General features: G+C 68.2%; 81 protein-coding genes (1 of these 81 only partly in view). 20 read left to right on the top strand and 61 right to left on the bottom strand.

Features of this window, described 5'->3' with window-relative positions; all coding sequences use genetic code 11:
• The 7 genes in view from ACFVT5_RS41385 to ACFVT5_RS41355 are tightly spaced (at most 31 nt apart) and all read left to right on the top strand, a layout consistent with a single transcriptional unit that may run on beyond the window.
• On the top strand, positions 1-438 hold the 3' portion of the coding sequence (locus ACFVT5_RS41385) for a hypothetical protein (RefSeq protein ID WP_389899281.1). Its footprint begins 336 nt before the window's first position; 438 of the gene's 774 nt are visible here — the last part of the coding sequence; its start codon lies off the left edge, out of view; the stop codon is at positions 436-438.
• Positions 431-862 (top strand): helix-turn-helix domain-containing protein, encoded by a 432-nt coding sequence (locus ACFVT5_RS41380; protein WP_389899280.1) that lies wholly within the window; start codon positions 431-433, stop codon positions 860-862. The genes ACFVT5_RS41385 and ACFVT5_RS41380 overlap by 8 nt, the downstream gene beginning before the upstream one ends.
• Entirely contained in the window at positions 852-1,061 is a 210-nt protein-coding gene (locus tag ACFVT5_RS41375; RefSeq protein WP_389899278.1) for a hypothetical protein, read from the top strand. The genes ACFVT5_RS41380 and ACFVT5_RS41375 overlap by 11 nt, the downstream gene beginning before the upstream one ends.
• A 31-nt stretch (positions 1,062-1,092) precedes the next feature.
• Complete coding sequence (locus tag ACFVT5_RS41370) at positions 1,093-1,434, top strand: hypothetical protein (RefSeq protein WP_389899276.1); 342 nt, start codon at positions 1,093-1,095, stop codon at positions 1,432-1,434.
• The gene (locus ACFVT5_RS41365) at positions 1,431-1,616 is read left to right on the top strand and encodes a hypothetical protein (protein WP_389899274.1); all 186 of its coding nucleotides are present in this window, start codon (positions 1,431-1,433) and stop codon (positions 1,614-1,616) included. The genes ACFVT5_RS41370 and ACFVT5_RS41365 overlap by 4 nt, the downstream gene beginning before the upstream one ends.
• A complete protein-coding gene (locus tag ACFVT5_RS41360) occupies positions 1,613-1,981 on the top strand; it encodes a hypothetical protein (RefSeq protein WP_389899272.1) in 369 nt (122 codons plus the stop codon). Before ACFVT5_RS41365 ends, ACFVT5_RS41360 begins: the two co-directional genes overlap by 4 nt.
• Positions 1,978-2,334, top strand: a complete 357-nt coding sequence (locus ACFVT5_RS41355) for an HIT family protein (RefSeq protein ID WP_389899270.1) — start codon at positions 1,978-1,980, stop codon at positions 2,332-2,334. The genes ACFVT5_RS41360 and ACFVT5_RS41355 overlap by 4 nt, the downstream gene beginning before the upstream one ends.
• 93 nt (positions 2,335-2,427) lie before the next feature.
• Here the strand turns inward: ACFVT5_RS41355 and ACFVT5_RS41350 are convergent, their stop codons facing one another.
• The 18 genes from ACFVT5_RS41350 to ACFVT5_RS41265 form a co-directional block, all read right to left on the bottom strand.
• On the bottom strand, positions 2,428-2,706 hold the full coding sequence (locus ACFVT5_RS41350) for a hypothetical protein (protein ID WP_389899269.1): 279 nt from the start codon (positions 2,704-2,706) through the stop codon (positions 2,428-2,430).
• Between the two features lie 5 nt (positions 2,707-2,711).
• Positions 2,712-5,312, bottom strand: coding sequence for a glycosyl hydrolase family 28-related protein (locus ACFVT5_RS41345; protein ID WP_389899267.1), 2,601 nt, complete (start codon positions 5,310-5,312; stop codon positions 2,712-2,714).
• Between the two features lie 19 nt (positions 5,313-5,331).
• A complete protein-coding gene (locus ACFVT5_RS41340) occupies positions 5,332-6,348 on the bottom strand; it encodes a hypothetical protein (protein ID WP_389899265.1) in 1,017 nt (338 codons plus the stop codon).
• A gap of 2 nt (positions 6,349-6,350) precedes the next feature.
• Positions 6,351-7,526, bottom strand: coding sequence for a siphovirus ReqiPepy6 Gp37-like family protein (locus tag ACFVT5_RS41335; RefSeq protein WP_389899264.1), 1,176 nt, complete (start codon positions 7,524-7,526; stop codon positions 6,351-6,353).
• A gap of 4 nt (positions 7,527-7,530) precedes the next feature.
• A complete protein-coding gene (locus ACFVT5_RS41330; RefSeq protein WP_389899262.1) occupies positions 7,531-8,499 on the bottom strand; it encodes a phage distal tail protein in 969 nt (322 codons plus the stop codon).
• A gap of 1 nt (position 8,500) precedes the next feature.
• Positions 8,501-14,299 carry a peptidoglycan DD-metalloendopeptidase family protein gene (locus ACFVT5_RS41325; protein WP_389899260.1) on the bottom strand — a complete coding sequence of 1,933 codons (5,799 nt, stop codon included), beginning with the start codon at positions 14,297-14,299 and terminating at the stop codon, positions 8,501-8,503.
• 15 nt (positions 14,300-14,314) lie between these two features.
• The gene (locus ACFVT5_RS41320; protein ID WP_389899258.1) at positions 14,315-14,692 is read right to left on the bottom strand and encodes a hypothetical protein; all 378 of its coding nucleotides are present in this window, start codon (positions 14,690-14,692) and stop codon (positions 14,315-14,317) included.
• Positions 14,693-14,727: 35 nt separating this feature from the next.
• On the bottom strand, positions 14,728-15,168 hold the full coding sequence (locus ACFVT5_RS41315) for a hypothetical protein (RefSeq protein WP_389899256.1): 441 nt from the start codon (positions 15,166-15,168) through the stop codon (positions 14,728-14,730).
• A 100-nt stretch (positions 15,169-15,268) separates the two neighbouring features.
• On the bottom strand, positions 15,269-15,859 hold the full coding sequence (locus ACFVT5_RS41310; protein WP_389899255.1) for a phage tail protein: 591 nt from the start codon (positions 15,857-15,859) through the stop codon (positions 15,269-15,271).
• A 10-nt stretch (positions 15,860-15,869) separates the two neighbouring features.
• Complete coding sequence (locus ACFVT5_RS41305; protein ID WP_389899253.1) at positions 15,870-16,301, bottom strand: hypothetical protein; 432 nt, start codon at positions 16,299-16,301, stop codon at positions 15,870-15,872.
• 4 nt (positions 16,302-16,305) lie between these two features.
• Complete coding sequence (locus ACFVT5_RS41300; protein ID WP_389899251.1) at positions 16,306-16,500, bottom strand: hypothetical protein; 195 nt, start codon at positions 16,498-16,500, stop codon at positions 16,306-16,308.
• A gap of 14 nt (positions 16,501-16,514) precedes the next feature.
• Positions 16,515-16,844 (bottom strand): HK97 gp10 family phage protein, encoded by a 330-nt coding sequence (locus ACFVT5_RS41295; protein WP_389899250.1) that lies wholly within the window; start codon positions 16,842-16,844, stop codon positions 16,515-16,517.
• Positions 16,844-17,182 (bottom strand): hypothetical protein, encoded by a 339-nt coding sequence (locus ACFVT5_RS41290; RefSeq protein ID WP_389899325.1) that lies wholly within the window; start codon positions 17,180-17,182, stop codon positions 16,844-16,846. Before ACFVT5_RS41290 ends, ACFVT5_RS41295 begins: the two co-directional genes overlap by 1 nt.
• Positions 17,182-17,562 (bottom strand): hypothetical protein, encoded by a 381-nt coding sequence (locus ACFVT5_RS41285; RefSeq protein ID WP_389899248.1) that lies wholly within the window; start codon positions 17,560-17,562, stop codon positions 17,182-17,184. Before ACFVT5_RS41285 ends, ACFVT5_RS41290 begins: the two co-directional genes overlap by 1 nt.
• 3 nt (positions 17,563-17,565) lie before the next feature.
• Positions 17,566-17,898, bottom strand: coding sequence for a hypothetical protein (locus ACFVT5_RS41280; protein ID WP_389899247.1), 333 nt, complete (start codon positions 17,896-17,898; stop codon positions 17,566-17,568).
• Positions 17,898-18,272, bottom strand: a complete 375-nt coding sequence (locus ACFVT5_RS41275) for a hypothetical protein (protein WP_389899245.1) — start codon at positions 18,270-18,272, stop codon at positions 17,898-17,900. Before ACFVT5_RS41275 ends, ACFVT5_RS41280 begins: the two co-directional genes overlap by 1 nt.
• A 57-nt stretch (positions 18,273-18,329) precedes the next feature.
• Positions 18,330-19,187: a P22 phage major capsid protein family protein gene (locus ACFVT5_RS41270; protein ID WP_389899243.1), complete on the bottom strand. Its 858-nt coding sequence runs from the start codon at positions 19,185-19,187 to the stop codon at positions 18,330-18,332.
• Between the two features lie 15 nt (positions 19,188-19,202).
• On the bottom strand, positions 19,203-20,003 hold the full coding sequence (locus ACFVT5_RS41265; protein WP_389899242.1) for a hypothetical protein: 801 nt from the start codon (positions 20,001-20,003) through the stop codon (positions 19,203-19,205).
• Between the two features lie 150 nt (positions 20,004-20,153).
• On the opposite strand from ACFVT5_RS41265, the gene ACFVT5_RS41260 reads away from it, so the two are divergent.
• The 5 genes from ACFVT5_RS41260 to ACFVT5_RS41240 are packed head-to-tail and all read left to right on the top strand — an operon-like array spanning position 20,154 to position 25,032.
• The gene (locus ACFVT5_RS41260) at positions 20,154-21,017 is read left to right on the top strand and encodes a hypothetical protein (RefSeq protein WP_389899241.1); all 864 of its coding nucleotides are present in this window, start codon (positions 20,154-20,156) and stop codon (positions 21,015-21,017) included.
• On the top strand, positions 21,014-21,559 hold the full coding sequence (locus ACFVT5_RS41255; protein WP_389899240.1) for a hypothetical protein: 546 nt from the start codon (positions 21,014-21,016) through the stop codon (positions 21,557-21,559). Before ACFVT5_RS41260 ends, ACFVT5_RS41255 begins: the two co-directional genes overlap by 4 nt.
• Positions 21,560-21,561: 2 nt before the next feature.
• Positions 21,562-22,812, top strand: a complete 1,251-nt coding sequence (locus tag ACFVT5_RS41250) for a PBSX family phage terminase large subunit (protein ID WP_389899239.1) — start codon at positions 21,562-21,564, stop codon at positions 22,810-22,812.
• Between the two features lie 14 nt (positions 22,813-22,826).
• A complete protein-coding gene (locus ACFVT5_RS41245; protein ID WP_389899237.1) occupies positions 22,827-23,306 on the top strand; it encodes a hypothetical protein in 480 nt (159 codons plus the stop codon).
• A 46-nt stretch (positions 23,307-23,352) separates the two neighbouring features.
• Complete coding sequence (locus tag ACFVT5_RS41240; protein WP_389899236.1) at positions 23,353-25,032, top strand: hypothetical protein; 1,680 nt, start codon at positions 23,353-23,355, stop codon at positions 25,030-25,032.
• Here the strand turns inward: ACFVT5_RS41240 and ACFVT5_RS41235 are convergent.
• The 12 genes from ACFVT5_RS41235 to ACFVT5_RS41180 all read right to left on the bottom strand — a co-directional run bounded on the left by ACFVT5_RS41235 (position 25,029) and on the right by ACFVT5_RS41180 (position 29,248).
• Entirely contained in the window at positions 25,029-25,433 is a 405-nt protein-coding gene (locus ACFVT5_RS41235; protein ID WP_389899235.1) for a hypothetical protein, read from the bottom strand. The two genes, ACFVT5_RS41240 and ACFVT5_RS41235, sit on opposite strands and share 4 nt — an antisense overlap.
• A 192-nt stretch (positions 25,434-25,625) precedes the next feature.
• Positions 25,626-25,862, bottom strand: a complete 237-nt coding sequence (locus ACFVT5_RS41230) for a hypothetical protein (protein ID WP_389899233.1) — start codon at positions 25,860-25,862, stop codon at positions 25,626-25,628.
• Positions 25,862-26,017, bottom strand: coding sequence for a hypothetical protein (locus ACFVT5_RS41225; RefSeq protein WP_389899232.1), 156 nt, complete (start codon positions 26,015-26,017; stop codon positions 25,862-25,864). The genes ACFVT5_RS41230 and ACFVT5_RS41225 overlap by 1 nt, the downstream gene beginning before the upstream one ends.
• On the bottom strand, positions 26,014-26,310 hold the full coding sequence (locus ACFVT5_RS41220) for a hypothetical protein (RefSeq protein ID WP_389899231.1): 297 nt from the start codon (positions 26,308-26,310) through the stop codon (positions 26,014-26,016). The genes ACFVT5_RS41225 and ACFVT5_RS41220 overlap by 4 nt, the downstream gene beginning before the upstream one ends.
• The gene (locus ACFVT5_RS41215; protein ID WP_389899229.1) at positions 26,307-26,477 is read right to left on the bottom strand and encodes a hypothetical protein; all 171 of its coding nucleotides are present in this window, start codon (positions 26,475-26,477) and stop codon (positions 26,307-26,309) included. Before ACFVT5_RS41215 ends, ACFVT5_RS41220 begins: the two co-directional genes overlap by 4 nt.
• A 2-nt stretch (positions 26,478-26,479) precedes the next feature.
• Complete coding sequence (locus tag ACFVT5_RS41210; protein WP_389899228.1) at positions 26,480-26,680, bottom strand: hypothetical protein; 201 nt, start codon at positions 26,678-26,680, stop codon at positions 26,480-26,482.
• Between the two features lie 236 nt (positions 26,681-26,916).
• Complete coding sequence (locus ACFVT5_RS41205) at positions 26,917-27,087, bottom strand: hypothetical protein (protein ID WP_389899227.1); 171 nt, start codon at positions 27,085-27,087, stop codon at positions 26,917-26,919.
• Between the two features lie 11 nt (positions 27,088-27,098).
• Positions 27,099-27,359, bottom strand: coding sequence for a hypothetical protein (locus tag ACFVT5_RS41200; protein WP_389899226.1), 261 nt, complete (start codon positions 27,357-27,359; stop codon positions 27,099-27,101).
• A 4-nt stretch (positions 27,360-27,363) separates the two neighbouring features.
• A complete protein-coding gene (locus tag ACFVT5_RS41195; RefSeq protein WP_389899225.1) occupies positions 27,364-27,585 on the bottom strand; it encodes a hypothetical protein in 222 nt (73 codons plus the stop codon).
• Between the two features lie 67 nt (positions 27,586-27,652).
• Entirely contained in the window at positions 27,653-28,345 is a 693-nt protein-coding gene (locus tag ACFVT5_RS41190) for a vWA domain-containing protein (RefSeq protein WP_389899224.1), read from the bottom strand.
• Between the two features lie 63 nt (positions 28,346-28,408).
• Positions 28,409-28,801: a hypothetical protein gene (locus ACFVT5_RS41185; protein ID WP_389899223.1), complete on the bottom strand. Its 393-nt coding sequence runs from the start codon at positions 28,799-28,801 to the stop codon at positions 28,409-28,411.
• 69 nt (positions 28,802-28,870) lie between these two features.
• A complete protein-coding gene (locus tag ACFVT5_RS41180; RefSeq protein ID WP_389899222.1) occupies positions 28,871-29,248 on the bottom strand; it encodes a hypothetical protein in 378 nt (125 codons plus the stop codon).
• A gap of 158 nt (positions 29,249-29,406) precedes the next feature.
• On the opposite strand from ACFVT5_RS41180, the gene ACFVT5_RS41175 reads away from it, so the two are divergent.
• The 3 genes from ACFVT5_RS41175 to ACFVT5_RS41165 are packed head-to-tail and all read left to right on the top strand — an operon-like array spanning position 29,407 to position 30,156.
• Positions 29,407-29,649, top strand: a complete 243-nt coding sequence (locus tag ACFVT5_RS41175) for a helix-turn-helix transcriptional regulator (RefSeq protein WP_389899221.1) — start codon at positions 29,407-29,409, stop codon at positions 29,647-29,649.
• Complete coding sequence (locus ACFVT5_RS41170; protein ID WP_389899220.1) at positions 29,642-30,022, top strand: DUF6221 family protein; 381 nt, start codon at positions 29,642-29,644, stop codon at positions 30,020-30,022. The genes ACFVT5_RS41175 and ACFVT5_RS41170 overlap by 8 nt, the downstream gene beginning before the upstream one ends.
• Complete coding sequence (locus tag ACFVT5_RS41165) at positions 30,019-30,156, top strand: hypothetical protein (RefSeq protein WP_389899218.1); 138 nt, start codon at positions 30,019-30,021, stop codon at positions 30,154-30,156. The genes ACFVT5_RS41170 and ACFVT5_RS41165 overlap by 4 nt, the downstream gene beginning before the upstream one ends.
• 249 nt (positions 30,157-30,405) lie before the next feature.
• Here ACFVT5_RS41165 and ACFVT5_RS41160 read toward each other — a convergent pair whose 3' ends face one another.
• The 19 genes from ACFVT5_RS41160 to ACFVT5_RS41070 form a co-directional block, all read right to left on the bottom strand.
• Complete coding sequence (locus ACFVT5_RS41160) at positions 30,406-30,675, bottom strand: hypothetical protein (protein ID WP_389899216.1); 270 nt, start codon at positions 30,673-30,675, stop codon at positions 30,406-30,408.
• Positions 30,675-30,941 carry a hypothetical protein gene (locus tag ACFVT5_RS41155; RefSeq protein ID WP_389899215.1) on the bottom strand — a complete coding sequence of 89 codons (267 nt, stop codon included), beginning with the start codon at positions 30,939-30,941 and terminating at the stop codon, positions 30,675-30,677. Before ACFVT5_RS41155 ends, ACFVT5_RS41160 begins: the two co-directional genes overlap by 1 nt.
• 111 nt (positions 30,942-31,052) lie before the next feature.
• Positions 31,053-31,274, bottom strand: coding sequence for a hypothetical protein (locus tag ACFVT5_RS41150; RefSeq protein ID WP_389899214.1), 222 nt, complete (start codon positions 31,272-31,274; stop codon positions 31,053-31,055).
• A gap of 9 nt (positions 31,275-31,283) precedes the next feature.
• Positions 31,284-31,481, bottom strand: a complete 198-nt coding sequence (locus ACFVT5_RS41145; RefSeq protein WP_389899213.1) for a hypothetical protein — start codon at positions 31,479-31,481, stop codon at positions 31,284-31,286.
• Positions 31,482-31,483: 2 nt separating this feature from the next.
• Positions 31,484-31,753: a hypothetical protein gene (locus ACFVT5_RS41140; RefSeq protein WP_389899212.1), complete on the bottom strand. Its 270-nt coding sequence runs from the start codon at positions 31,751-31,753 to the stop codon at positions 31,484-31,486.
• 10 nt (positions 31,754-31,763) lie between these two features.
• Complete coding sequence (locus ACFVT5_RS41135) at positions 31,764-32,279, bottom strand: hypothetical protein (RefSeq protein WP_389899210.1); 516 nt, start codon at positions 32,277-32,279, stop codon at positions 31,764-31,766.
• Between the two features lie 87 nt (positions 32,280-32,366).
• A complete protein-coding gene (locus ACFVT5_RS41130; protein WP_389899209.1) occupies positions 32,367-32,612 on the bottom strand; it encodes a hypothetical protein in 246 nt (81 codons plus the stop codon).
• 86 nt (positions 32,613-32,698) lie between these two features.
• On the bottom strand, positions 32,699-32,893 hold the full coding sequence (locus ACFVT5_RS41125; RefSeq protein ID WP_389899208.1) for a hypothetical protein: 195 nt from the start codon (positions 32,891-32,893) through the stop codon (positions 32,699-32,701).
• Between the two features lie 37 nt (positions 32,894-32,930).
• The gene (locus tag ACFVT5_RS41120) at positions 32,931-33,122 is read right to left on the bottom strand and encodes a hypothetical protein (protein WP_389899206.1); all 192 of its coding nucleotides are present in this window, start codon (positions 33,120-33,122) and stop codon (positions 32,931-32,933) included.
• A gap of 33 nt (positions 33,123-33,155) precedes the next feature.
• Positions 33,156-33,578, bottom strand: coding sequence for a hypothetical protein (locus ACFVT5_RS41115; protein ID WP_389899205.1), 423 nt, complete (start codon positions 33,576-33,578; stop codon positions 33,156-33,158).
• 208 nt (positions 33,579-33,786) lie between these two features.
• On the bottom strand, positions 33,787-35,979 hold the full coding sequence (locus ACFVT5_RS41110; RefSeq protein ID WP_389899204.1) for a hypothetical protein: 2,193 nt from the start codon (positions 35,977-35,979) through the stop codon (positions 33,787-33,789).
• A 61-nt stretch (positions 35,980-36,040) separates the two neighbouring features.
• Positions 36,041-36,640: a hypothetical protein gene (locus ACFVT5_RS41105; RefSeq protein WP_389899203.1), complete on the bottom strand. Its 600-nt coding sequence runs from the start codon at positions 36,638-36,640 to the stop codon at positions 36,041-36,043.
• 23 nt (positions 36,641-36,663) lie between these two features.
• The gene (locus ACFVT5_RS41100) at positions 36,664-37,983 is read right to left on the bottom strand and encodes a hypothetical protein (RefSeq protein ID WP_389899202.1); all 1,320 of its coding nucleotides are present in this window, start codon (positions 37,981-37,983) and stop codon (positions 36,664-36,666) included.
• Between the two features lie 107 nt (positions 37,984-38,090).
• Positions 38,091-38,315 carry a hypothetical protein gene (locus tag ACFVT5_RS41095; RefSeq protein ID WP_389899201.1) on the bottom strand — a complete coding sequence of 75 codons (225 nt, stop codon included), beginning with the start codon at positions 38,313-38,315 and terminating at the stop codon, positions 38,091-38,093.
• 5 nt (positions 38,316-38,320) lie between these two features.
• Positions 38,321-38,524, bottom strand: coding sequence for a hypothetical protein (locus ACFVT5_RS41090; protein WP_389899199.1), 204 nt, complete (start codon positions 38,522-38,524; stop codon positions 38,321-38,323).
• A gap of 45 nt (positions 38,525-38,569) precedes the next feature.
• Positions 38,570-38,875 carry a hypothetical protein gene (locus tag ACFVT5_RS41085; protein ID WP_389899197.1) on the bottom strand — a complete coding sequence of 102 codons (306 nt, stop codon included), beginning with the start codon at positions 38,873-38,875 and terminating at the stop codon, positions 38,570-38,572.
• 34 nt (positions 38,876-38,909) lie between these two features.
• Complete coding sequence (locus ACFVT5_RS41080; protein ID WP_389899195.1) at positions 38,910-39,272, bottom strand: ATPase; 363 nt, start codon at positions 39,270-39,272, stop codon at positions 38,910-38,912.
• Positions 39,273-39,289: 17 nt separating this feature from the next.
• Entirely contained in the window at positions 39,290-39,553 is a 264-nt protein-coding gene (locus ACFVT5_RS41075; protein ID WP_389899194.1) for a hypothetical protein, read from the bottom strand.
• Positions 39,554-39,815: 262 nt separating this feature from the next.
• Positions 39,816-40,220, bottom strand: a complete 405-nt coding sequence (locus ACFVT5_RS41070) for a hypothetical protein (RefSeq protein WP_389899192.1) — start codon at positions 40,218-40,220, stop codon at positions 39,816-39,818.
• A 254-nt stretch (positions 40,221-40,474) separates the two neighbouring features.
• On the opposite strand from ACFVT5_RS41070, the gene ACFVT5_RS41065 reads away from it, so the two are divergent.
• The 5 genes from ACFVT5_RS41065 to ACFVT5_RS41045 all read left to right on the top strand — a co-directional run bounded on the left by ACFVT5_RS41065 (position 40,475) and on the right by ACFVT5_RS41045 (position 43,228).
• Positions 40,475-41,203 (top strand): GntR family transcriptional regulator, encoded by a 729-nt coding sequence (locus tag ACFVT5_RS41065; RefSeq protein ID WP_389899190.1) that lies wholly within the window; start codon positions 40,475-40,477, stop codon positions 41,201-41,203.
• A gap of 160 nt (positions 41,204-41,363) precedes the next feature.
• Positions 41,364-41,603 carry a hypothetical protein gene (locus tag ACFVT5_RS41060; protein ID WP_389899189.1) on the top strand — a complete coding sequence of 80 codons (240 nt, stop codon included), beginning with the start codon at positions 41,364-41,366 and terminating at the stop codon, positions 41,601-41,603.
• Positions 41,604-41,748: 145 nt separating this feature from the next.
• On the top strand, positions 41,749-42,519 hold the full coding sequence (locus ACFVT5_RS41055) for a hypothetical protein (protein WP_389899187.1): 771 nt from the start codon (positions 41,749-41,751) through the stop codon (positions 42,517-42,519).
• Positions 42,520-42,567: 48 nt separating this feature from the next.
• Positions 42,568-42,750: a hypothetical protein gene (locus tag ACFVT5_RS41050; protein ID WP_389899185.1), complete on the top strand. Its 183-nt coding sequence runs from the start codon at positions 42,568-42,570 to the stop codon at positions 42,748-42,750.
• 193 nt (positions 42,751-42,943) lie between these two features.
• Positions 42,944-43,228, top strand: a complete 285-nt coding sequence (locus tag ACFVT5_RS41045) for a hypothetical protein (protein ID WP_389899184.1) — start codon at positions 42,944-42,946, stop codon at positions 43,226-43,228.
• Between the two features lie 39 nt (positions 43,229-43,267).
• Here the strand turns inward: ACFVT5_RS41045 and ACFVT5_RS41040 are convergent, their stop codons facing one another.
• From ACFVT5_RS41040 to ACFVT5_RS40985, 12 genes are all read right to left on the bottom strand, one after another.
• Positions 43,268-43,819 carry a ribbon-helix-helix protein, CopG family gene (locus ACFVT5_RS41040; protein ID WP_389899182.1) on the bottom strand — a complete coding sequence of 184 codons (552 nt, stop codon included), beginning with the start codon at positions 43,817-43,819 and terminating at the stop codon, positions 43,268-43,270.
• A 29-nt stretch (positions 43,820-43,848) separates the two neighbouring features.
• Complete coding sequence (locus tag ACFVT5_RS41035) at positions 43,849-44,244, bottom strand: hypothetical protein (RefSeq protein ID WP_389899181.1); 396 nt, start codon at positions 44,242-44,244, stop codon at positions 43,849-43,851.
• A 152-nt stretch (positions 44,245-44,396) separates the two neighbouring features.
• Positions 44,397-44,690 (bottom strand): hypothetical protein, encoded by a 294-nt coding sequence (locus ACFVT5_RS41030; protein WP_389899180.1) that lies wholly within the window; start codon positions 44,688-44,690, stop codon positions 44,397-44,399.
• Positions 44,691-44,821: 131 nt separating this feature from the next.
• Positions 44,822-45,094 (bottom strand): hypothetical protein, encoded by a 273-nt coding sequence (locus ACFVT5_RS41025; protein WP_389899179.1) that lies wholly within the window; start codon positions 45,092-45,094, stop codon positions 44,822-44,824.
• On the bottom strand, positions 45,064-45,699 hold the full coding sequence (locus ACFVT5_RS41020) for a hypothetical protein (RefSeq protein WP_389899177.1): 636 nt from the start codon (positions 45,697-45,699) through the stop codon (positions 45,064-45,066). Before ACFVT5_RS41020 ends, ACFVT5_RS41025 begins: the two co-directional genes overlap by 31 nt.
• Entirely contained in the window at positions 45,696-45,983 is a 288-nt protein-coding gene (locus tag ACFVT5_RS41015; protein ID WP_389899176.1) for a helix-turn-helix transcriptional regulator, read from the bottom strand. The genes ACFVT5_RS41020 and ACFVT5_RS41015 overlap by 4 nt, the downstream gene beginning before the upstream one ends.
• Positions 45,980-46,177 carry a hypothetical protein gene (locus ACFVT5_RS41010; protein WP_389899174.1) on the bottom strand — a complete coding sequence of 66 codons (198 nt, stop codon included), beginning with the start codon at positions 46,175-46,177 and terminating at the stop codon, positions 45,980-45,982. The genes ACFVT5_RS41015 and ACFVT5_RS41010 overlap by 4 nt, the downstream gene beginning before the upstream one ends.
• Positions 46,178-46,348: 171 nt before the next feature.
• Positions 46,349-46,603 carry a hypothetical protein gene (locus ACFVT5_RS41005; RefSeq protein ID WP_389899172.1) on the bottom strand — a complete coding sequence of 85 codons (255 nt, stop codon included), beginning with the start codon at positions 46,601-46,603 and terminating at the stop codon, positions 46,349-46,351.
• On the bottom strand, positions 46,600-46,890 hold the full coding sequence (locus ACFVT5_RS41000) for a hypothetical protein (protein WP_389899170.1): 291 nt from the start codon (positions 46,888-46,890) through the stop codon (positions 46,600-46,602). Before ACFVT5_RS41000 ends, ACFVT5_RS41005 begins: the two co-directional genes overlap by 4 nt.
• Positions 46,891-46,892: 2 nt before the next feature.
• The gene (locus ACFVT5_RS40995; RefSeq protein ID WP_389899168.1) at positions 46,893-48,098 is read right to left on the bottom strand and encodes a hypothetical protein; all 1,206 of its coding nucleotides are present in this window, start codon (positions 48,096-48,098) and stop codon (positions 46,893-46,895) included.
• Positions 48,095-48,850, bottom strand: a complete 756-nt coding sequence (locus ACFVT5_RS40990) for a hypothetical protein (protein WP_389899166.1) — start codon at positions 48,848-48,850, stop codon at positions 48,095-48,097. Before ACFVT5_RS40990 ends, ACFVT5_RS40995 begins: the two co-directional genes overlap by 4 nt.
• Before the next feature lie 60 nt (positions 48,851-48,910).
• Complete coding sequence (locus ACFVT5_RS40985; RefSeq protein ID WP_389899165.1) at positions 48,911-49,150, bottom strand: hypothetical protein; 240 nt, start codon at positions 49,148-49,150, stop codon at positions 48,911-48,913.
• Between the last annotated feature and the right edge of the window lie 54 nt (positions 49,151-49,204).

Here is a 49,204-nt window from a genome sequence, read left to right as displayed (position 1 = left end):
CTGCGTGAGGGGCTGCACAAGTTCCGCTACGCCCTCGACTCCCGCGCTGGCCGCGAGACCACGACCGACTTCATCCGCGCGATGCTCAACTCGATGCTCACGGACCCGGGCGAGCCGTGCGACAGTGCCCAGCAGCACGCGCGGGCCGAAGCCGCCGAGGCCACGATCGCCCGGGTCCGTGCGGAGGTGGCCCGGATCCGCGCCGTGACGAGCACCTGGGAGCCTGTTGCGGATCTGATCGACGCCGCCCTCGACGGCACCGGCCGGGCGGCGACCGAGCCCCCCGCATCCCTGCCGACTGTCGGTACGGCGCGTATCGCAGTAGACGTGGAAGCGGTCGGGACCACCCGCTACTGGTGCGGCCTGGGCACCCCACTGCCCTCGATCGACAAGGCGAGGGCCCGCCCGCACGACGGGCGGGAGGTTGGCGATGTCTGACACTCCGGAGCAGGTAGTGGCCGCGAATGCGCGGCGGCTGCGGAAGGCTCTCGGCCTCAGCCAGGACCGTCTCGCGGCCCAACTCGCGGCGAGGAGTGGCCTGTCGCCGATGCCGGTGGGGGCGATCGAGAATGGACGCCGTCGTATCACCGTCAACGACATCGCCGTCCTCGCTGACGCGCTGGGTACGACCGTGGCGGGCCTCATGTCGGCCGACCCGGACGACGCGGCCATGCCCGCGCGGCGCGAGTACGACGTCACCCTGGACAACGGCGCTGTCGTGAGAGTCGCCTGCGACCGGGCCGAGATCGATCCGAGCGGTTGGCTTTGTCTCTACTACGGCGAGGAGCTGGCGTTTACGGCGCCCGGAGCCCGGGTCGTGTCCGTCCTCGCCGCCAGCAACAGAGCCGATCATGCCGCGTGACGAAGCACTCGACGCGATGCGACAGGTCGTAGCGCAAGCCTGCATGCAGACCCGGGACCTGATCACGCCGATCCTGGAGTCCGCCGAAGGCGTCAAAGCCGACATGGTCACACGGGGATGGAGCGCCGCCAACGCCGAAGCGGTCGCTGCGGCCTATGTGCAAGCCATGCTCAAGAGCAGCCTCGGAGGCGGCACATGAGCCGCCCGCCACGGAAGGTGGATGCCTCGCGATGACGACTGAAGAACCATTCGCCTGCCCCCGATGCGGGCAGAACTACCAGCCACACTGGCGCGATCGCACGGACCCAACAATCTGCCGCACCTGCGGGGAGCGGCGCGACGGGTTCTGTAACTGGGCCGACGAGCACCCCCAGCACCTCGACCAGCACCCATGCAGCACCAGCCAGGAAGAACCGGGCGATCCCTGCCGCTACTGCGCCAAGCCGGTTCCCCTCAACGGTGACCCCTGCCCGAACTGCTGGCAGACATTCGACGGCATGACCATCGCCGACATCAAGGCGGTGTTCGCCGCCGACGGAACGTTCAATGTCCGGCCGGTGATCGACCAATGACCCCACCGTGGTTGGCCCGCCAGACGGCGGACGACGTGGTGCACGCCGTGCCGCTGGACGACGTGATCGTGCACGAGTTCACGCCCGACTGCCCCTGCGGGCCCGCCCCCTATACAACCCCGGGCGGTGTGGTCCTCACCCACGCCAGCCTCGACGGCCGCGAACACCAGGAGGCGCCGTGAGCAGCACCTACTACGTCCTCTGCCTCTCCCACGACCCGGCGACCACGGCAGGCGAGTACCGCACGCCAGAGAAGGCAGCGGACGCTATCAAGGCGGGCATCGAAGGCCACCCCGCCTGTGATCTGCTGGTCGAGCACGTCTCTGGCGGGCCAGTCGAGATCGGCTGCCCTCCCCACTACTACCACCGCGATGTGGAGTGGGTGGACGTTGAATGGCTGCGACTCCTGGCACGCGCCTACGGCTCGACGGATCCGGGTGTTCTGGACGCCGTGCGGAAGGGCCGGTTCACCTGTTGGAGCCGCGACCGGCTCCACCGACTCCGTTACCCACTGGGCACGGATGAAGAACTGGAGGAACGGCCGTGAGCGACCAGCCTTGCCCGTTCTGCGAGATCAATACCGGTCGCGCGCCCGCCACGTTCGTGCACGAGTGGTCCGACACCATCGCGATCACCCCACTGAACCCCGTAGTCGACGGTCACACCCTCGTGATCCCTAAGAGGCACGTCCGCGACTTCGCGAGCGACCCATCCGTCTCTGCGGACACGATGCGGCGCGCAGCCCAGCTCATGCAGTGGATGGACCGGCCTATGAACCTCATCACCAGCCGGGGCCGCGAGGCCACGCAATCCGTGTTCCACCTCCACCTGCACCTCGTGCCCCGCGCCGCGAACGATGGCTTGGCGCTGCCCTGGTACAGCGGGAGGGGTAAGCCATGAGCGACAGTCAGCGCATCGTCTACCTGTTCGGCAAGACGTACTGGTGGGATCGAGACCCCGACGGGCGGCTGACCCTACAACCCGCCTTCTGGATCAATGCGCCCGGTCGACGCGGAAGGTGAACTGCTGCCCGTAGGCGGCCCGGTACTGGTCCGGCGTCCACGCCCTGCCGTCCGCGAGGAACACGGGATCAACCCGCGCCCCGCCCGCAGTCTCCGGGTCGGAGACGAGGACCCAGCCCACCACTCCCCCGCCCGGTGGCACCCCCGTCGTGTCCGTGCCGGACGGCGCCGACACCTGCACCATCAGCCCGTCGAACGCGGGCAGCACCCCAACGATGCTGCCCGCAGCCGCGTCCGTCATGATCGGCATGTCGTTCAGCCGATCAGGAGCGGCGCCACCTGGTCCGCCATGTGCTGGAACCCCTGATCGCTCAAGTGGACGCCGTCCGTACCGACCGCGCCCGGCGTTGCCGCAGTCCCCCAGTAGCCGAAGCGGTTCCACCAGTCCCACGACTGCTGACCCTCGACCCACCAGTTGATCACAGCGAACCCGTAGATGTCAGCAAGCGGGCGGATCGCCTTCGAGTACTCGATGTACTTCGCGTTCGCGCCCTCGTGAGTCCCGACATGGGGCAGCGCGATCAGCACGTCCGCGCCCGTGCTCGCGATCCCAGCGGACCGGATGGCCTGGAACCAGGACAGTACGTTGGCGAGCCACGCGTCGGCGGTGACGCCCCCGCTGGCCGCTGCGGCATCGTTCGGGGCCGCAGAGTAGACGGCGAGGTCGGCTGGGAAAGACGCGCCCCCATTCCACACGGCATTCAACGCGGTCGGTGCGTTGTTGGCGTAGCGGGCGCTGGTCGCCCCGGCGAGCGCAACGTTGTGGAGGATGACCCCGGATGCGTTCTCCCCGCTCACTCCGCAGACACTGACGTACTGACCGGTAGTTGCGGTGCCGACCTTCACGCGCACGGTGTGCTCGACATTCGACAGGCCGGTGATTGTGGTGGTCTGGATCGCGGCCGTGCCGGACGGCTGTGCAACGGACACGTCAGCACCGCCGTCAATGCTGTACAGCATCGCGGGCCGGGTGCCCGACCCGGTCACCGTGTAGATCCGCACCGTGGTGCCGCGCGCCTTGAACGTCAACGTCGCCCCGGTGACATCCGAATACAGGTACGTTGCGCCCGGTCCGTAGGTGGAGCCGCCCTGTGTCCACGTGCCGCTCTGCGCGACCGCAGCTCCCGCAGTGAGCCAGGCCGCATACGGTCCGGCGTCGGTCAGATTCTGGGAGAGGCTGACGCCGTGGAACCCGCTCCCGCCGTCACCGTAGACACTCTGCAACGCCGCACTGACCAGCCCAGGCCACGACTTGGTGCGCGGGTTGGACGCGAAATAGCCGAGCGTGGCCGAGCCACCGACCGTGACGATCCGGGCGAGACCCGTGCCGGCCTTGGCTGCGTCCCGCTTGGCTCGCCAGAACTGCCCCCAGCCGGGCGGCACGTACAGCCCCGATTGCTCTGGAATGTTCGATCCGGGTGCGCCCATGTTGGCGCGCACCATCGAGTACTTGCCCGCCAGCTCCGTGAGGCCGACAGCCAGCGTCCCCTTGGTCGTCAGTACGTTTCCGCTGATGAGGTTGAACCCGGCGTCTCCGGAGGCTTCCTCTCGGATGAGGCTGCGCGTCTTGCCCGCAGTCGCCGATGAGGCGATCGAGTTACCTTGGATCAAGTTGCGGGTGGCGCCGTACTCCATGTGGATGCCTGATGCCTGACCAGCGGTGCCGACTTCGCCTGGCGAGAAGATCGTGCATCCGGTGACGACGTTCCCCGTCCCGGCGATGAAGATGCTATCCCCGGCGGTGCCGTCAAAGTTCGAGCCAACGATCTTCGTGGACGAGCAGTCCTGAAGCCGCACACCCTTGGTGTTGTTCGTCGCGCCACCGACAAAATTGCAGGCATCGATGAACTGCGTGCCGGCCCGGTCCAGGATGCACACCGCAGTACCCCAGGTCGTGCCGCCGGATCCGCCGAGAAACTCGAAATCACACGCGACGATCTGATTCTCATCGTTGCTGTTCAGGTGGATACCTCGGCCGGGCCCCGTGGAGGCCATGGCCCCGTCGAAAAGGCAGCCGATGACCCGGTTGTTGTGGCCGAACGCGCCGCCTGTCTGGCCACCAAGGTAGAGGCCGTCGTCGCGGCACGCCACGAAGTGGACGTTGTCGAAGCGGCAGGCAACCGCACCCGCGGCGTTGATGCCGCCGGACGATCCGCTTGTCGACTGGCCCGAGCAGTTCCCGTCGATCTTCATGTCGCGGATGATGACCCGCGTGTCCTCCCCCTGCATCGCCAGGACGAACGTGTTCGCCCCGTTGGCCAGCTTGAGCGAGGTCCCCCAGCCAGAGCCTGCCAGCGCGTAGCCCTCGCCAGCGGGCAGCAGGATCGGCGAGGACACCATGTACGTGCCAGCGGGGATGTACAGGGTGGTGCGGGCTGCTGCTGCGGCGTCGACGGCGGCCTGCAATGCGGCGGTGTCGTCGGTGGCTCCGTCGCCCTTGGCGTTGTAGGGGGCGGTGGTGGCGATGATCCAGTCGATGCTGCTGCGGAGCAACGGTGTGGGAATGCCGCCGCTTTCGTCGAGCTGAAGCCAGCCGCCCGGCTGACCGCCCCGACCCATGAAGCCCGTGAGGACGTCACCAATGTCGGTGGCGGTCATGGTGTACCGGTGGCTGTAGCCGAAATCCACGTAGCAACTGGTGGTGCCGTCGGGGCCGTAGAAGGTAACGCCGCCGTCGGAGTCGGCGGTGACCTGGGAGATTGGCGTGCCGGCCAGATCGGTGAGGTCGGTGAATTGGGTGCCGCCTGTGCGGGAGGTCCATACGGTTCCGACGGCTCCGGGGCGCAGCAGTAGCTGGGAGCCCACGCGCTCGGAGGCGTAGTCGGCGGGACTGCCGCCGAATAGATGCCTGGCCATTGGTGCCTTCTTTCTCAGCTCAGGCGAGCCAGTAGGAGCCGTCGATGGTGAGAACGTCGTCTTTGCGGATGTCGAACGGCCTGTTCGTCAGCAGGTTGACGGTGTTGGGGGTGTCGTTGACGGAGTTACCGGTGGAGGTGGGGTAGCGGAGCCGGGCGATTTTGTTGGTGCCGTCGGTCGTTGGGAACGTCATGCCGGAACCGGTCGCGCTGCCCTCTCCGTTGGCGGAGGTGAAGTTCCAGGTGAACAGCGAGCGGAAGGCGGATGTGCAGGGGAGGCCGGGCGGCAGGGTGGCCTGGATCGGCTCGGTGTATGCGGGCGGGTTGCCGGTGGGGATGAGTTGGATCGTCACGTCGACGCGCTTCCCGACGGCCTGGTAGCGGCCGATGTTCGTGCTGCCGGAGCCCCAGTTGATGGTCGTGGTCGACGAGTTCCACACCGGGGTGTAGGTGGAGTCGTCGACTCCGGCAGAGGCGAGCCACAGCCAGCTAGCGCCGTCGCCCACGTAGAGCTTGCCGCTGTCGACGAGCACCTGGTTCTTCGCTGCCGGAGGGCGGGCGCCGGGGACGGCTGGGATGACGCCGCGGCCGGTCATGTAGCGGCGGTCGATGGTGTTGGCTGCTGTGACGACGGACGATCCGGCGGCGACGGTGCATTGGGCGAGGGGGATCTCCCAGACGCCGACGTCGTCCTGGGTGAGGGTCGGCGCGGACGTTCCGCCGGTCTTGTACTCGGCGGTGACCTTCTTGGCGGCTTGGTCGGCGCGGAGCACAGCGAGGTCGATGCGGGCAGCACCGGCCGCGTTGGCGGGCACGTTCAGGGCTTTGTTGGCGTCGTTGAAGTAGTAGAAGCCGTTGACGAATGCGCGGCCGGGTGCGACGAGGACGGTGTTGGTGCCGGAGGCGGTGGCCTTGAGTGTGGTGCTGTTGGGGTCGGTGTCATGGACTCCGTCCAGACCCCAGCGTCGTGCCACGCGGGACCACTGAAGTTGGGTGGTGATCGGGCTGCCGTCGAACGGCGCGGAGAACTCAGCCATGGTCAGGCCGCCTTCCGTGTTTTGAGGCGCCCGACGTCCTTCTTGACCTGGGCGAGGTGCTGGTAGATGCGGGCGACGATGTTGGTTCCGGTGTCGCCGCCGACGGTGGCTTTGACGGTGGTGCCGTTGTCTGCCGACGAGGCGAGGGTTACCTCGCGGACGACGTCCGTGTACCAAGCACCGCCCCGGAGTTGCGCGGACACGGTGTCGCCGACGCTGTAGTCCCGGCCGTAGCGGAGGTTGGGGATGTCGATCGGTGAGATCGACAAACTGCCTTGTCCGGCGCCGTTGGTGAGTGCTTCGGCGCCTGCCTGGTCCATCTGTGCGGCGAGGTCGACGGAGGCTGTATCTACGGACGTCTGGTCTACGAACTGTTCCAGGACGAGCCCGGGAAACAGCGGGTCCGGCCGGTCGTATGTCTTGCAGACGCGCGGCGAGCTGCCGCCTCCTGCAACAACGATGGCGCGGGTGCAGGTCGGCGGGGTGGTCGTGTAGGAGGCGTCGGTGAGGTTGCCGAGGCCGAAGCTGAACCGGGCGGTGCCGCTCCGGTCGGTGGGCGCATACACCTGGAACTGGAGCGCAGCTCCGACCTGGACGACGCGGAAGCCCAAGCCTGCGGCGTTGGCGATGTCCTGCAGGACGGTCAGGAGGTTGTCGAACTGGTTGACCTCGCGGACCAGGGGGCCGCCGTGGAGGCCGTCGGCGGCGAGGGTGAGTAGCGCGTGCTTCCTGGATGCGAGTGCTCCGGGTCCGGCGTTGACGTTGACGAGGGTCCGCATCGCCGTTTCGGCGGCAGCGGCAGAGATCTTGTATACGGATGCGGACTGCGATCCGATCGCCGACCCCGGTGACGGCCAGCATGCGTAGCGGGCGAGGACTTCGGTGTCGTCGGTGCCGCCGATCGTCAGCTTGCCGCCGCCGCCATCAGAGGAGGAGCGGGTCCAGTCCACCGTGCGGATCGGCCCGGACATGACGTGATCACCCGTCGCGGTGCGGATAATCAGCCCGTTGCCCTCCACGAGTAGCGACGCTTTGTCCGAGTCGGCGGCGATTTCCAGGGTGAATGCGCCGATGGCGTTGTGGCGGGGAATGACGTTGAGGCTGGTGTAGTCGTCGACCTGCCCGATTCGCTGCAAGGTCGAGTTGCGGACGTAGACGCGGAGTGCTGTCGAGTTCATGGCGTCACGCGGCCAGGTAGCGGGGCTGGTAGGACATGGACACAGTCGTCAGAGAGGTTGATCCGTCGACGACCAGGTTGAGCCGGTTGTCTCCCTCTTCCAGCGGCCACATCGTCGAGTCGGTGGACAGGTTCGGCCACAGATTCGTGCCCCCGTTGAGGAGCGCCGTCTGCCTGCGCTCGCGGGTGTCGATGACGATCGTGTCCGTGCCTGTGATCGTGCGGGCGACCCTCAACTTTTGCACGGTCGTCTCACCGCTGACCGGATCCGTGCGGGTGTTGGTGAGGGTGGCCGAAGTAGCCGGGCCCTTGATGGTCCACACCGGGTAGGCGACATCGTCGCCCGGATTGGTGACTACGACCTCACCGAGTACTTGGCTGTCGCCCACGACCAGCGGCAGCACTGGGTAGAACTCAGCGTCCGATCCGGCCTTCCAGTTGTGGGTGACTTCGGCGCCGATCCAGTACGGGGACGGGACGCCGAAGGTGATGGCGTTGATGCACCACCGCTCCCCCGCCGCGTCCAGCGATTCGTCACCTTCCATGCCGTCGACGTAGTAGGCGCCGATTGTGCGGACGTCGCCGTCGGGTTGGGTGAGCGTCAAGGTGCCCACACCGCGCTTGGGGTTGAGGCTGCGGATGAACGCGCGCCGGCGGGCGAGGTAGGCGGCGCGTGAGTCGTTCGCCCAGAAGGCGAGCGGCAGGACGATCGACTTTCCCTCAGCTCGGATATCGCGGACGGCGTACCCGTCGATGCCGGGTGATTCGTCTTTGGTGACGGCGTATTCGGGCATGTCGAGGCCCTTGGCGCCGGGTTGCAACAGCCAGCCGTTCTCCCAGTCGGACAGCATGGTGACGGCGCCTGCCGGGTCGGTGAAGGACACGGAGGGCATCTGGTTGATGAGGGTGGGCCAGGGCGGGCCCTGCTGTGGGATCTCGGGTGGGAGTGCGGTCGGGGGTACGAGGATGGGCACGTCAGCCTCCGACCATGCTGGTGCGGTGGAGCATGTCGTCTACGGCGAGGGCGTCGAGGATGGACTTGCGCGAGGCGACTTCGCGAGTGGTGGCGTTGTAGTACAGGTTCCGGTCGCCGCCGTTGTTGATCGTCTGCTGGCTCTGGATTCGGGCCATGGTCGCGGCGGCGGTGGTACGGACGGCGCCTGCCATGCGGGCGGCGGCTGCTGCCGTCTCGGGGACGGTCCGGTTAATGCCGCGTGCGAAGCCGAGGCCGGTGAAGCGGCCGAGGGCTTCGAGGACCCGCGACGGTGACTTGATCTTCAGTTCAACGGTGATGCTCTTCTGGATCGCCTTGGCGATCTTCTTCATCTGGTCTTCGATGAGCTTCTGCGTCGAGGCCAGGCCAGTCAGGTAGCCCTTGCCGGAGTTGGCGCCCGCGTCGTACATCGCATCCGCAGCCCCCTTACCGAAGGAAACCGTGGCTTTATCGATGTCGGCCTGCACCGTGTTGATCTGCTTCAGCTCGGCAGGCGTGGCGTCCACGAGGGCCTGGGCGTAGGCGGCGCCGGACTCCGGGCCTGCGGTGATGAGCTGCTGGAGCAGTGTTTTCGACAGGCCGCGGTCGCCGAGGGTTTTCAGGTTCGCGCCGAACTTTTTCAACTGGCCCAACCGGACGTTGAGTCCGCTGAGGATGCCGCCTGCGTCGAAGGTGTTGCCGCCGTTGGGGAGGCTGGTGAGGGCGGTGAAGTTGACGGCCTGCCCGGTGGCGTCGGCGGCGAGCTGGTTGGCGGCGGCGATCTTCGCGGCGATCGTGTCCCGCTGCTTGGCGAGGGCGTCCAGCTTCCTGGTCTGCACCTTGATCTGGGCGAGCAGCCTGTCATCGAGCGTGGTCTTGACGCCCTTGAATGCGTTCTTGATCGCCGTGGCGACCTTGGTCATGGCGGCGTCGATCTGCGATGCGGTCCCTGCGAGTTGCTTGAGGAAGTCGGCGCCGACCGACGCGGCGATCGGACCAGTGTCGATGCGCTTCCCGCCGACCTTGATGACACCGCCGCCTGCGTAACCGCGCGGCAGTCCCCGGCTGACCCGGACACCGCCGACGATGCCGCCTGCCGCATACCCGCCGGGCCGGTTGTAGGCGCGGGACAGGCTGCCGTAGGTCTTCAGCGCGTACTTCATGCTGGCGTAGATGTTGGCCATCGGGTCCACCGAGACGCCGTACATGAACGGGCCCGTGTTGCGGTACTTCCCGGCGAAGCGCTCGAAGGTGCCGCGGATCACCTGGAGCAGACCCACGGACGGGTGCCCGGCCTTGGCGTTGGAGTCCCAGAGGTTGACGGCGCGCGGGTTGCCGCCGGACTCCTGGTTCATGCGGCGCAGCGTCGTGTTGACGAGGCTGAGGGACTGGCCGACCTGCCCCAACGCCTGTTGGACGACGCCGCGCCAGCGCTGCACGCCGGAACCGCCATCACCTCCGCCATCGCCACCGGTGAGGTAGCGCATGGGGTCGACGGCCTTGCCGTTGATGCGGGCCTCAAGGTGGAGGTGGGGGCCCGTGACGTTGCCCGTAGCTCCTACCGCGCCGACCCTGCCGCCTTGCTTGATGCCCGCGCCGACGCGGGCGGCGATTGACGACATGTGCGCGTACAGGGAGGCCAACCCGCCGCCGTGGTTGATCTCCACATGCTTGCCGTAGGGCCCGCCCGAAGACGCCGACCGGACAGTCCCGTTGTCCACGGCGCCGACCTTCGTGCCCGTCCGCGCCGGGAAGTCGAGTCCGGTGTGCCGGCCCGACGACCACATGGAGCCGCGCTTGCCGAACGGGGTGCCGTAGGCGGCGTTGACGGGCTTCTTCCACTGGCCCGACGCTTCGGGGATGTCCTTGCCGCGGATGTAGTCGATGGCTTTGTCGATGAGTCCGATCGGGAGGCCGCCGACCGCGCCGGGCCAGGTGCGGCTGTTGGTGCCGAGGGCCTTCTTGATGCCGGATTTCACCGGCTTGAACGCAGTCTCGGCGAGGTCGGCGAATCCGCCGCGGACTACGTCGGCACCCTTGCCGAGGGCCTTGCCGACACCGGACGCGATACCCGATCCGATGCTGGACAGGCCGGAGCCGATGTCGCCCAGGATGCCGCCGCCGGCGAACCCCCGGAACTGGGAAAGGGAACGGCCTGCCATGGCCGCCTGGTTGACGGCGTGGAGCCGGGCGCGCTCGTAGGGGTCCGCCATCGCTTCGGACACGTAGACGCCTTCGCCGCGGCGCATGGGTACGAGTTGGTCGTCGCCCTGCCGGAAGGTGGACCAGCCGGGAAGGATGCCGCCGCGGGCGAAGCCCTTCGGCATGCCCATCGGCTTGAGGTCGGGTACCCCCGGCAAGTTGGCGGCCGTGGCGTTCCACACGCCGACGACACCCTTGTTGTACACGGTCTGGATCCAGAATTTGACGGGCCCGCTGACCTTGTCTTCGATGCCTTTCCAGACTTTGCCGATGTTTTCGCGGAGGTCGCGGAACGCGGCGACCATGCGGCCTGCCCAGCGTCCGAGGCCGCCGAATGCGTCGTCCATCGCGCCGGAGGCGGTGCGGCCGACGGTGCGCCAGAGGGAGCGCCAGGTGTCGGCGATGCCGTCGCGGATGTCGCGGAAGATTTGTACGCCGCGCCGCCAGAGTGAGGTGAACCAGCGGATGGAGCCGTTGACGATGTCGGGGATGATCGAGTGTCCGAGGAGGATGTCGTAGAGCCAGCGGAAGTGTCCGGCGATTTTCTCCGTCAGCCATTTCGCGGCTTCGACCGCCGGGCGGAAGCCTTCCTTGAGCCGTCCGAGGTCGGAGACGATCTGTTGGATGGCGGGGATGACGACCTGTGTGATGACCCAGGTGGCGAGGCGGGTCATCAGGTCGGTGAATTCGATCAGTGGCGGGATCAGCGGCAGCAGGGCGGGCAGTAGCTCGGTTGCCATCTGGACGCTGAGCAGGAGGAGTTGCGGCAGGAGCGGGGCGAGCTGGGTGAGGATTTCCCCGATCGACTCGGCCATCAGGATGAAGCTGGGGATCAACTGCGGTAGTACGGGAAGGAGTTGCTGGAGCAGGTCGAGGAACGCGACCGCGTACTGCTCGGCAAGCTCAGCGATGATCGCTGTGAGGCCGGAGATGATGGGGGTGAGGATCGGGCCGAGCATGCCCGCCACGTCCCGGATCACAGGGGCGAGGGCCTGGAAGATCGTGACCAGCAGGCCGAAGATGGGCTCCACGGCCGGCAGTAGCTGAGCGATCAGGTCACCGATCACGGGCAGCAGCGGCGACAGCGCCTCCACCAAAGCAACCACCGCCTCGGCAGCTACGACCAGGATCGGCCCGAGGGCTTTCCCGATCGGCAGCAGGGCCTCGCCGAGGGTTTTGAACAGGTCCGCGATGACGGGGCCGAGCATGTCAGCGATCTGGATGATGAACGGCGACAGCGCGGCAAGCACGGGCAGGACGGCTTGGATGGCCTGCCCCAAGGCTCCGGCGAGGAGCCCGACGATCGCTGAGATCGCCGCGAACACCTTCGTGAGCGCGTCCTGCACTTCGGGCATGCGCACGATCCGGTTCAGCTCTTTGATCGTCGCGCCGATCGTGGAGAAGAAATCCCCCTGCCCCGCACCCGCAGCCTTGAAGATCCCCGAGACGAGGCCGCCCAGGTCCGCGAGGACGCCGCCGAGTTGGATGGCGACGTCCAGCGCACTGTTGATGGCCTCGGTCAGCCGCCCGGACTCCAGTCCCTTGTTCAGCTTCCCCATGACCTTGTCCATGGCGTCGGCGGCGCCCTGGGTCATGCGGTCGAATGCTGGCTGCGCGGCAATGGAGAGCTGCGCGAGGCCGGTGATGAGCTGGCCGGGGATGCGGGCGAGGTTGCCGAGGCTGGACTGGACGCCGTCGAACACGCCTCTGAGTTGGCCCGCCGTCTCCAGGTTCGCGACGGCCGTAAGCGCGTTGCGGCCCATCCGGTTGAGTTCGCCCGCGGCCCCGACGATTCCGGTGCGGACGGTGGGGAGGATCTGCCCGCCGACCTGCCGCAGCCGCGTCCCGAGCCCGGCGAACAACCGGTCCTGGACGTCGAGTTTCATGTCGCGCCAGGCCGGGGCCATGGCGCGGATCTCCTGCACGAACGCCCGAGCGTTCGGGCTGAGCTTGGCGAGCGCCTCATCGACCTTGCTGGTCTGTGCCGCTACACCGGCCTGAGCAGCAGCAACCGCACGGGCGGCGTCCGCGACCGCGCGGTGCGCGTCCTGGACAGCCCGCTCCTGCGCGGCGACTTGTTCGCCGGCGCGGCGTATCTGCTCCCGCGCCCGCACCACCTGATCCGAGCCCTCAACCCCCGCTGCGTTGGCGGCCTTCGTATCGGCGGTGAGGCGTTTCTGCTGCCTGGACTGTTCGTCGGCTGCGACGCGGGCTTTTTCGAGGGCGAGTTCCTGCTGCTGGATCTGAAGCTGTGTCGCCGCGGGGTCCGATCGGACCTTGGCTAGGTCCAACTCGGCTTGCTCAATGTCGAGAGCGGCTTGCTTCTGGTCCAATGCGCCTTGGCGGAGGCGCTGGTTCATGTCCTCCAGGTCCCGGGTCGCCTGCCTGCGTGCGGCCGACAACGCGTCCTGGGCTTGCCGTGCGTCGCGCTGCGCCTGGGTGAGGGACCGTTCCGCGTCGGCAACACCCCGCTGCGCGTTCGCCAAGGAGCGTTGTGCGGATTCGACGCCCTTCACTGCCGTCGCTGCGGCTGTGGCCTGTTGGGCGCCGCCTCCGAGTGCGGCCTTGATGGCGTCGCCGACCCCCGACGTGCCCAGCTTGACCGCCGCAAACGTCGTACCGAGGAGCGTGATGGCGGGGGCGACGGTGGCGGCGAGCGGCCCCATCTGCGCGATCGCACTGCTCAGTGACGCGATTGACGGGAGCGCCGCTATCGCCGCCGCCGTCAGCTTCAGCACCCTGCCGCCCAGCGACGACACTCCGTCGCCGGCGCCGTCGCCGAGACCGGTGAGCGCGCCCAGCCCAAGCGTGCGGACGCGGATGTTCGCGGTACGGTCACGGGCCGCATGGTTCAAAGCCGTGTTCGCCGCGGCTGTGTTCGCGCGTGCGGTGACGGCGACAGTCCGCCGCCGGGTGAGGTTGGCGATGTCATCGGCAGCGACGCGGGTGTCGACGTCGATGCCGATCCGTACCCGCTGGCGACGCGTGAGATTTTGGATCTCCTGCGCCCCGACGCGTGTATCGACCGACGCGCGGATGTTGACGACACGGTCCTTGACCAGCCGGTCCAGTTGCCGCTCGGCCGCCGCATACGCCGCCTGCTGGATCTTCGGCAGAACATCGACCGTGCGCTGCCCAAGGAGCGCGTCGAGCCTGCCCCGCGCCGTACCCTCATCGAGGTCGACCTTCACCTTGACGGTGCGGGGCTGCGTCAGCTTGTCGAGACCCGTGCGGGCGGCGGTGTCGTCGAGCTGCGCCTTCACCTGGACCGTGCGGTCGGCAGTGAGCCGGTCCAGCTTCGTCTTCGCCGACCCCACGTCGAGGTCGACATCGAGCTTGATAGTCCTCGGGGCGGTCAGCTTGTCCAGCTTGGTCTTCGCCGCTGCCGAGTCGAGATCGAGGCCGACCTTGACGACGGGCATGAAGCCGCGCAGTTCCGTTCGGACCCCGGAGATCAGCTCTCGGCCGGCGACCTTGCCCGCGAGTTTTGCGGGCTCCCGCACCGCCTTGGGCAGTTGGACCATGAGGAGGTCGCCGAACTTCGACGTGTCGGGGGTGAGCGATACCCGGGTGCGTCCGACGACTGTCGCCTCGGCCATGCTGCCCCTCCCCTCCTAGTGCGCTTCGAGTTCGCGGATCTTTGCTGCCCAGTGGTCAATCTCTGCTTGATCGGTTTCGCTGGTTCCGCTGGTGCCGGGTGAGTACTGGTTGAGGATTGCCTCGCTGTATTCGCGGCCTGCGGCTTCGAGTTCGGCTTGGGCGTCGTCAGCGGCCATGTGGGGCGGTTGGATGACGTCGAGGTCGGGTGGTTTGCCTTTGAGGTGGGCGGTCCACAGGATCCGGACGAGCATGATCAGCGCGTTGTACTGGGCGGCGCCGATGAACGTGTCCTGCGTCCAGCGGCGTCCTTCCACATCGCCGGAGGCTGCGGCTTTCGTCGCGGAGTCCTCCGGCAAGGCGTCCACCAGGTCCCGGAGTTCGGCCCAGTTCATGGACCCTTCGCCCCAGGACATGGCCCAGAATTCCTCTAGGCGGCGGCCGGGGTAGTAGCGCTGGAGGTCGGCGCGGAGGCTCCCGGCGTGCTCACTGAGGAGGGCGAGGAGCCGGAGCCTTCCCCCTGGTCGGTGCCCGCCTCACCGTCCAGTTCCTCGATGATCGCCTTCAGTTCGCCGACGGTGAGCTGCGCGGTCTTGACGAGCTGATCGAACGCCTCGGCCGGGGTGGCAATCTTGCGGAGAACGGAGAGGTTGGTGTTGCCGCCGTCCTGTTCGACGCTCTCTACGACCTCGATCGGCCAGTGGTCCTGGGTGAGGAAGGAGACCGTCCGCTCCTCCGGCACCGCCCCAATGGGCTGATCCCCGACGAGGGGCAGTTCGAAGACGACGTCGACGTACTTGAGTCCGGCGGTCTGCGCGATCTGTGCGCGCATCTGCTGGAGGCGGATGACCTTGCGGTTCGGCTTGCTCATGGCTGGTGTCCTTCGTGGCGGGGGCGGGGCGGGGGCTTGTCAGGTGGTCCGCTGCGCTGCCCCCGCCCGGAGTTGGGCGCAGCGGACCACCAGTCAGGGGTCAGGGGGTCGGCAGCACGACGTCCGTGATCATGTGCTGGACGGACTGGGCTCCACCGGGCGCCGCCAAGGCGGTGAACGTCAGCTCATAGTTGGAGCTGTCGTCTGCGGAGTGCTTGCGGGCGCCTCGGTCGGACACGCCACAGCGGGCGATCATGATGCGGTGGCGCTTCCCCGACATGAGGACATCGAGCCCGAGGGCGATCTCCACCGTGTCCTGGGTCGAACCGGAACCGAAGGAGATGAACTGCTTCTTCGCCGGGGGGCCCACCGCAGCCGCCGTGCTGGTCATGTTGGCGAACTGCACCTGGTAGTACAGGGACAGGAGCTGGGCCGTGGTCTCCCGGAAGACCAGCTTGAACGTCTGTGTGCGCTTCTTGGCGAGGTCCACGACCGGGGCGTCCTCGCCCCACGCGTCGAGCTGGGTCCGCTCCTCTTCGAGAGCCTCTTCGAGGCCGTCCGGGGTGATGAACCCCATGTCGGCGAAGTCGGAGCCCCAAGCGATTTCTGGGCCGGTCGGGAACGTGGAGCCGACCTCGGCCGCGTATGCCTTGCCTGCTGTACCGACGATGATGTTTGCTGCGTCGCCCACGGTGGGCCTCCTAGCTGGTCACGCGGGGTGGGCAGACGCTCATCCCCAAGGTCATGCCGACGCGGTACACATCCGTGTTCGGCTCTTCGGGTCGGTCCTGGGGTCCGGCCTCCTGGCTGATGCCGGTGACGATCCCGTCGGCGGTCGCACGGCCGGGCAGCAACTCCCACTCGGCACAGACGCGTTGGGCGAGTTGCATGGCGCCGTCCTCGGTGGCGGCGTAGCAGTCGACGCTCAGGCGCGGGTTGTCGCGCTGCGCCGGGTCCGCCCAACCGCGCACGTCCGCCACTCCCCCAGCGCGCAACACCCGCACCACCGGCAGCGCAGCCGTGAACGCGGCACCCTCGGGGAGCTTCGACGTCACGAGGACGCCGTCGAGCGCGGCGGCGAGGAGATCTATGGCGATCTTCTTGCCGTCGGGGAGGACAACCGGAGTCGCCATCGGGCTACTTCGTCTGACCCGAGGGCGGGGTTGTCTTGGCTACGGGCTTCGGCTCGGGGGTGGGGGTCGCCTCGGCGACGGGGGTCGCATACCCGCGCCAGCGGTGCACCTCGCCGGCGGGAACGTCGATGACGGTCTCGGGCGGCTGGTCGCCACGCCAGAACGAGAGCTTCATCTTCACGGTGTCGCCGTCAGCCATCGTGTACTCCTTCATCAGTGATCGCCGCCAGCGGCGTCGAGTGCGTTCGTGAGAGTGAGGCGGGGCGGGTGAATAGCCCTGCCATGGCGGTCGGTCTGCCGAGTGCCGTGCTCCACGTAGATCGCGTAATGAACGTTCGCGTCGACATGGACCGTGCCGTCCGCGTCCGCCTGCTCGACCCGGTGGATCGACTCCTGGAAACGACCGGTCAGCACGGGCGCGGTGGCCTTCGCGACCTGGACGACGCGGTCCATGCGGGCCCGCATGTCGGCTTGCACGTCGTCGTCCAGCGCCAGCGCCTCGATCGCCGCCTCATCGACCTCCACCACAATGTCCGCCGCCATCAGCCCGCGACCTCCTTGAGATCCACGACCTGACCCGACAGCGGCCCGGACAGCTCCGGCACTGCCGGAACGCCGTCCACATCCCAGTCGCGGCCCTGCCAGCGGACCCGCATCCACTCCGTGACCTGCGGGGCGCGCGGCGGCATGAACAAGCGGGCAGTGGTGACGGTCTGATCCGAGGCGTTCTTCGTCTCGGCTGATCCCGTGTAGTCGACGGTCACCCGCCGAACCTCGGTCGGCGTGGCATGCTCCCAGTCGCGGACCTGCGAGTTGTACGAGCCCGACACGAGAGGGGCGTCCAGCAGGATCACGGCCTGGCGGCCGATGTTGTACGGCATCAGCCCCACGTCCAAACGAAACCCCGGAAATGGCCACTGGTCAGCAGAACATCCGCAGCCGACTGCGTCAGACGTGACGACGCGCTGCCGTTGGACCCGTCCTTCGACGCCCGACGAGTAAAAGACCTCTGCCCGGTGCTCATCGACGCCAGGTCGTCCTGCGCGCCCGTCTCGTCGTCACGGTCCATCAGCCACTGCACCTGCCGCACGCAAGCCCTGGACAGCGTCACCAGCACATTGGGGTCGGTCCGGTCGTATGCGATGCCGTACAGGGCCCTGTCGATCGCGGTCGACGCCCGGTCGAGCAGGCGCGCGACGTTCTCCGGAGCAGGCTCAGGAGCGAGCCACGCCTCAAGGTCACTGACGGTCGCATAGGGCATGAGCTACACCTGCGGCCCGTCGTTGGCGTCCTCGATGACCTGGACGTACTCCTGGCAGTCCTTCTTCGTCGCCCCGGCCGCGTCCTCCTCGGGCATGCCGACAGAGATCGCGTAGGCCCGCCAGTCGTCGACCTTGCTGTTCGCGGTCGGCTTCTCTACCGGTGCGTTGGGATCGGCAGGCGGTGTGGGCGTCTTGGGCGCCTCCGGCTCCACCTCGGGCACCTCGTCGACGACGGGCACGAGGTGGCCGCGGGCGACCTGCTTGGCCATCTCGGGCGACAGCGGCTCATCCAGCAGCAGGCGGAGACCACCCGCGCCCTGGTATTCGCGCGCCATCAGACGGCCCTCGGGATCTTGAAGACCGTGATGCTTCCCGTGGTGCCAGCGGCGAAGTCGACGAAGAGCTGAGTGCCCTTCTGCTGGAACCGCCCGCTGGCGAGCGGGGGGAACCATGCTGTGGCAGTTGTCGGGATGCTCGCGGCAAGGTCGCCCTGGCCAGCCGATAGGGCTGGCGTGCCGTTGCCTGCCTTGACCGTGACGACTCGGGTAGATCCCGAGGAGTTGGTGACGCGGATGAGGGTGTGCTCGGGGTCGGCGTTGTTGATGACGACGCCGTTCGTGACGAGGGTCGCGTCGATGGTGGTCCCCGCCGGGTCGGCGAGAGAACTGTTCGGGAGGAGCGGGGTGTAAGGGACTGCGGTGCGAGGCATGGGTGGGCTCCCGGGGTCAGGATCGGAGGCGGCGACGAGGATCACGCGCGGGGATGGTCACGCCGGGTCGATGAACGCCACGGCGATACCGGTCGGGCGCGCGAGCTTCGCCCCGTACACGTGCAGACCACGGATCGCGTCCGAGAACGACCCCTCCAGGCGCAGCGCCTCGGTCTCCAGGATCTGGTCCGCGTAGGTGATCGCTCCCGGGTATCCGGCCTGGATGACCTGCGTGTCGCTGGACGGGTTCGGGGCGTTGTTCGACATCAGGATGTCCATGCCGGCGGCGCGGCCGATGTACCCGTTGCGGAGGCCCTCCGTGGTGCCGGAGGCGTCGGCGCGGATGAACCGGTCGTCCTGGAGGAGGCTGGCCTCCAGTTCCGGGGTGATGACGCAGTACCGGTCCTCGGTGGGTACGTTGGCCCGGTTCAGCCGGGTGCGGAGGGGGATGAGGACCTTGTTGTAGGCGTCCGTCGGCGTGGTGAAGGTGTTGATCGGTGCGCCCGTGGAGCCGACCGTGTTGCTGGCGGCGGCGCCGGTGTAGAGGTTCGCGACGTAGCTGTCGGCGGCGTCGCGCAGCTTGTACGCAGAGTTCTGGGCAACCTTGGTCATCGGGTTGACCCGGACCTGGGCCTTGTCGACGTCGTCGAGCTTGAACGCGAAGAACTTCTGCCGGTCGATGATCAGGTCGATCCCGGCGGTCTCGATCTTCTCGTAGTTGAGGGTGCCGTCGGGGTCGTAGTCGCTGACTGTCGGGTCGCCGACGGTGGTGATGCGCACCGACTGGCCGAAGTTCGCGATCTCGCCCTCGTAGTCGCTGTTGACGAGCTGCGGCTGGGCGTAGACGAGGGCGTTCCGGAGCGCGTCGAGGAGGAGCGCGCTCCAGATCTGAGGCTTGAAGTTGGCGACGGACAAGGGAGGCTCCTATGGTCAGCCTCCGCCCCCCAGGTGGGCGTTGAAGCGCCCGTCCTTGACGGCTTTGGCGATCTCTTGGGATGTCATCCGCTTCCGGTCCGCCTCGCCCAGCTGCCGCTTTCCGCCCGGGGCCCCGTCCATTGGTGCGCCACCCGCAGGGGTGGGCTCCGGCTGCTTCTGCGGCGCCTTGGCCGCGAGCTTCGCGTTGGACTCCACCGCCGTCTTCACGGCCTTGCCGACCGCCTCGTCGAACCCGTCCGCTGTGGGGTCGAGTTGGGCGATGGCGCCTGCGAAAGCGCGTGAGTCGAGCAGTGCGTCGGGGTCGCCGCCGTGCGTCCCGGCCGTCTTGTAGACGGCGAGTTCGACCTGTGTCTGTCGGGCCTGATCTTCAGACGCCTTGGTCTGGGTCTGGGCCTCGGTCAGCTGCTTGGTCAGCTCTTCGGGGGTGGGCGGCTTCTTCTCGTCGGTCTCGATTCCGAAGGCGGCGGCGACCTTCTTCATGAAGGCGGCCTGATCGTCTGCGGCTTTCTGCTCTGCGGCGGCAGTCTTGGCCTTCTGGGTCTCGACGTCGCTGCGGAGGTTTTCGACGAGCTTCTCGAAGCGGGCCGGGTCGAAGTCGCCGTCGAACTTGGGCGCCTTGGCCTTGGGTTCGGTGGGCGGCTCGGTTGCCGGTGCCGGGTTGGAGGGCGTGGCGGGTGCGGCCGGCTCTGGCGGAGTCGGTGCGGGTGCCGGGGTTGCGGGCGGGGTGACCGGCTGGGTGCTCGGGTCCTGCGCCGGGTTGTCGGCGGGGGGTGTTGCGGGGGCGGGGGTCGTCACGGTGCCTCCTTGGGCGGCCTGCGCGGTGTGGCGATGCCTTGATCGCTACGCGTTGGCCCCGATGTTAACCCTGAACCCACCTCAATGCTGCACAATCAAAGGCAAGAGCGCAAGCTAACCTTTGAATCAAAGACGAGAGGGGGTGTGGTGGTGGTCAGCTCACAGCAGGTAGCCGACACGGCGCAGACACACCCGGCGGCGATCCGCGCCCTCGAACAGCGCACCATCCCCGAAGCGACCCAGCCCCTCGCTCAAGCCCTCAAAGCCGCGCACTCGGCTGCGACATCCCGCTGGATCCGAGAAACCGCCGCCACCAACATCCCCGCACGCCTGGACGAGTTCGCCGCCTACGTGACCCAGCTCCTCGACGCGGCGTTCGCCGACAAGGGCAAGGGTGCCCAACGCGCGGCAGAGCGGGCCGCGTTCACAGTGGCTCAGGCCGGGGCCCGGCAGGCGTCACAACTCGCCACCACCATGCGCGGCAAGCCCACCCCGCCCGTCAATGCCGCACCCGGCGAAGACGCCCAAGCCGTAGCCGAGGCCATCCCCGCCGCCGTCGAAGAGGAACACCAGCGGGCTCTCGCGCTCCTCACCGTCGCGAGCCTCACCGCCATGGGCCTCGCCGGACTCAACGCCGCATTCACCAGAGCCCGCCGGGCGATCAGCCGGGTCGCGGCAGCCATCGCCGTCACCATCACCACAGCCAACGCGCACGCCTCCAACCTCGTCGCCCGCGCCCTAGGTGACGGCGTCCGCCTCCTCTGGGTTGCCGAACCCGACGCCTGCCCCGCCTGCGCGGCCTATGCCGGCCGCAGCATCCGACCCGGCGGCAAGTTCCGCGGCGGCCTCAGCCTCGACCCGCGTCGCACGGTGTTCGTCACAGCCATCACCGGGCCGCCACGGCACCCGCGCTGCCGCTGTGTCCTTATCCCCTGGTCGACAGCCTGGCTGCTCGACGGCCCGCCCCTGCCCACCCTCCTGCGCCACCGCGCAACCACCGGGAGGACCGCATGAGTCGCAAATGCAAGAACCACTACGGCCTCATGAGCCAAGACCGCTGGGACGAACTACGCGAGCTGCACGCGCAAGGGAAGGGAAGAAACGCGATCTCCCGGGAGATGGGCATCACGAACTCGGTGGTGTCCCGGACCGCAGCGCACCTCGGCCTCGAATTCGACCGGTCGAAGATCGCCGCAGCAACGGAGGCACGGCTCGCCGACCTCGCCGAACGCAGGTCACTCCTGGCCGAAGACCTCATCGACGACGCGGAGAAGCTTCGGGCACAGATGTGGGAGCCGACCACCGTGTACGCGTTCGGCGGCAAGGACAACGAGTACAACGAGCATGTCTTCGACGAAGCCCCGGCGGCGGACAAGCGGGCCCTGATGGGTACTGCGGGCATGGCGATCGACCGGTCGTTGAAGCTGGCGCCCGCCGAGGAATCGTCGGGGCTGGATGCGGCGAAGAGCATGCTGAGCGGTTTGGGTGAGGCGCTCTCGGCGCTCGCGCGCGCGGAGGGTGAGCGCGATGCTCACGCCGAGGGCGACAAGGCGTAGCCGTGCTGGATTCGCTGCCTCTTTCCCGTAAGCAGATCAGGTCTGTCGCCGAGTCGACAACCAAGATCTCTTGCTGGGAAGGTGCGATCCGGTCCGGGAAGACCATTGCCTCACTGCTGAAGTGGCTGATCTTCGTTGCGAATGCGCCGACGACGGGCGAGCTTGTTGTCATCGCGAAGACCAGTCAGACCGCGCACCGTAACTTGTTCCTGCCGCTTCAGGATCCGGCGTTGTTCGGGGATATCACGAAGTTGATCCACTACACGCCGGGTGCTCCGACGGCGACGATCCTCGGCCGGACGGTGCACGTCATTGGCGCCAACGACGCCAAAGCGGAACCGAAAATTCGAGGCATGACCCTGTGTGGCGCCTACGTCGATGAAGTCACACTCGTGCCGCAAGTCTTCTTCGAGCAGCTCCTCGGCCGCATGTCAGTCCGCGGGGCACAGCTTTTCTGCACGACCAACCCCGACAATCCGGCGCACTGGTTCATGCGGGACTGGCTCTCCCAGGAGGGCACGAAGCCGCTGCGCCGGTTCAGCTTCACGATCGACGACAATCCGTTCCTCGACCCGGACTATGTCCGCGACATCAAAGCCATGCATGAGGGCCTCTTCTACCGGCGCTTCATTTTGGGGGAATGGGTCGCGGCCGAGGGCGCCATCTACGATTCGTGGGACCGGGACCGCCACATCGTCAGCGCACTGCCGAAGGCCGGGATCCACCGATGGATCAGCCTTGGCGTGGACTACGGAACAAAGAACCCGTTCCACGCTGTGCTCATCGGCCTCGGTGCGGACCGCAAGCTGTACGCAGCGGCAGAGTGGCGCTACGACTCGCGTCAGAAGCGCAAACAGCTCACCGACGCCGAGTACTCGCAGCGGCTGCGATCGTGGCTCGGCGAGGTGCCGCAGATCGGCCCGGTACGCCCTCAGTTCATCACCGTCGACCCGTCCGCGGCCAGCTTCTCGACGCAGCTACAGCGGGACAAGCTGCGGCCGACGCCGGCAAAGAACGACGTGATGGACGGCATCCGCACTGTGTCGTCACTTCTGGCCTCGAATCAGCTTCTCGTCCACGAGTCTTGCAAGGACTTGATCACCGAGATCGGCGGCTACTCCTGGGACGACCAGGCCGCGCTTCGTGGCGAGGAGCGCCCCATCAAGGTTGCTGACCATGGCGTCGACGCCCTCCGCTACGCCCTATTTACGACCCGAACCCTGTGGCGGCACAAGCTCGCCCTGGCAGCCTGAAAAGGAGAACCGTCATGACCCAGCCCCGCCGCTTCCACCTTCAGCGCGACCATGACGTCACCGGCGTGTCCGGTACTGGTCGCGTCGCCGACGGTATCTGCTGGTCCGACGGGACCGTGTCCGTCCGCTGGCTCGGCGACCGCCCGTCCACCGTTTTCTGGGACCACCTCGCCGACGCCGAGCACGTCCACGGACACGGCGGCCACACCCGCATCGTCTGGGACGACCCCGAGCCCGCACCGGCTGGCGACTGCCCGCACTGCCCCGACGGGCACACCCCCGCCGACAGCGGATCCCAGCCGTGGGGCGTCTACGTCGCGGCCGACCGCGATGGTGACGGGCAGCCGACGCAGATCATCGTGGCCCGCTCCGCCGGGACCCACGTCGCCGAGTCCGACGCCGAATGGGTGCGCCAGAAGCTCAACGGGCCGGAGGAGAACCGTCCGGCGCCTACCCAGCCGAGCACGTTCTCACGGCTCGCACGCGGCGCGTAGCCACCCACCCCGGCCGCCCAGTCCTCACCAAATCAAGGAGCCCGTCATGCCGCTGCCGCCGTCCGGGAATACGCCGTGGCCGCCGCCTCAACTGGAGATCCCGCACGCCGACATGGACATGTGGCGTGCCTGGTACGCCGGCGACACGGGGCATTTGGCTGCGGTGTACGGCGGTCCGGCGAGTTACACCCGCAACGGGGTGGCCCGCCAGTTCTTCGAGGTGGACAAGCGGCGTGCCGTGGGCGGCGACGAACTGCGGATGTTCTGGGGGCAGCCTCCGACTCCGGGTCAGCAGGCGGCGAAGTTGCACATTCCGATCGCCGGTGACATTGCGGAGATGTCGGCGAACCTCCTGTGGGCTGAGGTGCCGCAGGTGACCGTCGATCTGGACTCGACGAGCGACGCGGGCACGGCGAAGGCGACGACGGCGCAGATCGGCCGCTACCTGGATGACCGCGGGCACGCGAAGCTGAGGGAAGCGGCCGAGCTGACGGCGGGCTTGTCGAACGCATACCTGCGGGTCGTGTGGGACACGTCGCTACGTCCTCGGCCGTGGCTGGATGCGATTCCGGCGGATGCGGTCGTCCCGGAATGGCAGTGGGGTGTTCTCGCCGCTGCCACAGTGTGGCGCGAGCTGGCGCCGCTGAAGGAAGTCAGCGAGGTGTGGCGGCTGCTGGAGTACCACACGCCCGGGACGATCGAGTACGGCGTATACGTGGGCGGTGTCGACAACCTCGGCACTCGGATGGAGTTCGTCGACCATCCCGACACCGAGTTCCTGATCAACATGAAGGGCGTCGACGAGCAGGGCCGCCAGGCGACGCAGATCAACCGCCTCCTGATCACGCATCTGCCGAATGTGCTGCCCAACCGCTTGTGGGATGGGATCCCGGACACGGCGCCGCTGGGCCGCTCCGACTATGCCGGGGTCGAGCCGCTGATGGACGCCCTCGATGAGTCGTGGTCGAGCTGGATGCGCGACCTGCGTTTGGGTAAAGCCCGTCTGCTGCTGCCGCAGTCGATGCTCGATACGGATGGCCCCGGAACGGGCGGATCGTTCCACCTGGAGCAGGAAGTACGCGTCGCCCTGAACATGCTCGATGAGGGCGGCAAGGACTCGATCACGGAAGTTCAGTTCGCGATCCGGGTGGAAGAGCACGAGCGGACCACCAAGGCGCTCCGACGGCAGATCCTCAGCAGCGCCGGCTACTCCGCCCAGTCGTTCGGTGAGGAGGGCGCGGTGGCTGTGACGGCGACGGAGGTCGCGGCCCGCAAGGAGGAGTCGTTGACGACACGCGGGTTGAAGCTCTTGTATCAACGGCCTGCGCTGCTGGAGGTGTTGTCGACGATGCTGTGGGTTGATGCGATCCACTGCGCCGCGAAGGGCATCGACCCGACGGTGGAGTTGACCGCGAGTTGGCCGCAGGCGGTGCAGCCGGATCCGGAGGCTCAGGCGCGAACCCTGTCGCTGCTGGACTCGGCGGGGGCGATCTCCACATTCATGAAGGTGCGGGGGTTGCATCCGGAGTGGGATGAGGAGGAGGTCGTGGAGGAGGTGCAGCGGATCCGGGCAGACGGTCCGGGTGCGGTTCCGGCTGGGGATCCGTACAGCACGACGTCGGATCCGTTGGCCTTGGATGACCCGGCGGTCGACGACGCGGCTTCGGATCCGGGGCTGGACGACGTAGCGGGCGCGGCCTCGCAGTTCGACACGATGGCCGCTTAACGGCGCCCGGCGCCGACTTCGGTCGGCTCTGACTCGGTCGTATCGCAAGCCACCCAACCCGTCTCGTCGGCTAGCTCGTGTGCGCGTTCCATCGTCTTGGGTTGGAAGCGCGGCGGACAATAGGTGTTGAGTTCTCCGAAATCGGCCGTGTACAAGGCGACGACACCGCCGTGATGACTGCATGCCCCTGGACGTCCAATGGATGGCGAGTCCCATCCGTCGCGGCAGGTGGTGCTTTTGTACTCCCAGGTTATGGGGGTGGTGGTAGCTGACGGCGAGGCGTCGGCGGCTGGCGATTCTGATTGATCTTCTTTGTCCCAGACGAAGTTGCCCATGATGATTAGCAGCGCCCAGCCGGCGGCAAACGCACCAGCGAGCGTGTAGGCAATCACCTTCAACACCAGGTCAAATGTGGACTGGCGAGCACGCCTGGCTGGAGTTGGCATGCAAGTCCCCTCCGTTCGTGGGTTGAGGTGCCAAGTCTGGCCTGCGGCAGCCAGGTTGGGATGCCGTGTCGGGAATCTCGTTCGACGCCGCCGTAATAGGCCGAGGGCCTGCTCCGTCGGCGGGAGCAGGCCCTCGGGGTGGGGTGGTCACGACGTGGCTTGCGCCTGGATCGTTGCGTCCGAGGGCCACCAGGCTTCGCGGGTCTCGGGGTTGTCGGGACCAGTGCGGCGGGAGAAGTCCTTGCCCGCCGTCACCCGGTACTCGTAGGAGCCGTCAGGCCAAGGGCCCTTCACCTCGCGGATGGTGGCAGTACCGGCGCGTGCGGCGGCCCACTGCTGACCGTAGTGCCGGACGCGGCTGCCAACGGGGAGCGGATGAGTCATCAGGTTTCCACCTCGTACTCGTTGCTGGCGACGGTTACGTCTGCCTTCCATGCGGCTGCCGCATCCCGCACGGCGGCCTCCAACTCGTCGCGGTCCCACTCGGTGAGGTTCACGGCGGACACAGTGATCTCGACGGCGATACGAGTGCTACTCACGGCATCTCCTTATAGGTGGCCCACCGCTCCCAGGCCAGCCGCCCTATAACGGCGGCCTGCTGGCGGGTAGGTTCGGGCTTGTTGAGGGTGCGCGCCCCGTCGGCAAGCCACCAGTTCCACCCGTTGCGTCCGCTGCGGGATACGCCGCCGTAGGACGGTTCGATGACGACCAGCACCCGGCCGCCGGACACGACATGCCAGCAATGGGTCTCCGACCAGTCGGGGGCCTTCACGATCTCGGCGGCGTCGATGACGGCGCGGGCCGCCTTCGCGGACAGACGGCGGCGGGTCACAGCGTCTCCCGACCGACGATCTTCTCCAGCAGCTCCCACAGCTTCGCTCCGGATGGCGTGATGTGCGAGAAGGGGAGGTAGTTGAGATCGTCGTAAACGTCCTTGACCTCGCGCGCGGCTATCTCGATGGTGACGGCGCCATCCTCGGCAACCCTGATGATCTGCATGGTCAGTTCTCCTCGTCTCGGTCGTATAGCTCATCCCAGTAGCGGGCGTCGGCTCGTGCGGAGGTGCGCGGGTCGTCGTCCCAGTCGTGCGTGCGGGGCTCGACCAGCGGCGTCGGCACATCGGGCGGGACGGGCTCCGGCGGGGCGGCAGGTCCTTCGGGCCGACGCGGGAAGCAGCGCTTGCACTCGGCAACCCAGGACATGCTGCGTCGGTCAACTGCCAACTCTCTCTTCCCGCATCGCGTGCGAACGAGTACTCGGACGCTGCTGCCCCAATTCCACTCCACGCCTTCGCACTCGACCGCAAGGTGCACGACAGGGCGGCTGGTGAACGCGGGAACCACCGGATAGGGCACATCCTCAAAGGACACGTCCAGGCCGTCCCGCATGCGGACAGGCGGCTCCACCAAAGCATCAGTGCCGGACTGCCGAGCGATGGTCACGCCTTCCCCTGCCGCTGGTTGCGGCGGTCAGCGGCTTCCTGCGCGGCCCAGCGGGTGAACCGCATGTCGTAGCTGAGCGTCGTCACGGTGTCGTCGACGACGAAGCAGCGCGGGCCGAGTTCCCGGACGACGAAGCGCTCGCGATCGGCGGATGAAGTGGCTGACACTGGCAGTTCTCCTATCGGTTGATGCCGGGCAGGTCGGCCGAGCCGACGATCAGGCCCGGATTGTGGGCGGCGAGGATCTTGTTGGCGCGGGCGATATCAGCGAGCGCGACCTGCCGCGCCTCCTCATAACGCGGCCCGCGCGACAGCCCGAAGCGGTGCACGGCATCCACGGCGGCTATCTCCGCGTCCAGGATGTGCGGCGGGATCTGCGCGCCGGCAAGCAGCGCGACCGCGTCCGGGACGGGGACCGTGGACGGCGGGCGGGCGATCACGATGTCAGCCGGTCCGGCGAGCGGCCAGAGAACGCAGGTCGCCCATGGTTAGTCCGGTACGGACGCCGTCGCCGTAGATGCCGGTCGTCGCCTCAACCATCAGGCGGCTGTTGGGCTCGTCGGCGTACACCTTGAGCACGTGCGCCAGCGCCTCCTCTGCGGTGGCGGGCGCGTCGCCGTACTGCTCCATCGCCTCGCGGCGGATGCGGTCCATGTGTCGGGACATCGTTGGTTCTCCTTACGCGGCGGCCGTGTAGGCGGCCTGCGGGTGGGCGGGTCAGGCGTGCGGAGGGTCAGTGCAGGATTCCGGCGGCCCGTGCCGCGGCCAGCCAGTCCGGGAACTCGCTCATGAGCTGGTCGTACAGGTCGGCGTCGGACATCTGCTTCGGGTTGTCGCCCGCGGGGAAGAAGCCGGCGTTGTCGACGACGCGCTTGCCGGGGACGCCGAGGTTGTCGAGTTTGCGGAGGAAGTCGAACCGGTCGGGGCCGAAACCGACGAACTGCCAGAACAGGGGCAGCCGGGCGGCCTTGCACAACGCCTGTTCCGCAGCACGCCGGGAGTCCGGGCCGCCATCCGTCTGGAAGATGACGAACGCGGGGTCGGTGCCGCCGGAGTTGAGGTAGTGGTCGATGACCTCGTCCATGGCGGCGAAGTAGTTGGTGGAGCCCATGGGTCCGAGCGTCTTGTGGTGGCGGTCAATGCTGCCTTGGTAGTCGTCGACGCTGATCTCGACAGCGGGGTGGGCGTCGCTGTCGAAGAACACGACCGGGACGCTGCCGTCGTCGTCCAAGTTGGCGGACAGGCCCAGCGCCTGCTCGGCAAGATGCTGCACCGAGCCGTCACGGTAGTAGCGGCTCATGCTGCGGGACCGGTCGAGAACCAGGTACACGGCGGCCCGCTGTCCGGCCAGGCCGCGCTTCTCCAGGGAGACGGCGGCGGACTTCACGAGGCTGACGAGACCGGACGGGACGTTGCTGACGGGCATTGCGGTGACTCCTTGCGTGAATGTCGTGCGGTTCTTGATCGTCTGGTGCGCCGCGGTGTTGGTCTAGGCGGCCTCCATGTAGGCGGCCTGGTAGAAGGCCGGGCGGGCGAGGTGGGCGGTCTGCTTGTAGGTGGCGAGGCCGACGTACAGGGCGATGTCGAACGGGCTGTAGACGTGGACTCGGATCCAGCGGCCGGTGGTGCGGTGCTGTACCCAGCAGGAGGCCGGGGCGTGGCCGTTGGCGGCGGTGTACGCCTTCTTCACGTGTCGGCCGTACCAGCTTTGGTAGCCGTCCTTGAGGTCCCCTGCGCCGAGTCGGTCGAGGACGTCGCCGGTGCGGACGAGGAGTCCGGCTGCGAGGTCGGCTGCGACCTGGCCTCCGATCACTCGGTAGCGGAGCGCCTTGGTGGCGGTCTTGGCGGCGGCCTGGGTGCGGCGGCGAAGGCTGGTGTTCAACGGTTCCCCCTGGTGCGGATGTGCGGTGGATCGGCGGGCCCGGCCGATGAGGGCCGGGCCCTGGGTGGGTCAGGCGGCCTGGGGCTGGAGGTTGCGGGCCATCTCGGCGAAGAACCGCTCCCCGTCGCCGACGTTGGCGATCTCCGCGTCGACCATGTCGCCGAGGAGGGCGCAGAACTGCCAGGGCGACAGAGCGTTGATGTGGGAGATCACGTTGGAGTCGGCGCGGCGTCCGGCGATGTGCTTGCCGTAGGACACCTGGGCTCCGAACGCGGCCTGGAACAGTTCCGAGCGCTCCCCGGTGTAGTAGCCGGGGTAGTAGGTCGCGTTGCGGACGCACTCGATGATCTCGGCATGCAGGTCGACGTTCTTGCGGAAGCGGCGGGTGCGGGCGCCGATGCCGAGGTTGCCCCGCATGGTCTTCGCGAACTGCTGGCCCTTGGTCATTGCCGTCTCCCCTGTTGGTCTCCCTGGCGATCACTTCGCCTCGCTGACATTGACAAGGTTAGGCCGCACGGAGGAACCTTGTCAACATGGATGCAGCGAAGTTCGAAGAGTGGTGGGCCGCTAGACTTTGTCGACCTCAACATGACAAGGGAGCAAGGGTGGCCGACCCGGAAGCCGAGTACTGGACCGTCGCCGACATCGCCGAGCACTGGGGCGTCAAGGTGGGGACCATCCGCTCCTACCGGTCACGGAAACGCGGCGAACTACCCGAGCCTGACCACACCTACGGGCGCACCCCGCTCTGGCGGCCAGCCACCATTCTCGACTTCGAGCGGCCCGGACAAGGGTCCCGAACCGACCTGCACGACAAGCCCGAGGCCAAGGAGGCGCAGGATGGATGACCTTGTGCGGTGGCTGCGTGCCCAGCTCGACATGGACGAGCGGATCGCGCGGGAGGCCGGTGACAGTTTCCGGCAGATCGGCGAGACTGGTGTCATCGTCGCCACCGAAGGTGACCGAGCTGAGGAGTGCGCCTCCGCCAACTGGGCTGGTATTGCCGAGCACATCGTGGCGTGGGATCCGTCCCGGGTGCTGCGCGAGATCGAGGCCAAGCGGCGGCTCATCGCCGAGCACCGGCAGGCGCAACCGCGCTGGTGCGTCGTCTGCGACGTCCCCAGCGACTACCAGGGACGCGAGTTCGGGTGCACCACACTGCGCCTGCTCGCCCTGCCCTACGCGGACCGGCCCGGCTACCGGCAGGCGTGGCGCCCGTGACGGTTGCGGTGTTCCTCCCCGACTCGGGTGTCCTCCCGCCGTGGGTGCGGATCGTGGTCGCCGTGGTGATCGTGGGCCTGGTAGCCGCCCGCATCTACCTCGCCTACCGCAACCACCGCCGCCGCAAGAAGTAGAAGCCCACTTCGCCCGAATCGACCCGCCTCCGCCACCCCGCCGGGCACACTGCCCATATGGCGCTCAGGTTCACGGTGCAGGGTGATGACGAGGCGGAAACCGCCGACGGGCTAAGGCAGTTGCTGACGCTCGGACTCCAGCCAGCAATGCCACCCCGGCAGGTCACAGACAACCGGTGGATGGCCCGCGCCATCCCCGCAGCGAAGGCCCCGGCCGAGGATGGCCGGGGCCCTGCCGTTTCCGGCTGATCAGGTGAAGGCGACGGTCATGGCGCAGTCGCTGATGGTCCTGCCGGCTTCCTCGTGGACGGTCCGATGCGCGGCGTCGTCTTCCGTGTCGCAGACGAGACGGCCGTCGGCAGTGTGAGTCCAGCCGAGTTTCGGGTCGCCCCACTTTTCGGTGACGATGTCGATGACGGCCTGCTCCGTCGAACCGTGGGGCGCGTAGCCGTCGCTGGTCTCGCTGGTGCCGCACAGGTCGCACACGGCGACGAAGCAGGTCACGTGTCGAATCGCCATCAGGCGGCGCTCTTCTCTCGGATGTCGTCGACGAGGCCGAGTCCGCTGACTTCGACGACGGTTCCGCAGTCGCTGCACCGGTACAGGGTGTGGACGCCAGCGCCCTCTCCCTCGGTCCTATCCGGCGCGCAGCAGATGGTGCAGGGTTCGTCGGCCTGCTTCTCCATCGGGCCGTGGCAGCAGTCCGGTACGCCGTCCTCGATCTCCATGGCGATTTCGAGTTCCATGCCGTAGATCGACGGTTCCATACAGATGCCCATACACATGGGGTTACTCCTCTTCGTAGTCTTCGGGGTTGTCGGCTTCGCGGCAGTCTTCGTTGCAGTACGGGTAGCCGCCGGGCGCGCCGCACAGGTTGCATTCGTTGTCGGGCATGGTCAGATGTCCTTGGCGAGGTGCTTGAGCCCCTTGGGCAGCTTCTTCCCGGCGTCGATCACCGCCTGGTTGAGGCGCTGGTACTCGGGCGTTTCTTCGAGGTTTCCGGCGGCTGCTTCGCGGGCGGTGTGGGCGTACAGGTCGGCTTGGGCGCGGCGGAAGTCGGCGAGGAGGGTGGTCTCCTCGGCGTAGACGCGGAGTTCTTCGGCGGTGGGCTTGGACATTTGGTTCTCCTATCGGGCCCAGGGTCGGGGCGAGTGGTCTGCGGCGGCGGTGAGGATCTGGAGAGCGACGTCCTGCGGGTCCATTCCGGCGGCGACGGCGTCGTCGACGACCTTGTTGGCTTTCTTATGGCTGCCCGTGCCGAGGAGTCCTCCGCGCTGGAGTTGTCGGCCGGCTTCCTGGATCTGTTCGGGTGTGGGCTTGGGCATGGTCATCTCCAGGGGTTGGGGTGGGCGATGAGCTGCGGGAGGGCGGTGATCCCCCATTGCTCGCCGCGCCCGAACGCCTTTGCCGCGACGGTCAGGAAGAGCGTGTGAACGTCATCGTGGAGAGTGCTCCCGGCTCCGGAAAGGACGAGCGCGATGTACGCGTCGGCCATGGGCTCGGCTGTTGCCCGGCCGAAGGAGTAGTGCTCCATCACGCAATTGATCAGCTGGTTGCGCGCCCACTCTTCGGCGTTCACCGCGGGCTTCTGGTTCACGGGTTTCTCCCTAGAGGAGTCGTGAGTGGGCGAGTGTCGCGGCCCGGTCGAGGTACGCGCCGGGCAGGAGCGGGGCGAGCTGGGAGTCGTTCCACGCCGGCACCGTCTCTGCCGTCGGAAAGTCGCGGCGAATGGCTTCCAGGAGGAGTACGAGGGCGTTGTCGGCCTCGCGCTGGTGGCGGGCTTCAGCGCGGACGGCACCGTCGAGGCAGAGGGATCCGCGCTCATTTCGGCGTGTTCCTCGGCACCAGCCGTCGCGGTCGAGGCGGATGCGGGCCCGGTGCAGGAGTGCGGCGAGCGGTGTCCGGTACGGGCACGGCTGGGAGGTTGGGGTGAGCGGCAGCGGGCCGGTGATCTCCGTCAGCGGCGCGGCGGGGATGTGGGCGGTGTTCACCTCGAAGGCCACGCCGGCCATGTCGAGGCGGGCGCCCATCGCGGCTTCAGTCAGCGCAAGTCGCGCCTCAAGGTCGAGGTGGGGTGTCGTTGTCCGGGCTGGGCTTGTGGGTGTGCGGGTGATCGTGGTCATGATGGGTTGCCTTCTGCGCGTATGCGCGTGGTGGGTGGAAGGGGCGCCCCTGTGTGCTGGCAGGCCGGAAGGGGCGCCCCGGCTGATCTACTTTTCGCGCAGCGAGTAGCGCACGAGGACAACCGATTCGGCGGGAACACCGCTCTCTCGCGCGTGCAAGGCGCGGATCCCCGCAAGCAGGGTGCTCACGGTGGCGCCGGGCGGCGGGGCATAGACGCCGGTGCGGTCCTTGGCGGGGTTCGATCCGTGCTTTACAGGGCCGAGTGTGAGCGTGGCGCTCCACGCGTACCCGCTGGCGGTGAGTGGGGTATTCGGGTCGCTGTAGTCGGCCATGTGTTCCTCCTGTGCTGGTCTTTGTGGACGGTTTGACGGTCAGCGGGCCGGGGCTATCTCCTGGCTGGAGGGGCGCCCCGGCTTGGCTAGCCGCGCTCGGGCGCGGTGCGTCGGTACTGGTCCAGCTCGAACGGGTGGAAGCCCGCCTTCTGCGCCGCGCGCAGGTTCGCCTGCATGACTGCGACGTCGACCGGGTCGACTGCCTCACCGCGCTCGTGTGCCTCGATCACGTCATCGACGGATCCGGCTGCCTGTCGGGCGATGTGTTCGCGTCGATCCATTACTTCGTCCCTTCTCTCGGGTTGTTGCATGGTCGGGTTAGAGGTCTTCGCCGAGGCGGACGTGCATGGTGGCGTGGTACAGCTCCGTGATCTCGCTGCCGTCGGTGGTGCGCGTGTTGACGCGGGCCGCGACTTCGGCGACGATCCGGTCGGTCGTGGCACGGTCGCCGCGCTTCTTAGCCGCGATGTAGTCCCGCACGGACTGGTGGGTGATCTTCAGGTCGGACATCGGGACTCCTCCTTTGGTTGGAACGGGTGTCGGTTAGCTGAAGCGGCTCCAACGGCGCTTCGCGGCCTTCTCGGCCGCCTCCCGGCGCAGGTCGCTGGCCTCCTTCGCCCGCTTCTCCATGTGGCGAATCTCGGTCGCGTCCAGGTCGTGGATCGCGGAGGCGTCCACCGGGCCGGCAACCTGCGGACCAGGGCCGGCGACGTTGCGCATCCCCACGGGCGGATGGTCGTAGACCGGCCCGTAGTTCTGGCACAGCGAGACGGCGTCCATGGCCCCGTCGCAGGGGGTGTCGGTGAACGGGCGCCGGGCGGTGAACCGGTACACGCTGTAGAGCTGCGCGTCCTCGTAGGGCGCGAGGTTCCGGGCGACGTCGAGAACGACGTAATAGGGGACGCCGAGTTGAGCTTCGCGGGCGAATCGCTTCGCCTTGTGCGGGTGCCAGACCTTGCCTGCCATGGATGAACTCCGTTCCGGTTTGCTGTAGTTTGTTCGGGTGGACATGAGATGGTTTGCACCCAGACGTCCCCCCGGACGGGGGGTGGACGCGACCCGGGTCGCGTCCGGGTCTGCAAGATCAACATTCCGGGGCGTCCGGCGGGCAGTCCGGGCATAGTGCGCATTTCGGATGGGACTGTCTGGGGCAAAAGGCGTGAATCGTCGGGGTCTAGTGGCCCTCAAGGAAGTCCAGCGCAGCCTTGATGTCGGCCCTCCGGTAGCCGTTCACACGGTTCGGAAGCCCGGGGATGGTGACCTTCACCGTGTTGCCTGCTCCGGCAGCCCGCAGCAGCTCGCCGAGCGGTTCCTCGTCCATGCCGCCGCCGATCAGCTCGGTCATCTCGTCGACCTGAGCCACATCTCGCCCCAGGTCGTTCATGGCGATCAGGCAGCCCCGTAGCGCCTCCATCTGCATGCGCTGATCCGGGGTGCGGTGCAGAACCAGACGACCCGGGACGCCGTCCCGCTTCGGCCCGCCCGCCGACGACGACAGGCCGGTGGCGTTGAGGAGGTGCTTCTCGATCGGGTCGTCCCACTGTCCGGCGAGCCGGCCTGCCTGCTCGCGGATCTTCGCGGCCTTCTCTAGCAGCGAGGTGATCTCGCCGCGTTCGTCCTCGTCGAGGTCGAAGGAGCGGGCCGTGTCGGTCACCCCAACGAACGGGTTCACGAGCCAACCCAGGCCAGGCCGGGGCGGATCGAACTTGGAGGCGTCGCGGCCCTGCCCAGCGGAACCGTCACCGAGGATCGCGTTGGACTGCTTCGCCGTGTCGACACGCATCGCCCACCGCGTGGTGAAGTTGATCGCCAGCTCAGTCGGAAAAACGTCGGCGTTCGGGTACTGCGTGATGACGACGAACATGATCCCTGCACCGACCGCAACGGAGGCAAGGTTGACCATCTTCTCCATGATCTCGTCACGCTGCTGCTTGCCGGTTCGGGTGTAGGTGGCAAGCTCGTCGATGACGATCAGTTCGAGGCCGCCGAGGTCGTCGATGACCGGCGCGATCAGCTTGCTCTTGCCGAGCCGGTTGAGTTCGGCCTCGCGACGCTTCATGTCGACGATCTCGGCTTCCAGGAGTGCGAGGAGCCGGTCCGGGTCGGGCTTGAAGTACGTGGCCGCAACGCCCGCCTTGGCGTAGGCGTTCCACTCGGCGTTCTCCTTGCCTGCGACGATCCGCAAGTTGATCCGGGGATCGAAGCTGGCCCCCACCACGACATTGGACGCGCCGACGCCCTTGCCTGAGCGGGTGCCGCCTCCGATGACGATGTTCGAGCTGCGGATCGGCAGCAGCACGGTCTTGCCGCGCTTGTTCCACGAGGTGGGCACGCCGTCACTGAAGGCGTCGATCTGGCCGGGGGCCTTCAGTAGCGGCGAGGGCCGCGTGCTTTCGAACGGGTCCTCGTCGGTGATCCACAGGCTGGTGCGGACCGCTGAACCGGCCTTCTCGACATCGACCATGGTGGAGTCGCGGCCGATCGCCCCGGCGAACTCCTCAATCTTCGCCTGGAGGGTGGCGACCTTCTGGCCTGCCGGGAGGTCGAAGACGACAGTGGTGTTGCCATCCTTCGCCCTCTGCGGCACGGCAAGGATCTGCACCTGGTCGTCGCCCTTCATCATGCCGATCTTGCGGAGGGCTTCCTCAAGCTGCGGCACGGTAAGCGCCGGCGGCGGCGGGGCGTTGAACTCCCTCTGCCCGACCGCCTGTTCCGTCTTCGTCATGTTCACGGGTGCGGCCAGCGTCTGCGTCTCCGTGGTCGGGGCAGGTGCAGGCTGGCCGGCGTCGAAAGGGCGGGACACGAGGTACCAGCCGTAGCCCGCCGCTGTACCGAGGGCGGCGAGGAGGATCGGCTGGCCGGTGGCGGCCTGCTCGACGGCAGTACCGAGGACGGACAGGGAGCCGAGCCCTCCGGCGGCGACGATAGCCGCGCGACCTGCTTTCTTGGCATGGCGGACGCCGTTGGCGTCCCGCTGGGTGGGCGGGAGGATGGGCGTGTTCTGGAGCGCGGCGAGCTTGGACTCTTCGGCAGCGACGCGCCCACCGAGGCTCGCGAGCATCCCACTGCTGGTGGACTCTCCGGCGTCGGCCTGCATCTTGGCGTGGGCGAGGCGGGCGTGTGCTTCAGCGGCGGCCCGCTGCTGGTGGGCGAGCTTGTCGTCGTGCTTGCGCTGCTTCCGCTCGCCCGCTAGCTGCCAGATCTCGGCGTCGTCGATGTCGCTTGTCGCCAACCACTCCTTGGCGCGTGCAGCGGTGTGACCGTACTGCACAACGACCGCCGCCTTGACGCGGTCCTTGCGGGTGGGCTCGGTGGCCTCTACGGCGGGCTGCTGCTCGGTGGGCTCGGGCTGCACTTCGGTGGCCACTGGCCGATGTCCTTCCTGGAGTTGGTCCGGGACCCGAGGGCGGGCCCGGGAGGCGGGTGGTCTAGAAGCCGGCCCACACGTTGCCGAGGCCGGTGGCGGCGGACCCGCCGAGCTGCTGGATCAGCGGCCCGAAGAAGGTGGGGGCCAGGTAGACACCGAGAGCGACACAGGCGAAGGCTTGGACGAACTTCACGTGTCCCTTCTTGACCATGACGATGACGACGGCGAGCAGTGCAAGGCCGATCGCCACGGTGAGGCTGATCGCCCCACCGCCTGCCTGGGTCTGGACTTGCTGCGGGTTGTAGCCCGTCTGCCCGGTGGTCGGCGCCTGGTTGTACGGGTTGGTGATCGCGGATCCCTGCCCGTTGTCGGGGGTGAGCCCGGTGCCGATCGCCGGGTCACCGTCGGTCCGTGCGGCGGCGAGGACGATCGTGGAGTGCTGCTCCGGGGTCGCCGCGTACCCGGCGTTGTCGAGGCCGAGGATGTGGATGGTGCGCCCGTCCGGCATGTTCACCGGGGCTCCGGTGGCACGGTCGATGGCGGTCTGCACCTCGACGGCGGACGCGGTCTCGGCGGTTGCGACGGTGATCGTGGCGGCGCCCCCGAGGAGGGCTACAGCCGCGCTGCCCGAAACGGCGATCCGGCGGATGGTCGAGTTCATGACGATCTCTCCTGTGGGATGGGTTAGTTGTCGTTCGGGCGGGTGTTCTTCGCGGCGGGTGAGGTCTGCTCAAGCGCCGCCTGCTTCTTTGCGACGGTGCTGTACGGCTGGGTGTCTCCGGCCCTGCGGACGGGCGGCGTACCGCCGTTGCTGCGGCGCCCGTCAGGAGCGTTGGGATCGCGCTTGGCGCGGGGGGCCTTTTGGGAATCGATCAGCGACAACGACCCGAAAACGGGGGCGTCAGTGACAGTCCGCATGTGGGCCTGTGCAGCCCGCGACTGGGCTTCGATTTCGGGGCGGATCCCGACCTTCGGGCAGCCCGTCACGAGTAGCCAAGCCTCGGCCCAACTCTGCTCCGTCACATACTGGGAGCCGCGCGCGGAGCGAAGCGCGTCGGCCACCTCCCACACGTCCGGGTGATTCGTTTTGCGATCGTCATCGCGGCGCTTCTGCTCTGCATCCGCCTGCTGCTGAGCCGCCTTCTTGTCGGCCGCAGCCTTCTCTGCGGCAGCCTTCTTCTCGGCGCGCCCCCGCTCCTCTGCGACATCCTTCTCGGCGGCGGCCTTGTCGGCTGCACGGCGCTCCCGCCACGACGGAATCCCGTCGGCCTTCTGCGCGATGCCGTGCTCGTAGGCCATCAGCACGATGGGGCCGCCGAGCGAGGCGATGGCTCCGATGAGTCCGGCGTTGAAGCCGATCCGGCCGTCGGACAGTCCGCCGTACAGGTTGATGCCGGCGGCGACGATCGCGCCGAGCATGATGCCGATCCGGTAGGGGGTGACGTCCCTGCGGTGGGCTACGGCCCACGCCGCGCCGAACGCCAGTACCAGAGCAAGCCCTTCGAGGAGTGCGGGGGCGGCGATCAGGAAGGGCCGCTCTCGGTCCCAGAAGTGCATGAACTGCACGGGCGCCGCAATGACCAGACCGACGGCGTAGATGCTGCGGGCGCCCCACTTCCACGTCACTTCGGTACGCCGCTGTTCGGCGTCCCGCTTCGCTTCGGCGGTCTCCTGCTCGGCGGCGACCTTGTCGGCCTTCTCCTTCTCGGCCTCGGCCTTCGCGGTCTCGGCGGCCTTCTTTGCAAGGTGCGCCTTGTGGTCGGCCTGGTCCTTCTCCAGCCGCATCCGCTTGCGCTCGTTCGTCAGGCGCAGTTCCTCGGCCTGTTCGGCGGCGAGAGCTTCGGCGGCCTTCGCCTCTCCTTCGGCCTTGACTCGGACGGCGTCGGCGTCGGCGTCGGCGCGCTTCCGGATCGCCTCCGCCTCGGCCAGGGCCACCGGGTCGAACCGGGGCTCGGGCGAGGTCTTCGGCGTGCCGTTGACCTTCTCGACGGATACGGCGGTCACGGTGATCGGTTTCCTTTCGGGGTGGTGGGGGTTAGAAGTGCTGGCCGACAGCGAAGGCGATGGCCGCGATCGAGACAGCCACGCAGAGGAAGGAGAGGAGTTTCACGTCAGTCGGCCTCCTCGTCGGCGATGTCGCGGGGGTCGCGGTAGCGGTCGGGTAGGTGGGGGTTGGCGTCGGCGCGGGCGACCGCGCTGTTGAGGCGGCGGTACATCGGCGTCTCGGCGGTGACCCCGGCCAGCCGCGTCGCGGTCGTGTGGAGGGTGAGGGCCGCGTCGGCGGCCTTGAGTGACGCGATGGCGGCGATGGTCCGCGCGCTATTCCGGGCGGTCACGGCGATCACACCTTCCGCAACTGGTCGGCGGTGTAGGCCGGGTAGCCGAGCAGCAGTTCCTTGCCCCGGCTGTAGATGCCCTTGACGGCGATCAACCCGCCGGACAGGGAGCCGTCGTCCAGGACGACCCCGGACTCACCGATCGTCGCTGCGTACTCCGGATCGGCGGCGACCACGGTCACGCGGTCGCCCTTCTCGAACGTGCTCATTGATGTCCTCTCAGGATTTGGTCGGAAAGCGGTCAGGGCAGCCGGTCAGCAAAGTTCGAGGTCCGCCTTCGCCTCGTAGAGGGTGTTGTCGACCCGCTTGAGAAGCTCCTGGGTCTTCGGGCCGCCGTCGCCAAGGCGGGCAATGGCGGTCAGGTCGTCGGCGGCCTCCTCCAGCCAGTCGCGGCTCTGATCGAGGGAGCCGAGGTCGTCGGCGGCGGCACGGAGGAGGGTGGCGAGCCCGTCGGCGGTCGTGTCGTAGTCGGCGTGGTCGAGGCCGACGGCGTCGGCGATGGGCTCGGCGTACTCGGCGATCAGGCCGTCGACAGTGACGGGCGTGGCCTTGGTCGGCATGGTGCGTCCTCTCTCGGGGTGGGTGGAGTTCTCGTCAGCGCTGTACGACGGGCTTGCGGATGTCGCGGTGGGTCACGGTCACGGTGTGGCCCCGGCGACGGAGCCGACGAGCGATGGCATTCGCGGCGACAGCAGACCTGTGCCTGCCTCCCGCACACCCAGCAGCGACAGCGATCGGGCCGCCCGACGGGCCCGCCGCGAAAGCGGCGACCTGCCGGACCGTCGCCGCGAGCAGCAGACGAACACCCGGCGTACCGAGCACCGCCCTCCGGATCGCACGGTCGGCCGCCGTCAACTCCCTCACGGCCGGGTCGACATGCGGGTCACGGAAGTGCTCCCGCAGGTCCAGCACCACCTGCGCTTCCGGCGCCGGCCCGTGCAGGAACCCGAACGACACGACCGTGACGCTCGCCATCACGCAGCCGCCGGGTAGCTGAGGCCGCGCAGTTCGTCGGTCAACCGCGGACCGTGCGGCGCGGCAGCGTCCAGCCGCATCGCGTGCAGCAGCAGCCGGGTCCGCTCGCCGTGGTCACCCGCCGCCGTCGCCGCCAGATAGTCGGCAATGACCTCCGCACGGGCATCGGCATCGACCTCGGCGACCGACACACGGCGACGACGCAACGCCGCCAGCTCATCGGAGACAGCACGATCGGCATCGAACAGAGCCGAAGAAGACATGACGGATCACGATCCCTTCAGGATCAGAGAAGTTGGGGGTGGAAAGCCGCGGACGGCGGAGGCCGTGGGGGATGTCGGTCATCCCCGCCGCCCGCGGCGACTAGGGGCTAGCGCGGCCGGGACTCAGAGCGCTTGTTGACTTCGCGGACCTTCTCGGAGAGCTTCTTGTGGCCCTCCTCATCCAGGCAGAGGATGAAGCCCTGCGGGTGCGGACGCGGCGGACGCACCGGCAACGGCGGCTTCGCCCTCTCATGCTCGGCGCTCACGACGCACCGCCGATCAGGTCGAGACGCCCGGCGGCGGCGAGCTGGCAGCGGCACATCGCCATCTCATCCTGGAGACACATCAGTTCGTCGAAGGCGGCAGCCGGGCCCGTGGACAGTCGGCGGCAGTGGCCAGCGGCCTGCCTGTAGCGGGACGCCGTCTCCGCCGGGCCGATCAAGCCCAGCTCCCCAGAGTCCGCCAGAATCCCCAGCGACTCGGCGAGCACCTGCTGCGCCGTCCGGAATGCATCGAACTCGGCCGGCGTCAGCCTGTCCCCAGGCTTCTCGATCAGCTCGTCGTAGCGTGCCGCAGCCACCTCGTACCGGGTGACAGCACGCAGCACCTCGGGGGCGACACGGACATGGGACGCGGCCTCGTGGGCTGCGCGGTCGGCGGCCGACATGGGGGGTGGGGTGACGGCGGCGTGATCACGGTGCACTAGAGCACGGGTAGAGTGCTGCATTGGCTAGCTCCTGCCTTCATCAGGTTGCTGGCTGCCCGGGGCGGGTGGTGACGCACCCGCCCCGGGATCCTTGGCCCTGTTCGGTGGTGACGCACCAAATGGGGCCGTTTCTTGTTGTTGCGCGGCCTAGCCGCTGGCATTACGTTAGAGCTACTGTAGAGCAGATGCAACCCCCGATACCCGCCAGGAGAGACATGCCGCCGAAGAGGCGCTACGAGGAGATCGCCGCCCACTATCGGCGACTCATTCAGGACGGAGAACTTGCGCCCGGCGACTACCTCCCGTCCCTGCGCAAGGTATGCGACGAGTTCGACGTCGCCATGGGTACAGCGAACCGCGCCTTTCAGTTGCTCAAGGCGGAGGGCCTTACTGTGGCCACGTCGGAAGGTACTGCTGTCGCCCATCGCCCAGACGTCGCCGTGACGGGCGTGGCCCGCCTCAAGCGAATGGAGCGCACGGGGCAGCGCTACGGCCCAGGCGAAACCTCAACCGATCACTGGAGGGCGATGAGGTCGGTCGCCGATCCCCTCATCGCCGGCCTGCTCGACGTTGAGCTGCACGACGAGATCGTCATTCGACGCCGAGTACACCGCCACGAGGGGGGTCCGTCCACGTTCGACAGCTCCTTCATCCATGTCCGTGCCCTCGGCCCTGTCCCGGAACTCCTCGACCAGGGTCCGCTGGAGCAGTGGTGGCAGGAGCTGTACAAGGAGCGCACCGGCCGCGAGGTCACCAGGTCTCCGGAGCGGCGTACCGCCCGGATCATCTCGAAAACCGAGGTCGAGGCGCTAGGGATCGACCTGCCGCCAGAGGTCGCGGCATCGGTACTCGTCGTCGTCAACGTCTTCCACGACGAAGACGGCCCGCTGGAGGTCTGGGAAGACGTGTACCCGCCTGGCGCCTGGCAGGTCGACACCGAATAAGCGAACGGCCGAGCGGTTCGCACCCGCCCGGCCGGTTCGACCAGCGAGTTCGCACCTCGCTGATCAAGGAACCCAACCCTTCGAGATCGGAGTTCTCCCTATGACCTTAGCAACCCCTGCGTGCTCATCGCCGGATCGTCGTCCGTCGGCTGAGGAGATCTTGGCCACCCCGCTCCCCCGCTTGCTGGTCGAGACGGGCGTCGAACTCTTCGAGAGTTCGATCACCGACGCCAACTTCTGCGGCGCCGTCGTACAGCGCAAGAAGGGCGGGATCCTCCTGTCGATGCCGACCGGGCGTAGCGAGTTGGAGACCGACACGGTCGCCCGGTATCTGATCGCGCAGGTCTTCGACGTCGACTTGCCGGACTTGCCGCCGCCTTTCCGCACGACCGAGATCTGACCACCACCGCGCGAGGGCGGCAACCAGGAGCGGCCGGACGGACCATCGTCCGGCCGCTTCGCACATCAGCGGGCGCTGGAGCCCGCGCAACACCTGGGACTTCCATGATTGTTTTGGCGCGCGCCCATGTCGTGAGGCAGGGCGAATGCTGAAGATCCGCCGATCGAGACCGGCCGACAACTTCACGATCCTGCCGAACGCGACACTCCGGGATGACCGACTGACGTACTGCGCGCGCGGCGTGCTGGCCGAGTTGCTCTCCCGCCCAGAAGGCTGGGAGACGAACGCCGACGCCCTCTCGGATCGAGCCCGGCGCCACCGTGGGGATGTTGTGGGCGAGGGACGCCGCGGTCTCCGCTCGGCGTTCGCCGAACTGGAGGCGGCGGGCTACATCATTCGACGGAAGGAGAAGGCGGCGAGGGGGAGGTTCGTGACGGTGCTTGAGGTCTATGACATCCCGCAGGACCGGGGTACCGCTCGCGGTACGTCGGCTGGCGGCACGTCGGTCAGCGCGACGTCGGTGAGCGGTACCTCTTCAAGAAGTAGTGACGGAAGAAGTACGGATGAAGAAGATGCTGGCGACCAACACTCCTCCTCACTCGCCTCCGCTCGTGAGGGGCAGCAGGCCAGCAAGCAAGATCGCCGGGCCGCCTTGGGGCGCCTCTGGGACGTCGTTGATCGACTGAGCGAGCCGCGACTGCGGAACGCGCTGCTCGACTTCGAGCGGAAGCGGCCTGCGATCTACCGCGAGTGCAGGCAGTCGGCGATCAGTCAGTTCGAGAACGGCGAAGGCCACATCCTCAAGGGTGAGAGCCGCGGTCTCGCCACGGACCGCCTGAGCTTCAAGTACGCGATCCAGCACTACGAGGGCCGGCTGCCTCCGTGGATCGTCAAGCACCTGCGAGACGCGCCCTGATCTCCGATCCACTACTGCCGGGCCGGCGACTCTGGCTAGCCTGTCGGGATGGGCTATGACGAGGCGATGCCGGTGCCTGGGATGCCGGACGTGGAGATGCGCAGGGCGACGTTGCCGGATGGCACGCGAATGATGATCGCCGCAAAGCGGGGTTCGTCGCAGGATGAGGTGGATCTGCTGGCGGCCCGCATCTGGCAGGAGACCCCGGAGCCGGGCGCTGCTGGGGGTTAGCCGCCGCCCCGTGGGCGTCCCACCGTTGTGTCGGCTGGGGCGCCCGTTGCGTTCCACCGGTGACCCGCGTCACAGTCCCCGTGAGTAGCTTGTTGTGGATCTCCGGCGTGCGGAGTGTTTTGTCACCAACCCCCGCCGCCCCCACAGAGGTTGCCCTGTGAACTGCCCGAGCCTGAAGTGCGGATCAACGAACGTGCAGCTCCTCTCCCACTACCGGGACAGCCTCCCGCCGGGCTCGCCGCTGCGTTCCGCCTACGCTCCCCCGGCCGCCGCAGACGCCGCGTACCTACCGGCGGTCGGGGTGGCGCTGCTGGGCGTGGTCGGGCTCGTATCCGGGGTGATCCTGGCCGGGCTGGCCGCGGTCGTGGCAGGTCTCGGCTGGGGTGCGCTCATCCGGAAGCGAGCCGACCAGGCGGGGATGGCGCGGGCGGAGTGGGACAGTGCGCTGATCTGCCTCGCCTGCACGGGACGGTTCTAGCGGTAGCAGGCCGACGAGGGTGGCACTGGCGCGGTCGGGTCAGTCGAGATCGGCCGTCGGGTCGTCCAGGTCGGCCCGTGTGCGGACGCTGCCCCCGTCGACGGGGCACATCAGGACCACTGCGGCGAGGATGGAGTCGAGAGCGTCCGCCGCGTGGGCGCGCGCCCACGCCTGTGCCGTGTCCTGCTGGACCATGTCCGGGTCGGCGGCTTCGGCCGCCGCGTAGGCGTCGCGGGCCTGCTGTACGGGCAGCGTGTCCCGCAGGCTACCGGCCATGGTGCGCAGCTCGTTCCAGACGCCGGCGTAGCGCTCGGCTGCGATCAGCCGCTCGCTGCGGGAGGCGTCCGCGTCCAGGGCCCATTCCCTGAGTCCGGTATTGGCGTCCAGGGTGGCAAGGCTGTCGGCGAGCTGGCTGCGCCCGAGGTCGGCCAGGACGTCGTAGGGGAGCGCCTGTTCGACAGCAGCCCGGAGCCACTGGGCGCGGCTGATCTGTCGGCGCTGGGCGTCGGCCTCGATGCCGGCCAGGGTCTCGTCGCTGACGCGTACTTCGAGCTTGGGGCCGATCTCGGGACGGCCTACGGGACGGGTCATGGTCGTGGTCTCCCTGGGGGTGCGTGGCGTCAGAGGGTGGCGCGGATGGCCACGGCCTTCGCGGACAGGACGTGGTAGCGGCGCCCATTGACAGTGACCTCGTCGACGAGGCCCTTCTCGCGCCAGACTGCGACGCCCTGGAGGAGGCCGGGCAGCACGTAGCGTTCGGCGAGGGCCGGTCGGTCGGCTCGGTAGCGGGTGTAGCCGAGGCGGGCACGGCGGATGTTGGTGAGGATGGCGGGACCGATGGGCTCTTCGGGCTTAGCCATGCGTCGGGCTCCGATGGTGATGCGGCGGGCGAGGGAGACGCTGTCGATGACCCACCGGTCGGCCGCCTTGACGGCGGCGACGGCGCCGATCCGGCACCAGGTGCGGATCGTGGCGACGGTGACGCGGGCCTTGAGTGCGGCGGTGGTGGTGTTCATCGTGACCCCCCCCTGCGGAATTTCCGCATGCGTTAACCATAGGAGGGGTTAACGCATGCGCCAAGTGGCGGCCGTGGCGCGGATGATGTCGCCGCCTCGGCCACTTCGCCCTCCGTGCTGCGCGCGCGAGGGGCGCTGGACGGCCCTGCTTCCTAGTCCGATTCGTCGGGTCGGACGACGGCGCGGGTGCGGCCGTTGCTGTCCCATACGTTCATCTCGCGGGCTCGGCCGCGGCGCGGGGGCGCCTCGGCCCTGGGTGCTCCGACTGTGCGGGCGGCAAGGGCCTGGCACATTTCGCCGTCGGCCGGGTGGAACGACATGGTGACGCGGTGCGTGCGGCAGGGCAGGGGGTTGTCGACGTCGACGCCTCCGCAGGGGAAGATCTCGCAGTCGCAGGGGCTGATGGGGTACATCGGGACGCCGTGGTGGGGCGTGCTCTCGCTCATCGGCGCTGCTCCTTGTCGTCGTCGGGGTCGCGGGTGGTCTGGGTCATGTGAAGTCTCCTAGTAGAGGGTGGTTGGGTGTAGGGCTTCGGCCGGATTGTCCGGTTTCCGTTGATCGAACTGTGCTGCTCTGGTCACTTCTCCTTGGTCTGCCGGGTAATCCGGAGCGACGGACGGCGACTCGCCGCCCGTTCCGTGGTGACGGTGTAGCCCGCGGTGCCGAGCGCGGCGGTGTACTGGTCAAGATGGTCCGCTTCGTCGGGTCCGTCGTGCCAGACGCGAGCCGTCGTTGGGCTGGCCTGGGTGGCGCGGTGGCCGGGCCGCCAGGCGGGCCCGGTCAGGGAGTTGGTGTGCCCTCGGGCGGTGAGGGTGCGCGCTACTTCTGCGGCGGCGATTCGACAGTGCACAGCTGCTCCGTGGTCGAGTTGAGTGCAGCGGTCCACCGCGCGTGGTCCTCCACGGTCACGACGGCCTGGTATCGCATGGGCTCGGCGCCGGGCCAGACGCGCTGGAAGCGACCGAGGATGTCGGTGAGTACGCGGCGGAGCCTCTGGTTCTCCGCCTCGGACGCCCCGAGCGCCCGCACGGCAGCGGCGAGCTGGCGCCGGAGTTCGGGGTCGGACTGGTCGGCCGCTTCCGGGTCGATGGGCTTCACGTCGGGGTGCAGCCGCATGACGTGTTCGTCGTACTGGCTGCGGGGGATCATCTGTCGGTCGCCGCAGTACGGGCAGGGCTGGCGGACCTCAACGGCCACTGCCGGGTTCGACGACGCCACGAGGGCGGCGCGCACGGCGGCGATGACCTCACTTGCGGTGGGAATGTCGAGGTTGACGTGTTCGGGGGTGATGACGCCGCGCCCCTCGAACGATGCGAGCGCCTTGTGGACGCGGACGACGGTGACTTCGGCTCGGTCGCGCATGCGGTTGAGGGCGGCCTCGTAGAACTCCACTCGCTCGTACAGCTTGTCGAGTGCGTCGCTGGTGATCGTGTCGGCGGTGTGACGGTCGGTCACTTCGTCCTCCGTGCTGCGCGGACGGGCGTTGGGGTGTTGATGTCTTCGCGGGTGAGGTCGCCATGGAGTAGCGCGAGGGCGACGGCGTTTGCCCGGTCCTTCGCGCCGAGCGCCCGGTAGATCTCGGCGAGGTGTCGGTTGATGGTCATGCTGCTCAGGTCGAGGCGGCGGCCGACTTGGGCGTTGGTGTGGCCGTTGGCGACGAGAGCGAGGACTTGCCGCTGACGTGGGGTGAGGGCCGAGAGGATGCTGATGTTGGCGTCGAGTGGAGTCCGGCCGCTCATGCTGCGCTCCGGGGGTCGTCTGGCAGGTCGAGGCCGTTCACGAGCTGCCAGAACCGGGCGCGTTCGTCGGCGAGGAACGCCGCGTCGTCCCGCTCGCGTGTGCCGCCGATGACGACGTGCCGGATGCGGGCTGTGCGGTGGCCGATGATCCCGCCGCACGCGAGAGCGAGGAGTGCGGTGAGGAGGTACGTCACGGCTTCCTCCGGCGGTCGCGGACGGCGAGTACTACGAGGTAGGCGAGTGCGGCGAGGGCGAGGAGTGGGCAGGCGGCGCCGACGATGCGGGCGATCACGGGGCTCTCCGTGGTGTGGTGGGTGGTGCGAGCCGTCCCCGGTTTCGGCGGGGACGGCCCGTCTGTGTGGTGCTCAGTTCGTTGGCCACAGGAAGATCGCGGCTATGGCGCTGGCTGGTGCCTCGTCCCATTGGCCGGGCTCGGCAGCGCGCATCTCTGGGCTGGCGTACATCTGGCCGCTGTAGGTGGATTTGGCCTCGTAGAGGGCGTCGTCGACGATGTACAGCGGGCTGTAGCCGTTGCCCTCGGCGTCACGGGCGAGGATCACCGGGGTGTCGTCTGGGAGGTTGAAGGCTTCGAGTTGGGCGCGGAGTTCAGCGAGCTTCATGCTGCGTCCTCGTAGTCGTGGCGTTCGGAATGGGCCCAGAGGGGCTCTGTGGGCCTCTGAGGGGTTTGACTGGACTCGGGGGCCTGCGGGGCCTGTTCGGCCGTCAGCGGCCCGCTGAGGGCCCGCCAGAGGCCGCGCACGGCCCACGCCCCGGTCGCGAGCCTCGCCAGCGCCACGACGGTGCCCACGGCGGCGAGGACCGCGACCCAGGCGGCGAGGGCCCAGCCGAGGGCGACAGCGGTGTCGATGGCCTCGGCGATCACATCTGCCTCCGCTCGGCCAGCCATGGTCACGCCTCCTTCGCGGGCGTGGTCGGGACGGCAGGCTGGGTGCGCTGTTCGCCCCACCGCCCCTCCCAGAAGGGGCGCGTTTGGTTCGCCTCGGCGCAGGTGAAGTCAGGGTGCACGCCGGGGTGCGCGCATCCCGAGGGCGTCTCGGTGTCGGGCTGCTGCTGCGCCCCGGCGTACTGCGTGCACGCGCACTCCGCTACGGCGCAGAACAGGGTCGGCCCCGTGTGCATGGTGCGGGCGTGGGCGCAGGAGCAGCGGGCGGGCTGCTGCGCCCCGGCCCGGCGCAGCAGCTCGTCCAGCATCCCGGCGGTCCCCGGGTAGCCCTTCGCGACGACGAAGTTGCGCATCTGCTCGGTCGGGAACCGGACCTCGCACGTCGGCCCGCAAAACGCATGCTCGCCCTCGGCGTGGGCCTCGGCAGCCTCGTGGGTGCTGCAAAGTTCGTCGCCGTCGCACGGGTTGGGCTGGCTGCACGGGACGTCCGGCTGCGCCTCGGGTTCCGGCTGCTGCGCCTCGGCCGCGTCGTCCAGTACGGCCATCACCCTGACCCCGATGTCCGCGTACAGGTGGCGGGCAGCGGCCCGGACCTCTGCGACGGCCTGTGCGTGGGTCTCGTCGCGGGTCCGCGTCTGCTGCGCCTCGGCGGCCAGACGACGCAGCAGCTGCTCGGCATCCGACATGCCCCGAACTCGAAGCGGGTTCCAGTGGTTGAGGCCAGGCGCCCGGTGAACCTGGCACTCCGCAGCCAAAGCGTCGGCGGCCTCGCTCAGCACGGCGGCCCGGTCGGCGGGCGGCAGCACGGCCAGCACCGCGTCGGCCATCCCCTCGAACACCTCCCGGTCGGAGACGTACACGTCCGGCCAGTGCGGGTCGCGAGGCGGCCGTTCACGCTCGTAGAGCGCCTGGGCGATGCGGTCGCGGAGGTCGGCCCGGTCGGCGGGCGCAGACGGCACGGCGGCGAGACCGGGCACCGCCGCAGCGATCCGGTCCCGCAGCGTGCAGCCTTCGCATGTGAAGTCGGCGCCGAGGTTGTCGTGCCGGGCGACCGAGCCGTGCAGCGCGGACAGGTAGCGCTCGGCGTCACGCAGTAGGCCGAGGACGGTCGGGTCGGTCATGGTCTTCTCCAAGTGATCGCGGGTACGGTTCGGGCGGGCCGCCCGCTGCTGGGTCGAACAGCAGCGGACGGCCGTCGTGCGGGTGGTCATCCGGCAATCGGCCGGTCGAGGCCAAGGGCATCCCGCAGCCGGCCCCGCAGTTCTGCCGCCACCTCCGCCGTGACCCGGCCGTCCTCGGCCAGACCGGCGACCTCATCGAGCACGCCCTCCACAGCGGCGCGCACGCGGTACTCGTCCTGCCGCAGCCGGTCCTCCTCCCGGGCGGCCGTGCACTGGTGCTGCACGCACGCCTCACCGGCGTCTTCGAGTGCCTGCACGGTGTGGGTGCTGCCGTCCTCCAGGTGGCGGGTCGGCGCGGTGGGGCATTCGGCGGCCGTGCCGTGCACAACGCCCTCACCGCAGGCACACGGACCGTCCTCGCCGTCGGGCCCGGCCAGGTCCTGCCGGAGTACGGCGGCGCGCTCCGGGTCCAGCTCCAGCCAGTACGGCTCACGCTGCGGACCGGACAGCACGACGGTGACCGTGTCGTCGTCGCCCCACTGGACATCGTTCAAGCCCCAGCGGAGCAGGGTCGGGTTGTCGGCGGCAGCGATGTCGGGCTCGGGCTGCTCCTCGGCGCCGAGGAACTCGCGCAGGGCCCGGTCGCCGGCGCCGGATGCGGCGTCCTTCTTCGCGATCTGCCGCAACAGAAACCGGCGCTGCTGCTCAAGACGGCGGACCTCGTCAACCAAGCTGGTCACGATCGCGGGGTCCATCCCGGTGTCGGTGTGGTCGGCGAGGACAGCGGCCTCGGCGTAGGCGTCGAGCTGCTGCTCGGTCAGCGGGCTGGGTGTGCTGGGCATTGGTCTACTCCTGTTGGGTGGCGGTCTCGTTGGCGTGCGCGGGCTGTATCCGGATGCGCGTCAGGCGGTGTCGGTGGTTGACGCCAGGCGCATCACGGCCTTGTCCTGGAATTCGCCACGCCAGGCGACGACCTGCCATGTGCCAGGCGTCATCCCAGCGACGGTCTCGGACAGTTCGAGGTAGTCGCCTACGCCGAGATCCCGGAGGTTCTCGCCGTTGTCGAGTTCGACGTCGGCGTAGTTCACGGTCACGGTCTCGTCGAGCTGCTGCTCGGTCAGCGGGCTGGGTGTGCTGGGCATTGGTCTACTCCTGTTGGGTGGCGGTCTCGTTGGCGTGCGCGGGCTGTATCCGGA

Origin of the sequence: Streptomyces sp. NPDC058001, assembly GCF_042886315.1 — a bacterium.
Classification (GTDB): Bacteria; Actinomycetota; Actinomycetes; order Streptomycetales; family Streptomycetaceae; genus Streptomyces.
The sequence above is the reverse complement of the archived record's forward strand: the minus strand, read 5'-3'. Positions and strand labels throughout refer to the sequence as shown.

Coding starts and splice junctions, on each gene's coding strand:
- ACFVT5_RS41380 (WP_389899280.1), top strand. CDS start 431: ATGTCTGACACTCCGGAGCAGGTAGTGGCCGCGAATGCGCGGCGGCTG.
- ACFVT5_RS41375 (WP_389899278.1), top strand. CDS start 852: ATGCCGCGTGACGAAGCACTCGACGCGATGCGACAGGTCGTAGCGCAA.
- ACFVT5_RS41370 (WP_389899276.1), top strand. CDS start 1,093: ATGACGACTGAAGAACCATTCGCCTGCCCCCGATGCGGGCAGAACTAC.
- ACFVT5_RS41365 (WP_389899274.1), top strand. CDS start 1,431: ATGACCCCACCGTGGTTGGCCCGCCAGACGGCGGACGACGTGGTGCAC.
- ACFVT5_RS41350 (WP_389899269.1), bottom strand. CDS start 2,706: ATGCCGATCATGACGGACGCGGCTGCGGGCAGCATCGTTGGGGTGCTG.
- ACFVT5_RS41345 (WP_389899267.1), bottom strand. CDS start 5,312: ATGGCCAGGCATCTATTCGGCGGCAGTCCCGCCGACTACGCCTCCGAG.
- ACFVT5_RS41340 (WP_389899265.1), bottom strand. CDS start 6,348: ATGGCTGAGTTCTCCGCGCCGTTCGACGGCAGCCCGATCACCACCCAA.
- ACFVT5_RS41335 (WP_389899264.1), bottom strand. CDS start 7,526: ATGAACTCGACAGCACTCCGCGTCTACGTCCGCAACTCGACCTTGCAG.
- ACFVT5_RS41325 (WP_389899260.1), bottom strand. CDS start 14,299: ATGGCCGAGGCGACAGTCGTCGGACGCACCCGGGTATCGCTCACCCCC.
- ACFVT5_RS41320 (WP_389899258.1), bottom strand. CDS start 14,692: ATGAACTGGGCCGAACTCCGGGACCTGGTGGACGCCTTGCCGGAGGAC.
- ACFVT5_RS41315 (WP_389899256.1), bottom strand. CDS start 15,168: ATGAGCAAGCCGAACCGCAAGGTCATCCGCCTCCAGCAGATGCGCGCA.
- ACFVT5_RS41305 (WP_389899253.1), bottom strand. CDS start 16,301: ATGGCGACTCCGGTTGTCCTCCCCGACGGCAAGAAGATCGCCATAGAT.
- ACFVT5_RS41300 (WP_389899251.1), bottom strand. CDS start 16,500: ATGGCTGACGGCGACACCGTGAAGATGAAGCTCTCGTTCTGGCGTGGC.
- ACFVT5_RS41295 (WP_389899250.1), bottom strand. CDS start 16,844: ATGGCGGCGGACATTGTGGTGGAGGTCGATGAGGCGGCGATCGAGGCG.
- ACFVT5_RS41290 (WP_389899325.1), bottom strand. CDS start 17,182: ATGCCGTACAACATCGGCCGCCAGGCCGTGATCCTGCTGGACGCCCCT.
- ACFVT5_RS41285 (WP_389899248.1), bottom strand. CDS start 17,562: ATGCCCTATGCGACCGTCAGTGACCTTGAGGCGTGGCTCGCTCCTGAG.
- ACFVT5_RS41280 (WP_389899247.1), bottom strand. CDS start 17,898: ATGGCGCGCGAATACCAGGGCGCGGGTGGTCTCCGCCTGCTGCTGGAT.
- ACFVT5_RS41275 (WP_389899245.1), bottom strand. CDS start 18,272: ATGCCTCGCACCGCAGTCCCTTACACCCCGCTCCTCCCGAACAGTTCT.
- ACFVT5_RS41255 (WP_389899240.1), top strand. CDS start 21,014: ATGAGTCGCAAATGCAAGAACCACTACGGCCTCATGAGCCAAGACCGC.
- ACFVT5_RS41245 (WP_389899237.1), top strand. CDS start 22,827: ATGACCCAGCCCCGCCGCTTCCACCTTCAGCGCGACCATGACGTCACC.
- ACFVT5_RS41240 (WP_389899236.1), top strand. CDS start 23,353: ATGCCGCTGCCGCCGTCCGGGAATACGCCGTGGCCGCCGCCTCAACTG.
- ACFVT5_RS41230 (WP_389899233.1), bottom strand. CDS start 25,862: ATGACTCATCCGCTCCCCGTTGGCAGCCGCGTCCGGCACTACGGTCAG.
- ACFVT5_RS41215 (WP_389899229.1), bottom strand. CDS start 26,477: ATGCAGATCATCAGGGTTGCCGAGGATGGCGCCGTCACCATCGAGATA.
- ACFVT5_RS41210 (WP_389899228.1), bottom strand. CDS start 26,680: ATGTCCTGGGTTGCCGAGTGCAAGCGCTGCTTCCCGCGTCGGCCCGAA.
- ACFVT5_RS41195 (WP_389899225.1), bottom strand. CDS start 27,585: ATGTCCCGACACATGGACCGCATCCGCCGCGAGGCGATGGAGCAGTAC.
- ACFVT5_RS41190 (WP_389899224.1), bottom strand. CDS start 28,345: ATGCCCGTCAGCAACGTCCCGTCCGGTCTCGTCAGCCTCGTGAAGTCC.
- ACFVT5_RS41180 (WP_389899222.1), bottom strand. CDS start 29,248: ATGACCAAGGGCCAGCAGTTCGCGAAGACCATGCGGGGCAACCTCGGC.
- ACFVT5_RS41170 (WP_389899220.1), top strand. CDS start 29,642: ATGGATGACCTTGTGCGGTGGCTGCGTGCCCAGCTCGACATGGACGAG.
- ACFVT5_RS41160 (WP_389899216.1), bottom strand. CDS start 30,675: ATGGCGATTCGACACGTGACCTGCTTCGTCGCCGTGTGCGACCTGTGC.
- ACFVT5_RS41155 (WP_389899215.1), bottom strand. CDS start 30,941: ATGTGTATGGGCATCTGTATGGAACCGTCGATCTACGGCATGGAACTC.
- ACFVT5_RS41150 (WP_389899214.1), bottom strand. CDS start 31,274: ATGTCCAAGCCCACCGCCGAAGAACTCCGCGTCTACGCCGAGGAGACC.
- ACFVT5_RS41145 (WP_389899213.1), bottom strand. CDS start 31,481: ATGCCCAAGCCCACACCCGAACAGATCCAGGAAGCCGGCCGACAACTC.
- ACFVT5_RS41135 (WP_389899210.1), bottom strand. CDS start 32,279: ATGACCACGATCACCCGCACACCCACAAGCCCAGCCCGGACAACGACA.
- ACFVT5_RS41130 (WP_389899209.1), bottom strand. CDS start 32,612: ATGGCCGACTACAGCGACCCGAATACCCCACTCACCGCCAGCGGGTAC.
- ACFVT5_RS41125 (WP_389899208.1), bottom strand. CDS start 32,893: ATGGATCGACGCGAACACATCGCCCGACAGGCAGCCGGATCCGTCGAT.
- ACFVT5_RS41120 (WP_389899206.1), bottom strand. CDS start 33,122: ATGTCCGACCTGAAGATCACCCACCAGTCCGTGCGGGACTACATCGCG.
- ACFVT5_RS41115 (WP_389899205.1), bottom strand. CDS start 33,578: ATGGCAGGCAAGGTCTGGCACCCGCACAAGGCGAAGCGATTCGCCCGC.
- ACFVT5_RS41105 (WP_389899203.1), bottom strand. CDS start 36,640: ATGAACTCGACCATCCGCCGGATCGCCGTTTCGGGCAGCGCGGCTGTA.
- ACFVT5_RS41090 (WP_389899199.1), bottom strand. CDS start 38,524: ATGAGCACGTTCGAGAAGGGCGACCGCGTGACCGTGGTCGCCGCCGAT.
- ACFVT5_RS41085 (WP_389899197.1), bottom strand. CDS start 38,875: ATGCCGACCAAGGCCACGCCCGTCACTGTCGACGGCCTGATCGCCGAG.
- ACFVT5_RS41075 (WP_389899194.1), bottom strand. CDS start 39,553: ATGTCTTCTTCGGCTCTGTTCGATGCCGATCGTGCTGTCTCCGATGAG.
- ACFVT5_RS41070 (WP_389899192.1), bottom strand. CDS start 40,220: ATGTCGGCCGCCGACCGCGCAGCCCACGAGGCCGCGTCCCATGTCCGT.
- ACFVT5_RS41065 (WP_389899190.1), top strand. CDS start 40,475: ATGCCGCCGAAGAGGCGCTACGAGGAGATCGCCGCCCACTATCGGCGA.
- ACFVT5_RS41055 (WP_389899187.1), top strand. CDS start 41,749: ATGCTGAAGATCCGCCGATCGAGACCGGCCGACAACTTCACGATCCTG.
- ACFVT5_RS41050 (WP_389899185.1), top strand. CDS start 42,568: ATGGGCTATGACGAGGCGATGCCGGTGCCTGGGATGCCGGACGTGGAG.
- ACFVT5_RS41040 (WP_389899182.1), bottom strand. CDS start 43,819: ATGACCCGTCCCGTAGGCCGTCCCGAGATCGGCCCCAAGCTCGAAGTA.
- ACFVT5_RS41035 (WP_389899181.1), bottom strand. CDS start 44,244: ATGAACACCACCACCGCCGCACTCAAGGCCCGCGTCACCGTCGCCACG.
- ACFVT5_RS41030 (WP_389899180.1), bottom strand. CDS start 44,690: ATGAGCGAGAGCACGCCCCACCACGGCGTCCCGATGTACCCCATCAGC.
- ACFVT5_RS41015 (WP_389899176.1), bottom strand. CDS start 45,983: ATGAGCGGCCGGACTCCACTCGACGCCAACATCAGCATCCTCTCGGCC.
- ACFVT5_RS41005 (WP_389899172.1), bottom strand. CDS start 46,603: ATGAAGCTCGCTGAACTCCGCGCCCAACTCGAAGCCTTCAACCTCCCA.
- ACFVT5_RS41000 (WP_389899170.1), bottom strand. CDS start 46,890: ATGGCTGGCCGAGCGGAGGCAGATGTGATCGCCGAGGCCATCGACACC.
- ACFVT5_RS40995 (WP_389899168.1), bottom strand. CDS start 48,098: ATGACCACCCGCACGACGGCCGTCCGCTGCTGTTCGACCCAGCAGCGG.
- ACFVT5_RS40990 (WP_389899166.1), bottom strand. CDS start 48,850: ATGCCCAGCACACCCAGCCCGCTGACCGAGCAGCAGCTCGACGCCTAC.
- ACFVT5_RS40985 (WP_389899165.1), bottom strand. CDS start 49,150: ATGCCCAGCACACCCAGCCCGCTGACCGAGCAGCAGCTCGACGAGACC.